48 protein-coding genes (1 of these 48 running past the window's edge) are annotated in these 57,083 nt (G+C 67.4%); 28 read left to right on the top strand and 20 right to left on the bottom strand.

What is annotated here, in order from left to right; genetic code table 11:
- From ACIPRI_RS21845 to ACIPRI_RS21835, 3 genes are all read left to right on the top strand, one after another.
- Nucleotides 1-898 carry the 3' portion of a LysR family transcriptional regulator gene (locus tag ACIPRI_RS21845; RefSeq protein ID WP_446623588.1) on the top strand. The gene continues 98 nt to the left of window position 1, outside the view, so the window shows 898 of its 996 coding nt (coding positions 99-996); its start codon lies off the left edge, out of view; the stop codon is at nucleotides 896-898.
- A gap of 222 nt (nucleotides 899-1,120) precedes the next feature.
- Complete coding sequence (locus ACIPRI_RS21840; protein ID WP_446623587.1) at nucleotides 1,121-1,777, top strand: hypothetical protein; 657 nt, start codon at nucleotides 1,121-1,123, stop codon at nucleotides 1,775-1,777.
- Between the two features lie 185 nt (nucleotides 1,778-1,962).
- Nucleotides 1,963-3,405, top strand: coding sequence for a serine hydrolase (locus ACIPRI_RS21835; protein WP_446623586.1), 1,443 nt, complete (start codon nucleotides 1,963-1,965; stop codon nucleotides 3,403-3,405).
- A gap of 96 nt (nucleotides 3,406-3,501) precedes the next feature.
- Here the strand turns inward: ACIPRI_RS21835 and ACIPRI_RS21830 are convergent, their stop codons facing one another.
- The 7 genes from ACIPRI_RS21830 to ACIPRI_RS21800 form a co-directional block, all read right to left on the bottom strand.
- A complete protein-coding gene (locus ACIPRI_RS21830; RefSeq protein WP_446623585.1) occupies nucleotides 3,502-4,716 on the bottom strand; it encodes a PP2C family protein-serine/threonine phosphatase in 1,215 nt (404 codons plus the stop codon).
- An 8-nt stretch (nucleotides 4,717-4,724) separates the two neighbouring features.
- Nucleotides 4,725-5,225, bottom strand: a complete 501-nt coding sequence (locus ACIPRI_RS21825) for a Rab family GTPase (protein WP_446623584.1) — start codon at nucleotides 5,223-5,225, stop codon at nucleotides 4,725-4,727.
- A 10-nt stretch (nucleotides 5,226-5,235) separates the two neighbouring features.
- Complete coding sequence (locus ACIPRI_RS21820) at nucleotides 5,236-7,113, bottom strand: OmpA family protein (RefSeq protein WP_446623583.1); 1,878 nt, start codon at nucleotides 7,111-7,113, stop codon at nucleotides 5,236-5,238.
- Between the two features lie 52 nt (nucleotides 7,114-7,165).
- Nucleotides 7,166-7,804, bottom strand: coding sequence for a hypothetical protein (locus ACIPRI_RS21815; protein ID WP_446623582.1), 639 nt, complete (start codon nucleotides 7,802-7,804; stop codon nucleotides 7,166-7,168).
- Between the two features lie 50 nt (nucleotides 7,805-7,854).
- A complete protein-coding gene (locus tag ACIPRI_RS21810; RefSeq protein ID WP_446623581.1) occupies nucleotides 7,855-8,289 on the bottom strand; it encodes an ATP-binding protein in 435 nt (144 codons plus the stop codon).
- Nucleotides 8,289-8,645, bottom strand: coding sequence for an STAS domain-containing protein (locus ACIPRI_RS21805; RefSeq protein WP_446623580.1), 357 nt, complete (start codon nucleotides 8,643-8,645; stop codon nucleotides 8,289-8,291). The genes ACIPRI_RS21810 and ACIPRI_RS21805 overlap by 1 nt, the downstream gene beginning before the upstream one ends.
- A gap of 190 nt (nucleotides 8,646-8,835) precedes the next feature.
- Nucleotides 8,836-11,520: a response regulator gene (locus tag ACIPRI_RS21800; RefSeq protein WP_446623579.1), complete on the bottom strand. Its 2,685-nt coding sequence runs from the start codon at nucleotides 11,518-11,520 to the stop codon at nucleotides 8,836-8,838.
- Nucleotides 11,521-11,748: 228 nt separating this feature from the next.
- Here ACIPRI_RS21800 and ACIPRI_RS21795 point away from each other — a divergent pair, with 228 nt between their 5' ends.
- Complete coding sequence (locus ACIPRI_RS21795) at nucleotides 11,749-12,696, top strand: aldo/keto reductase (protein ID WP_446623578.1); 948 nt, start codon at nucleotides 11,749-11,751, stop codon at nucleotides 12,694-12,696.
- Between the two features lie 14 nt (nucleotides 12,697-12,710).
- Nucleotides 12,711-13,340, top strand: coding sequence for a DUF6064 family protein (locus ACIPRI_RS21790; protein WP_446623577.1), 630 nt, complete (start codon nucleotides 12,711-12,713; stop codon nucleotides 13,338-13,340).
- 12 nt (nucleotides 13,341-13,352) lie between these two features.
- Here ACIPRI_RS21790 and ACIPRI_RS21785 read toward each other — a convergent pair whose 3' ends face one another.
- The 5 genes from ACIPRI_RS21785 to ACIPRI_RS21765 form a co-directional block, all read right to left on the bottom strand.
- On the bottom strand, nucleotides 13,353-13,766 hold the full coding sequence (locus ACIPRI_RS21785; protein WP_446623576.1) for a VOC family protein: 414 nt from the start codon (nucleotides 13,764-13,766) through the stop codon (nucleotides 13,353-13,355).
- Between the two features lie 103 nt (nucleotides 13,767-13,869).
- Entirely contained in the window at nucleotides 13,870-15,999 is a 2,130-nt protein-coding gene (locus ACIPRI_RS21780) for a TonB-dependent siderophore receptor (protein WP_446623575.1), read from the bottom strand.
- Between the two features lie 151 nt (nucleotides 16,000-16,150).
- On the bottom strand, nucleotides 16,151-16,606 hold the full coding sequence (locus ACIPRI_RS21775; protein WP_446623574.1) for a RidA family protein: 456 nt from the start codon (nucleotides 16,604-16,606) through the stop codon (nucleotides 16,151-16,153).
- Entirely contained in the window at nucleotides 16,603-17,559 is a 957-nt protein-coding gene (locus tag ACIPRI_RS21770; RefSeq protein WP_446623573.1) for a transglutaminase family protein, read from the bottom strand. The genes ACIPRI_RS21775 and ACIPRI_RS21770 overlap by 4 nt, the downstream gene beginning before the upstream one ends.
- A 1-nt stretch (nucleotide 17,560) precedes the next feature.
- Nucleotides 17,561-20,191, bottom strand: a complete 2,631-nt coding sequence (locus ACIPRI_RS21765; protein WP_446623572.1) for a circularly permuted type 2 ATP-grasp protein — start codon at nucleotides 20,189-20,191, stop codon at nucleotides 17,561-17,563.
- A 65-nt stretch (nucleotides 20,192-20,256) separates the two neighbouring features.
- On the opposite strand from ACIPRI_RS21765, the gene ACIPRI_RS21760 reads away from it, so the two are divergent.
- The 4 genes from ACIPRI_RS21760 to ACIPRI_RS21745 all read left to right on the top strand — a co-directional run bounded on the left by ACIPRI_RS21760 (nucleotide 20,257) and on the right by ACIPRI_RS21745 (nucleotide 25,093).
- Nucleotides 20,257-21,030, top strand: a complete 774-nt coding sequence (locus ACIPRI_RS21760; RefSeq protein ID WP_446623571.1) for a sterol desaturase family protein — start codon at nucleotides 20,257-20,259, stop codon at nucleotides 21,028-21,030.
- Nucleotides 21,011-21,952, top strand: a complete 942-nt coding sequence (locus tag ACIPRI_RS21755; protein WP_446623570.1) for a fatty acid desaturase — start codon at nucleotides 21,011-21,013, stop codon at nucleotides 21,950-21,952. Before ACIPRI_RS21760 ends, ACIPRI_RS21755 begins: the two co-directional genes overlap by 20 nt.
- 271 nt (nucleotides 21,953-22,223) lie before the next feature.
- Nucleotides 22,224-24,185: an iron-containing redox enzyme family protein gene (locus ACIPRI_RS21750; protein WP_446623569.1), complete on the top strand. Its 1,962-nt coding sequence runs from the start codon at nucleotides 22,224-22,226 to the stop codon at nucleotides 24,183-24,185.
- Nucleotides 24,182-25,093, top strand: coding sequence for a DUF6999 family protein (locus tag ACIPRI_RS21745; RefSeq protein WP_446623568.1), 912 nt, complete (start codon nucleotides 24,182-24,184; stop codon nucleotides 25,091-25,093). Before ACIPRI_RS21750 ends, ACIPRI_RS21745 begins: the two co-directional genes overlap by 4 nt.
- 15 nt (nucleotides 25,094-25,108) lie before the next feature.
- Here the strand turns inward: ACIPRI_RS21745 and ACIPRI_RS21740 are convergent, their stop codons facing one another.
- Nucleotides 25,109-28,594, bottom strand: a complete 3,486-nt coding sequence (locus tag ACIPRI_RS21740) for a transglutaminase family protein (protein ID WP_446623567.1) — start codon at nucleotides 28,592-28,594, stop codon at nucleotides 25,109-25,111.
- 120 nt (nucleotides 28,595-28,714) lie between these two features.
- Here ACIPRI_RS21740 and ACIPRI_RS21735 point away from each other — a divergent pair, with 120 nt between their 5' ends.
- The 5 genes from ACIPRI_RS21735 (at nucleotide 28,715) to ACIPRI_RS21715 (ending at nucleotide 35,012) form a co-directional block, all read left to right on the top strand.
- Nucleotides 28,715-31,099 (top strand): DNA internalization-related competence protein ComEC/Rec2, encoded by a 2,385-nt coding sequence (locus tag ACIPRI_RS21735; RefSeq protein WP_446623697.1) that lies wholly within the window; start codon nucleotides 28,715-28,717, stop codon nucleotides 31,097-31,099.
- A 71-nt stretch (nucleotides 31,100-31,170) separates the two neighbouring features.
- Nucleotides 31,171-32,706, top strand: coding sequence for a circularly permuted type 2 ATP-grasp protein (locus ACIPRI_RS21730; RefSeq protein WP_446623566.1), 1,536 nt, complete (start codon nucleotides 31,171-31,173; stop codon nucleotides 32,704-32,706).
- 21 nt (nucleotides 32,707-32,727) lie between these two features.
- Nucleotides 32,728-33,684: an alpha-E domain-containing protein gene (locus ACIPRI_RS21725; protein WP_446623565.1), complete on the top strand. Its 957-nt coding sequence runs from the start codon at nucleotides 32,728-32,730 to the stop codon at nucleotides 33,682-33,684.
- A gap of 14 nt (nucleotides 33,685-33,698) precedes the next feature.
- Nucleotides 33,699-34,430, top strand: a complete 732-nt coding sequence (locus ACIPRI_RS21720) for a zf-TFIIB domain-containing protein (RefSeq protein WP_446623564.1) — start codon at nucleotides 33,699-33,701, stop codon at nucleotides 34,428-34,430.
- A 114-nt stretch (nucleotides 34,431-34,544) separates the two neighbouring features.
- The gene (locus tag ACIPRI_RS21715; protein ID WP_446623563.1) at nucleotides 34,545-35,012 is read left to right on the top strand and encodes an SH3 domain-containing protein; all 468 of its coding nucleotides are present in this window, start codon (nucleotides 34,545-34,547) and stop codon (nucleotides 35,010-35,012) included.
- Nucleotides 35,013-35,021: 9 nt separating this feature from the next.
- Here the strand turns inward: ACIPRI_RS21715 and glpK are convergent, their stop codons facing one another.
- Nucleotides 35,022-36,515, bottom strand: a complete 1,494-nt coding sequence (gene glpK, locus ACIPRI_RS21710; protein ID WP_446623562.1) for a glycerol kinase GlpK — start codon at nucleotides 36,513-36,515, stop codon at nucleotides 35,022-35,024.
- Nucleotides 36,516-36,536: 21 nt separating this feature from the next.
- Nucleotides 36,537-37,313, bottom strand: a complete 777-nt coding sequence (locus ACIPRI_RS21705) for a DeoR/GlpR family DNA-binding transcription regulator (protein WP_446623561.1) — start codon at nucleotides 37,311-37,313, stop codon at nucleotides 36,537-36,539.
- 182 nt (nucleotides 37,314-37,495) lie between these two features.
- Between ACIPRI_RS21705 and glpD the strand changes: the two genes are divergently transcribed.
- From glpD to ACIPRI_RS21665, 8 genes are all read left to right on the top strand, one after another.
- Entirely contained in the window at nucleotides 37,496-39,130 is a 1,635-nt protein-coding gene (gene glpD, locus ACIPRI_RS21700) for a glycerol-3-phosphate dehydrogenase (protein ID WP_446623560.1), read from the top strand.
- Complete coding sequence (locus ACIPRI_RS21695) at nucleotides 39,114-40,187, top strand: ABC transporter ATP-binding protein (RefSeq protein WP_446623559.1); 1,074 nt, start codon at nucleotides 39,114-39,116, stop codon at nucleotides 40,185-40,187. The genes glpD and ACIPRI_RS21695 overlap by 17 nt, the downstream gene beginning before the upstream one ends.
- Nucleotides 40,188-40,197: 10 nt before the next feature.
- On the top strand, nucleotides 40,198-41,268 hold the full coding sequence (locus tag ACIPRI_RS21690; protein ID WP_446623558.1) for an ABC transporter ATP-binding protein: 1,071 nt from the start codon (nucleotides 40,198-40,200) through the stop codon (nucleotides 41,266-41,268).
- Nucleotides 41,265-42,152, top strand: coding sequence for a carbohydrate ABC transporter permease (locus tag ACIPRI_RS21685; protein ID WP_446623557.1), 888 nt, complete (start codon nucleotides 41,265-41,267; stop codon nucleotides 42,150-42,152). The genes ACIPRI_RS21690 and ACIPRI_RS21685 overlap by 4 nt, the downstream gene beginning before the upstream one ends.
- 309 nt (nucleotides 42,153-42,461) lie before the next feature.
- Complete coding sequence (locus tag ACIPRI_RS21680) at nucleotides 42,462-43,274, top strand: carbohydrate ABC transporter permease (RefSeq protein WP_446623556.1); 813 nt, start codon at nucleotides 42,462-42,464, stop codon at nucleotides 43,272-43,274.
- Nucleotides 43,275-43,296: 22 nt separating this feature from the next.
- A complete protein-coding gene (locus ACIPRI_RS21675) occupies nucleotides 43,297-43,605 on the top strand; it encodes a DUF2160 domain-containing protein (protein ID WP_446623555.1) in 309 nt (102 codons plus the stop codon).
- Between the two features lie 94 nt (nucleotides 43,606-43,699).
- On the top strand, nucleotides 43,700-45,442 hold the full coding sequence (locus ACIPRI_RS21670) for an ABC transporter substrate-binding protein (RefSeq protein WP_446623554.1): 1,743 nt from the start codon (nucleotides 43,700-43,702) through the stop codon (nucleotides 45,440-45,442).
- 135 nt (nucleotides 45,443-45,577) lie between these two features.
- A complete protein-coding gene (locus ACIPRI_RS21665; protein ID WP_446623553.1) occupies nucleotides 45,578-46,111 on the top strand; it encodes a histidine phosphatase family protein in 534 nt (177 codons plus the stop codon).
- Here ACIPRI_RS21665 and ACIPRI_RS21660 read toward each other — a convergent pair.
- Nucleotides 46,026-46,508, bottom strand: coding sequence for a YybH family protein (locus ACIPRI_RS21660; protein WP_446623552.1), 483 nt, complete (start codon nucleotides 46,506-46,508; stop codon nucleotides 46,026-46,028). The two genes, ACIPRI_RS21665 and ACIPRI_RS21660, sit on opposite strands and share 86 nt — an antisense overlap.
- 26 nt (nucleotides 46,509-46,534) lie before the next feature.
- Between ACIPRI_RS21660 and ACIPRI_RS21655 the strand changes: the two genes are divergently transcribed.
- Complete coding sequence (locus ACIPRI_RS21655; protein WP_446623551.1) at nucleotides 46,535-46,939, top strand: winged helix-turn-helix transcriptional regulator; 405 nt, start codon at nucleotides 46,535-46,537, stop codon at nucleotides 46,937-46,939.
- A gap of 132 nt (nucleotides 46,940-47,071) precedes the next feature.
- Here ACIPRI_RS21655 and mltB read toward each other — a convergent pair whose 3' ends face one another.
- From mltB to ACIPRI_RS21635, 4 genes are read right to left on the bottom strand one after another with little or no spacing between them, the layout of a single operon-like run.
- Nucleotides 47,072-48,214, bottom strand: coding sequence for a lytic murein transglycosylase B (mltB, locus tag ACIPRI_RS21650; RefSeq protein WP_446623550.1), 1,143 nt, complete (start codon nucleotides 48,212-48,214; stop codon nucleotides 47,072-47,074).
- A 53-nt stretch (nucleotides 48,215-48,267) separates the two neighbouring features.
- The gene (locus ACIPRI_RS21645) at nucleotides 48,268-50,277 is read right to left on the bottom strand and encodes a transglutaminase family protein (RefSeq protein ID WP_446623549.1); all 2,010 of its coding nucleotides are present in this window, start codon (nucleotides 50,275-50,277) and stop codon (nucleotides 48,268-48,270) included.
- Nucleotides 50,278-50,279: 2 nt separating this feature from the next.
- A complete protein-coding gene (locus ACIPRI_RS21640; protein WP_446623548.1) occupies nucleotides 50,280-51,248 on the bottom strand; it encodes a DUF58 domain-containing protein in 969 nt (322 codons plus the stop codon).
- 5 nt (nucleotides 51,249-51,253) lie between these two features.
- Nucleotides 51,254-52,174 carry an AAA family ATPase gene (locus ACIPRI_RS21635; protein WP_446623547.1) on the bottom strand — a complete coding sequence of 307 codons (921 nt, stop codon included), beginning with the start codon at nucleotides 52,172-52,174 and terminating at the stop codon, nucleotides 51,254-51,256.
- 75 nt (nucleotides 52,175-52,249) lie between these two features.
- Here ACIPRI_RS21635 and ACIPRI_RS21630 point away from each other — a divergent pair, with 75 nt between their 5' ends.
- The 5 genes from ACIPRI_RS21630 to ACIPRI_RS21610 form a co-directional block, all read left to right on the top strand.
- Nucleotides 52,250-53,203 (top strand): histone deacetylase family protein, encoded by a 954-nt coding sequence (locus tag ACIPRI_RS21630; RefSeq protein ID WP_446623546.1) that lies wholly within the window; start codon nucleotides 52,250-52,252, stop codon nucleotides 53,201-53,203.
- A complete protein-coding gene (locus ACIPRI_RS21625; protein ID WP_446623545.1) occupies nucleotides 53,203-54,486 on the top strand; it encodes a mechanosensitive ion channel family protein in 1,284 nt (427 codons plus the stop codon). Before ACIPRI_RS21630 ends, ACIPRI_RS21625 begins: the two co-directional genes overlap by 1 nt.
- A gap of 160 nt (nucleotides 54,487-54,646) precedes the next feature.
- Complete coding sequence (locus tag ACIPRI_RS21620) at nucleotides 54,647-55,396, top strand: electron transfer flavoprotein subunit beta/FixA family protein (protein ID WP_446623544.1); 750 nt, start codon at nucleotides 54,647-54,649, stop codon at nucleotides 55,394-55,396.
- Between the two features lie 21 nt (nucleotides 55,397-55,417).
- Nucleotides 55,418-56,353, top strand: coding sequence for an electron transfer flavoprotein subunit alpha/FixB family protein (locus ACIPRI_RS21615; RefSeq protein ID WP_446623543.1), 936 nt, complete (start codon nucleotides 55,418-55,420; stop codon nucleotides 56,351-56,353).
- Nucleotides 56,354-56,440: 87 nt separating this feature from the next.
- On the top strand, nucleotides 56,441-57,083 hold a 643-nt coding region (locus ACIPRI_RS21610; RefSeq protein WP_446623542.1), incomplete at its 3' end, for an acyl-CoA dehydrogenase family protein.

Raw genomic sequence — 57,083 nt, 5'->3', positions numbered from 1 at the left:
CATCACGCAGCCGGCAGCCACCAAGGTGTTGATGGACATCGAGGAAATGCTGGAAGCGCGCTTGTTCGATCGCCTGCCGCGCGGCATGCAACCGAATGAGCTGGGACTCTTCACCTTGCGTTATGCGCACTCGACACTGGACGGCCATCGCAAGTTCGTGGACGAGTTCAGCACCCTGAAACAGGGGGGGCACGGCCATTTGTCAATCGGCGCCATCTCGGGTGCGGCGGCGCATCTGCTGATTGCCGCGGTGGCCGAGCTGCAGCGCCTGCGGCCGCTGCTGGTGGTGAAGGTGCTGGAACAGAGCAGCGACCAGCTGATCGAGTGGCTGGCCGAGCGCAAGATCGACGTGATGATCGGCCGTTTCACCGACGAGTCTCAGCGCGACCAGTTCCATTACGAAAACCTGACCGGTGAAGGGTTGCAGATCGCCGCGGGCGTCCACCATCCGCTGCGCGGACCGAACGCCCCTGGGCTGAGGGAACTGTCGAATTGGCCGTGGATTCTGTATCCGACATCCACGGCGCTGCGCAAGGTGTCCGATGACATCTTCCGTAGCACAGGCCTGTCGCTCAGCTCGGGCATCGTCGAGACGCCGTCGTTTCTGTTCGCGCTGGAGCTGATGCAGAGCACGACCATGCTGTCGCTGCAGCCCGCCGCGCTGGTGGACAAGTATGTACGGCGCGGGCTGCTGACGCGCATCGCGGCCGAGCTCCCCAACCGCATACCCGACTTCGGCCTGATCACGCTGCAAGGCGAACCCCCCAGCACGGCCGTACTGGCGTTCATGGACGTGATCCGCAACATGGCTGACCCCAAGGCCGAAGCGGCACTGGCCGACAGAGCGACGCCCGGTGCCAGGCCTAAGCCACGGGGTCGCGCGTCTTCTCCCTGTTGACCAGACGGTCGAGGCCCAGCGGGTTGCTGTCTTCAGCGCATCCAACAGCGGCGCGTCCGGGGGGCTACTCATGGCGAGCGACCTTCTCAAAGAAACGCGTCGGCCACAGTCGGAGGAGCGGGAGAAGCGGCACATTCCGGCCAACAGCGGACTGTCGCGCTCGGTCTCCGCGCATGCGCATTGACAGCTGGCCAAGCAACAATCGCTACCGTCTTGATACCTGTGAAGAACATCTTGAGTGCAATCTGCGCGGTCGTGCTTGCCTGCGGCTGCGCAACCCAACCGTCGACCGTGCCTGGTCAAGGTTCAGGCGCGGCCTACGCTCCGATGGTCGATATGGAGGGTGTTCAGGCTGATGCCTTTGCGAGGGATGTTGAAACGTGCCGGACCGCAGCGTCGAATACGCGAGTGCAGAGCACCAAGAGGTACGGCAGCGACACCTCGGACGTCATCGTGATTGGCGTGGCCATGGTCTTTCCTGTGGCGGTGATGGGCGCGGCCCTGGTCGGGGGTATCGCAACTGCGGTGTACGACGAGGCATATCCGAGCGGCGGGCGCGCGGAGCCGAGGATGCAGCAATCGGCCTTGGTCGATTGCATGGCCCGCAAAGGCTATAAGAACATGGACCCGAACGTGACGGTCACGTATGTCGCCGCCACGCAAATTGGACCTCCATTGCCAACCCGCAAGACGGGCCTGGATACGTACGTCGCGGAGAAGTTTGCAAAGGCCACGAACTGCAGCGCCGTGCCGCGGGCCGTTCTTGAAGAGAAAGGGCCCGGCTTCGAGCGATACAGCGTTCAATGCTCCGCCGGCCAGACACTTGCCCTTCGTTGCGAGTTCGGCAACTGCTCGAAGGAAGCGGCCGGCGGGAATTGACTACGAAGGACGGAAGCATGACGACATGCAACATTGACCAACTGGAACGTTTCGGGCCGTCCGTGCCGGCGGGGGATGTGACAGGATGCGGCCATAAGCGGACATGAGCGACCGCGTCGCACTCGGGATAGATTGCCGGTAGTTCCGCCGAACTCACGCGGCGCCCACGGAAGGAGGAGAGCTGCATGCGCTTGAGATTCAGTGCCCTTGCTGTGTTCGTCGCTCTCTGTGGCCTATCTGCAGGGGCGGCTGCAACCGAGCCCTGCGGGGCACCCCTGCCGGACGGCGACGACTGGAGCATTGAGCGGGACCCGCGTCTCGCGGGATTCAGTCCCGATCTTCTTTGTGATGCGGTGCAGACTTTCCTTGAGAGCCCGCGCAACAGGCACGGTCTCGTGGTCGAGCGTCACGGCAAGCTGGTGGTCGATGCCTATCGAACTGGGGCGGACCGGTCCACATACTCTGTGTGGGCAAGCCAGACACATTTCAACAAGGACGTGCTGCATGACGTCCGTTCAGTAACCAAGTCAGTGGTGGCGGTGCTCTGGGGCATCGCTGATAGCGGCCGCGCAGTCCCTCCGCTCACCACGCCCGTTCTGGACCTGCTGCCTGCTTTGGCCGACCTGCGCAGCGGCGGCCGCGAACACATCACTGTGGCTGACATGCTCTGCATGCGCAGCGGTCTGGCCTGGGACGAGAGCGACGGCTATGGCCGCTGGATGAATGACGAGCGTGGCCTGCTCTGGCGCGGCGACCGCGCCCGCTATGTGTTTGAGAGGCAGCTCGCAGCGCCCCCGGGAACGCTGTTCAACTACAACGGCGGCCTCACCGCCGTGCTGGGATTGCTGCTGGAGGAGCAAACCGGCTCAAGCTTGCAGGAGTACGCCGGCCAGCGGCTGTTCGCGCCGCTCGGCATCCGGGACTGGGAGTGGGTAGCGGACCTGCGCGGCCGCACACGGGCATACACCGGGTTGCGGTTGCGTCCGCGTGATCTGGCGCGGCTGGGGCGGCTCATGGTGCAAGGGGGGCGCTGGCAAGGCCAGCAAGTTGTGCCGGAGGCTTGGGTGCGCACGCTGCTTGCCCGCTGCACGGCGGGCGAGGAATTCGGCTACCACTGGTGGTCCGGGAATGTGTTTGTCCGCGGCAAGGAGATCCTCTGGCATGGAGCGCTGGGCAACGGTGGCCAGCGCTTGTTCATCGTCCCATCCCTGGACCTGGTGGTCGTGATGACTGCCGGAGAGTACAACGACGGAAGCATCGGTCGTGCGCAACGGTACCTGCTGCAGCAGGTGGTGGCTGCGACCCGGGAGCACGCCGGTGAACCCGCAGAGGCATTCGCACCGCCCGTTGCAGCGACACAGGAAGTAGCTCCGGTCGAGACGCTCGCCACATTTCGCGCCGTGACTGAGGAAGATGGAGGCGCGCGCGTATACGTGCACTTGAAGGTCGTGCCGCGATTGAAGTTGCCCTTCACGACCTTGCGCTTCCGCGTTCGCGACAAAGCGATGCTGGCCGGGTTGAGCGAGGGTGCCAGCGTAAAGTTCCGAGCCGAGCGCATCGATGGGGAGAACACCCTAAGAACGATCCGCTCCGTTCCCCCGTGCGTACGCTTTCAGCCTTGCGATTGATTTCATGTCGGCGGTTCTTGCGACAGCTCTCACATGGGCGCGTATGACTGTTCGGGGCCCATACAGCAGCCCGCAGCAGCACCAGGCGCGCGCCGCTCAGACCTCCACCTTGATGATAGTGAAGTCATCCTCCAGCACCCCCGGCCCGTGCATTTCGCGCGCATGGTTCAGCAGGCAGTCGAGCTCGGACTGCCCGGCCCGAATCGGCTGCGTCAGGATCTCGGCGAGGTCGGAGACTTCGCGCATGGAGCCGTCCGGCCTGCCGATTTCGTAGGTGCCGTCGCTGAAGACATAGAGCCGCGCGGGGGATTGCAAGGTGCATTGCGCTTCCTGGTAGCGCGCCGCCGGTGACATGCCGATGCAGGGTCCGGACGCCTGCAGGAACTGGCCAGCGCCGGCCGCATCGCCCGGGCCGCTGACCAGCAGGGCCGGCGGATGGCCGGCAGAGGCATGGCGCAGGCGCCCCGTGGCGTGCTGAAAGACCCCGTACCAGACTGTGCTGAACAGCTCGCCGTGGCGCTCCATCTGGTAGGCCTTGTTGAGCGCCGTCAGCACCTCGCCAGGGCTGCGGAAGTCGATGCGCGGCAGGGCCTCCGAGCGCAGCGTGTCGGCAACCGCCACCGCCAGCAGGGCCGAGCCCACGCCGTGGCCGCAGACGTCGATCAGGTACAGCGCGAAGTGCTCGTCGTCGATCCAGTGGTAGCCGAAGGAATCGCCGCCCAGCTCGGTCGATGGAACAAAGCGCCAGTCCACCCGCAGCGGCTGCGACAGCGGTGCCGGCAGGATCGAGCGGATGTACGTTTCGGCGTCGCGCAGTTCCCGCTGCAGGCGGTCGTGCACCAGCAGCAGCGCTTCGCGCGACGCGGCCAGCTCGCTGTGGGCGCGCGTCAGTTCCTGGTTGGCCGACTCGAGCTGCTCGATGAGCCTGGCTTCGCGCTGGCTCAGCAAGGTCATGTCGTAGGCCTTCTGCTGCACGCGCCGCGTTTCCTCGTACTCCGCCGTCACGTCGATCAAGAGGATCCACACGGTGCCGTCGTCCGCAAAAAAATGGATGTCCGCCACGCGGCCGCTGGGCATCTCCATGGAGCGGATCAGGAAGGGCGTCTCCATCAGCGGCAGCAGGCCTTCCAGGAAGGGGAGCTGGTCGCTGGCGCAGCCGCCGGGCCGCAGGCCATCCAGCCCATAGTGCGCCAGGTGTCCGCCGGCCTGGCGCAGGTTCTGCGATTGGTCAACGACCAGGTGGGCCACGACACGCTGCGCATGCAGCAGCGTCAAAAGCGAATCGGAAATGCGCGCCGGGAGGTCGAGCATGGTGACCACTACTTGGAAAGGCGCCCCGCCAGGTCTTCGAAGCTTTCCTCGACGCCCATGCCCGTCTTGGCGCTGGTGCGCGCAAAGGTCCAGCCCGTGGCCTCCAGCGCCGAGATGCGCTCGGCGGGCAGCGCCCATTCTTCCTGCAGGTCCGACTTGTTGAGCAGGGCGATGAAGGGCGCGTTGCCGATCTCCGCACCGATGCGCGCCTGGATCGACTCGGCAGTGTCCAGGGTTTCGGGGCGTGTTCCATCCACCACCAGCAGATAGCCGGCGGCGCCGCGCAGGTAGCTCACGCGCACGGCCGCCACTTCGTCTTCGCCGGCGATGTCCCACAGGATCAGCGCCATCGGATCGCTGCGGCCGACCGTGCTCATCACCTTCTTGTCGATCTTGACGCCGACGGTGGTCAGGTAGGCATCCGAGAAGATGCTGTCGACGAAACGGCGCACCAGGCTGGTCTTTCCTACGCCGAAGGCGCCGAGCAGACAGATCTTCTTTTGCAGCATCGCTAGTCGATCATTCGCTGGTGCTCACGACGAAAGACACGCGCCGGTTCATCGACAGCTCGTCCTCGCTGGCGCCGGGGCGCAGTGGCTCCAGCGGGCCAGCGCCGCGCACGGCCAGCAAGGTCGGGTCCACGCCGCGCGCCCGCAGCATGGAGCGCACGACTTCCGCGCGGCCGACGCTGAGCGCCAGGTTGGTGGTGTCCCTGCCGGTGGCGTCGGCGTGCCCGACGATCGTCACCGTGACCGGGAAGCCCAGCTCGCGCGCCAGCTGCACCAGTTCGCGCATGTCCTTCGCCACGGCGTCGAGCTTGCCGTCCTGGCCGGCCGGCCGCGGCACGTTGTGCTCGAAGTGGATGAGCTGGGCCTGGATGCTGTCTCGCAAGCGAAGATAGTTCGGGTCTTGCACGTCCTTGAGCGCGCTGAGATCGACCGTCGGCGCGCCGGCGGGCAAGGTCAGCGTGAAGGCCCGTGCCTTGTCGATCCATTGCTGGGACGCGCTGCCGCTGACGCGGATGCTGCTCGCGTCCTGCGCCAGGCTCACGGTGGCGGGCGGATTCAGGCTTGCCACCAGGCGCCTTTGCACGATGACCGGGTGCAACGCCTGATAGGGCTCCCAGCGGCCGACGATGCGGGCCGGGTCCAGCTGCGTTTTTCCAAGCAGGGCTTCAGGCGGCATGGCCAGCGGATCGCGCAGCCCGGATACCAGCCATTTGCCGCCACGGCGCTCGGCGGCCATCACGACGATGCCGGGTTGCTCCTGCAGCGCCGCGACGTAGGCATCGACGCGCTGGCGCTCCATCACCCGCTGGCCGATCCACCAGCCCAGCGCCAGCAGCAATGCCAGCGGGATGGCCCACAGCAGCGGCGACATCTTCTTGTGCTGTTCGGCGGACTGCGACATGAGGCAGGGCGAAAGCCGCTGCCCCACCGCTTCGAAGGGCGCGGAGTCGCCTTCGAATTCGTCCAGCGCGCCGCGCCATTCATCATGGATTCCCGCCAGCGTCTCCACCAGCCGCGTGCGCAACACGGGAGGCGGGTCGCCGTGGATCACCGCGGCCAGGAAGGCCTGCGGGCCTTCTTCGCACCACAGCAGCAGGTCGCCCAGGCGCAGGCTGTCGATGCTGCGGGTGCCCGCGTCCTTGCTGGCCGATTCGTCGAAGGAATCGCGCACGAAATCCTGGATGGCCGAGAGCATGGCCGACACCAGCTGCGGGTCGCGCGCCGCCGCGTCCTCCCGCGCCACGTGCGCGATCAAGAGGCTGGTCTTGCGATGCACCAGGAACAGGTGGTCGACCTGGAACACCGCCGTGTGCCGCAGCACCACGTCGGCAAAAGAGCTGCCGCTGCGCCAGGCCTCGATGCGCCACTTGAGGCCGCGCCACGACAGGCTGTACTTGATGGCCTGGTTGAGCGACTGCAGCGTGCCTTCCAGCGTCTCGGCGATGGCCTTGCGGATGGCCGGCCCCATGACGGGGTACAGGATGTCGACCATGGTGCCCGGGTTCTTGCGGATCGAAGCCTGGGTCGCGCGCTCCACCGTGGGTGCAATCACCTGGGCGAGCCGCTCGTCCTGCTCGGCCGCCACCGTGAAGGCGGCTGGCAGCACGGCGCCCACCGCATCGGCGAACTCGCGCGGGTCGTCGATCTTTTTTTGCAGCCTGGTCAGGGCCTCCTTCTCGCGCTGCATCAGGACGTCGCGCATCGCCTCCATGCGCGGATCGACCTGCGGCGGCGGCGGCAGTGTCGCGGCCATCTCCGGATTGACGCAGCGCGCCAGCTCCAGCAGGAGGCCGGCGAGTCGTCGGTTCGGATCCTCGTCGGAGGAAGTCGCAGAAGCTGCCGCGCCGCCAGGCGCGTTCGTCGAGGCCAGCGACAGGCGTGCGTTCACCGCGCCACCGCCTCGGCGATCAGCGATGGCGAGCGCTGCCCCGCAGCGCGCGTCAACCGCGCTCTGCGTTGGCGCCCTTGGGCGTCGTGTCCTGGTTCAGGCATTTGGCGATCTCGACGAACAGCCCCGCGAGCAGGTTGCGATCGGTCTTGACGTTGCTCAGCTCGGAGAACATCCGCTCGATGGTGCCGCGGGTGTCTTCCTGGCGCCGCCGGATGTCGTCGCGCAGGGCCTGGACTTCGTGCCCCATGCGATCGGTGAACTCGCGCTCTTGCCGGGCCAGTTGCTCGGAGACCTGGCCCAGGCGCTTTTCCAGTGCCTGGTTGTGGTCGCGCAGGCTGCGCTCCAGCTCCTTGTCGGCATCGGCGCGCAGGTCCTTTTCCTCGCGGAACTGGCCGGCGACCGATTCGAGCTGCTTCTTGATCGTGGCTTCGAGGCTGGTCAGGCTGCGTGCCGACTCGGCCTCCAGGTCGCGCAGGCGCTGCTGGAAGCGGTCTTCCAGCACCGAAAAACGCTTGTCGTAGTCCTGCATCTGGTTGCCGAACAGCAACTCGCGCATCTTGTCGACGCCGGAAATTTCGCTCTGGCCATTGCCATTGGACTGGGGCTGGGCGGCGACGAGGGCGGCCTGGGCGGCCAGCGCGCTTTGGGTATCGATGCTGGTGGGAACGGGCTTTGCTGCAGTGGCCATCGAAATCTCCTCGGTTGGGTGAGTGAGTGGGTGGGTGGAGGTGGCGGTCATCAGGGTCCTTCCGTGGCCCGGAAAAAGAGCGTCAGGCAGTTGCGGCCGCCTTCATGGCGGTAGCGCAGGCCGTCGGAGAAGCGGCGCACGATGGGAATGCCCCAGCCGCCGATGTGCGCGTCGCGCAGGCAGGTGGCGGGCACCGGCTCGGGCATTTCGCGCGGATCGAATTCGCAGCCCTCGTCCTCGACGTCCAGGGCCACTTCCTCGCCTTGCCAGCCCAGGCGCAGGAAGATGCGCTGGGCGCTGTCGGTGGCCGCATGGGTCATCACGTTGGTGACCACCTCGGTGGAGCAAAGGTCGATGCGCTGTGCGACCCGGGCCGGCAGCTGTTCGAGCGCGGCCCAGTCCTGCACCCAGGCGCTGACGCGCGCGAGCTCGTGCAACTCGCTTTCGACGATCAGGGCTGCCTGACCTTCGTCGGCGGCAGACATCAGTGCCTCTTGGCTGCCGCCGCGAGCGCGCTGCGCGCGCTGTCGACGTCCGGAAAAACCGGAATGATCGAATCGATGCCCGCCATCTTGAGTACCTCCGCAACCAGGGGCTGGGGGTTTGCCAAGGCCAGGCCGCCGCCGTGCTGCGACTGGGCCCTGGCGTTGACGACGAGGGTGCGGATGCCGATGGACGCCAGGAAGGACACTTCAGACAGGTCCACGACGGCAAGCAGCTTTCGGGTGGCCACGAGCGCGGCGAAGCGCAGATCGATTTCGTGCCCGCCGAGGCTGTCCATCCGTCCGATCAGGCTGATCTTCTCGATGCCGTCGGCAAGCTGTTCGCTTCTCAAGTCCATACGGTCTCCGCAATCGATGTCGATGGGTACCGAGCCGGCCGTCCTCCTGGGCAAGATTCGTCGCGTCTTTTGGGTGACTGCGTTGCGTCTTGCTTCGGTCAGCGAAATCAGCCTACAAGCATACGCCCAAAAGTACTACTCAGGCTACATCTTGCGCCCCCCTTTTTGGGGAGACAAGCGTCGGCAGCGCTCAGTGCGCCTTGCGCGCCGGTATGTTGCCAAGGGCCTCGACCAGCCGCTCGACGCGGATGGGCTTGACCAGGTAGTCGTCCATGCCGGCCGCCAGGCACATCTCCTGGTCGCCCTGCATGGCGTGGGCCGTCATGGCCACGATGCGCGGCCGGTGCTCGTCACCCAGCAGCGAGCAGATCTGCCGGGTGGCATCCAGCCCGTCGAGCTCGGGCATCTGGACGTCCATCAGCACCACGTCATAGGTCTGGCGCTGCACCGCTTGCACCGCTTCGAGGCCGTTGGCGGCCAGGTCGGCCCGGTAGCCCATCTGCTGCAAGAGGCGCATCGCCAGCTTCTGGTTCACCGCGTTGTCCTCGGCGAGCAGGATGCGCAGGGGGTGGCGTTCCGCCATCGCCGGGTCCAGGCGCGGCTTGACGGCGGCGACGCCTGCCGCGGGCCTGGCGGCAGGCTCTTGCGCGAACAGGTTCATCAGCGTGTCGAACAGCAGCGAGGGGTGCAGGGGCTTGGACAGGAAGGCGTTGAACAGCAATTGCGCATCGCCCACTTCGCGGCGGCCGAGCGAGCTGAACAGCACCAGCGGCAGCGTGGGGTGGTTGGCGCGGATGCGCCGCGCCAGGTCGACGCCGTCCATCTCGGGCATGTGCATGTCCAGGATGGCCAGGTCGAAGCGTTCGCCTTGCGCCAGCCAGCGCAGCGCCTCCAGCGGCGATTCGGTGTCGCAGGGCACCATGCCCCACTTGTCGGTCTGCAGCACGAGGATGCGGCGATTGGTCGCGTTGTCGTCGACCATCAGCACGCGCTTGCCGCGCAGCACGTCATGCATCACGCCGGGGACGGCGTTGCGCTTGCTCGGCGGCGCCTGTGCCGCCGACACCTCGATCGTGCAGAAGAAGGTGGAGCCGGTGCCCGGGCCGGCGCTCTCGACCCACATGGTGCCGCCCATCATCTCGGCCAGCCGCTTGCTGATGGCCAGGCCCAGGCCGGTGCCGCCGTACTTGCGGGTGGTGCTCACGTCGGCCTGCGAGAAAGACTGGAACAGGCGGCTGATGGCCTGCGGCGAGAGGCCGATGCCGGTGTCGCGCACCGCAAACGTCAGGCCGACCTTGCCGTCGGCCAGGGCTTGGGCCCGCACGGTCAGCACCACCTCGCCCGCCTCGGTGAACTTCACCGCATTGCTCATGAGGTTCAACAGGATCTGCCGCAGGCGGGCCAGGTCGCCGCTCACGCCGGGCGGCACCTCGCCCTCGAACACGTAGGCGATGTCCAGGCGCTTCTCGGCCGCCCGCGTGGCGATCAGGTCGAGCGCCGATTCCACGCACTCGCGCAGGTCGAAGGGGTGCGACTCGATGTCCATGCGCCCGGCCTCGATCTTCGAGTAGTCGAGGATGTCGTTGATGATGGTCAGGAGCGCATCGCCGGAATCGCGAATGGTCGCCACGTAGTCCTGCTGCTCGGCGTCCAGCGGCGTGTCCAGCAACAGGCCGCTCATGCCGATCACTGCATTCATCGGCGTTCGGATCTCGTGGCTCATGGTGGCCAGGAAGGCGCTCTTGGCCTCGTTGGCCGATTCGGCCACGGCGCGCGCCTCCTGGGTTTCCTTGAGCAGGGCGGCGTTCTGGATCGCGATCACCGCCTGGTCGGCAAAGAGCCGCAGCAGATCGACCTGCCGGCGCGGCGTGCTGCCGGCTCGTGGCCAGGCGGTGACGATGGCGCCAAGCGCCACGCCGTCCTTGTTGAGCATGGGCGCGCAGATCATTCGGCGCCAGTTGCCGGCCTTGGCCACGGTGTCGTCGTAGTCCGGGTCCGACTGGGCGTTGTCGCTGCACAGGGCGCGCCGCTCCAGGACGGCCCGGCCGCTCAGCCGACGCGGGTCGGGCGCTGCCGGCCAAAGTGCGCGGGCTGCCTCCAGCGCCTGGGCGGGCCAGTTGCGGGTGGCGGCCAGGTGCATGCGCTGGCCGTCGAAGCGGAAGATGGCCGAAGCCGGGCCTTCGAACAGCCACAGGGTGCAGTCGAGGATGGCCTCGAACACCGGCGACGCATCGCTGGGCAAAGCGCTGATGGCGCGCAGCACGTCGCTGACGGCGGTCTGGGATTCGAGCGATTCGGTCAGCTCGGCGGTGCGCAGCTCGACCTCGCGCAGGGCGGCCTGCAACTGGCGCTGCTGGGCTTCGCGGATGCCGATGCCGGACAGGGCGCCGGCGGCCTGGCGTGCCAGCGCGGCCAGCAGGGCCAGGTGCTCGCGACCGAATCGATTCACCGCGCCTTCGACGTCGGCGTACAGGTAGCCGAACGAGGCCTCTTGGGCAACCAATGGCGCGATCAGGCACGAGCGCTGGTCGGCCGGCGCGGCGCCCTCGGGACCGTGCCGCAGGCTTGGCTTGCGGCTGCTGCGGGATTCGGTGAGCCAGGGCGTGATGGCGTCGAGCAGGGCAGGGGCGGATTCGCCCGGCGGCAGCATCGCGCCGGCGGCGTGCAGGCCTGCGTCATCGGTGGCGTCGTCGCGCAGCACCAGCAGTACGCGCTGCGCATCGATGAGCCGGGCAGCCTCTTCGATCAGCACGGTGCCCAGTTCCTGCGCGCTGTGCGCCGCGTTCAGCCGCAGGCCGCTGTCCACCAGTCGCTCGAATGACGGCTCGCGCCGGCTGCGGCCGGTCCGTACCGGCGCGCGCACGGACGACAACATCAGGGGACGAGACCGGGACTCAGCCATCTTGGGCATTGCCTTGCCTTGTGCGATCGACGGGCGAAATGGGGAAATGCGCGTACACGTGGGGCGGTGCGCGCGCACACACGGCGTGAAGTCTAGTGGCGAAGAGGGAACCCTGCACGGGCCGTGACGCGGCGGCGCCGGCGGGCTTGCGAGCGCGGCGCGATCTTGACAACATGGGGCGTCTGCTTTCGAGGAACGCGCATGGCAGCCGGGCACCGATACGCTCCGAATCGCCGCAGCTTCTGTTGGCAACTGCTTGCCGCGGCGGGCATCGCGCCACTGGCGCAGGCTTCCTTGGCCCAGGCGCGGGCCGGCGGCGCGGTGATCATGCGCGCCATCCCCGCCAGCGGCGAATCCGTGCCCGCGATCGGCCTGGGCAGCTGGATCACCTTCAACGTCGGCAACGACCGCGTCGCGCGCGAGCGCTGCTTCGACGTGATGCGCGCCTTCTTCGCAGCCGGCGGCCGCATGATCGATTCGTCGCCGATGTACGGCTCGTCGCAGTCGGTCATCGGCGAAGGGCTGGCGCGCATCGGCCGCGCCGCAGACGTGTTTGCCGCCGACAAGGTGTGGATCGGCTCGGGCAGCCGCGGGCCGGCGCAGATCGAGGAGTCGCGCCGCTTGTGGCGGGTGCCGCGCTTCGACCTGCTGCAGGTTCACAACCTGCTCGGCTGGGAGGCGCACCTGCCGCAGCTGCTGGCGATGAAGTCGGCCGGACAACTGCGCTACGTGGGCATCACCACCTCGGAGGGACGCCGGCACCGCGAGATCGAATCGATCATGGCCAGCCAGCCGATCGACTTCGTCCAGGTCAGCTACAACCCGCTCGACCGCGAGGTCGAGTCGCGCATCCTGCCGCTGGCGTTGGAGCGGCGCATTGCAGTCATTGCCAACCGGCCCTTTCGCCAGGGCGAGCTGCTGCGCGACCTGGAACGGCATCCCCTGCCGCCCTGGGCTGTCGAGGAGGTCGGTTGCGACGGCTGGGCACAGTTCGCGCTCAAGTTCATCATTTCGCATCCGGCCGTCACCTGCGCCATCCCGGCGACCGGCAACGTGGCACACGTGCGGCAGAACATGGGCGCCGCGCTCGGGCGCCTGCCCGATGCGGCCATGCGCAGGCGCATGGCCGAGCATGTGCAAGCGCTGTGAGCGGGTGAAGCGACATGATGGCCGAGTGGTGGAGCTATCAGCCCTCGGATTTCCTGCTGTTTTCCGCGCGTACCTATCAGCGGCTCTTCGAGCTCTACAACGCGCAAATCTGGCCAGCGCAGCTGCTGGCGGCGGCGCTCGGGCTGGCACTTGCCGCCGCGCTCGCGATGCGTGCGGGCGCCACGGTTGCGGTGGCGCGTGCGGCCTGCGCCTTGCTGGCTGCAAGCTGGCTCTGGGTGGGCTGGGCCTTCCACCTGCAGCGCTATGCGGCGATCAATTGGGCGGCGATCTGGTTCGGCGCCGCCTTCGCGATCGAGGGCGTTCTGCTGTTGCTGCTGGGCGCCGGCTTGCGATGGCAGCGGCAGCACGACTGGCGCGAAAAGTTGGGGCTGGCGCTGCTGTTCTTTGCGCTCGTCATCCAGCCTTGGGCCGTGCTTGTGCTCACGGGCCGGCCGTGGCGCGAAGTGGAAGTCTTCGGTCTGGCGCCCGACCCCACGGCTTTCGGAACGCTGGGTCTGCTGCTGGTGTTACGACCTCCGCGCGCAGCGCGTGCACTTGCGCTCCTGCTGTGGCCGATACCGCTGTTGTGGTGCCTGGTGGGTGCCTTGACGCGGTGGACGTTGGTCGCTGCGCCAGGCGGGTGAACTGGCACGAGGCTATTGCGCCTCAGGCTCGAACAGCTCGATCGGATTGCCGTCAGGGTCTTCGATCTGAATCTGCTTGCCGCCCGGGCCACTCTCCATCTCGTTGCGAATCGGGACTTTCCGCTCCTTGAGTTCACTGATGCAGGCGGGCAGGTCCTCAACCTGGAGAATCACCCGATTCCACCCGCCGGGCGCTTGCTGCCGGCCATCGGGCATCGGCCGAGAGCCGGACGCCCCGGGGCCACTCAGGACGAGCTTCAGATCGCCGATTGAAACCTGCCCGAAGGCAAGCAGGTGTTGCCGGTCGAGATCGAAGCCAAGTGATTGCGTGTAGAAGTCAGTCGAGCGCTGGACATCCTTGACCTGGTACCTGACACCCCACAGCCCGATCACCAGGGGCTGCTTTTGCTTCCTTGTCGAATTCATCGTGTGGTCTCCTTGCTCTGAATGGAACCGGCAACCGTCTTGCATCTCCCCATTGATGTTGATCCGAATGCGAAACCATGCCGCCATTCGGGTTGCGCCGCGCTCACAGGTCGAACTTGGCCGCGACACGCAGCGTGCGCGGCGCGCCCACGCCGAGCAGGCCATTGCCGGCAGTGCTCCAGTAATCCTTGTCGGCGACGTTGTCGAGGTTGGCCTGGATCGTGGCCGTGGTGCCGAACATGCGGGTGCGGTAGCGCGTGCCGAGCGAGAACAGCCCGACGCCGGGAATCCAGGCCTGGTTGGCGTTGTTCACCGCGCGCTTGCCGATGTAGTAGTAGCCGGCGTTCAGCGCCAGCCCCGGCACCGACGCCAGGCGATATTCGGCGAACACGCTCGCCGTGAACTTCGCAGCGTTCTCCGGCACCTTGTCCAGCTCAGCGGCCACCGTGGTGCTGGTGATGCGCGGGTCCATCACCAGCATCGAGCCGACCACCGACCACTGCTTGTTGATTTCGCCGCTGCCTGCGAACTCGAAGCCTTTGTAGCGCGACTCGCCGGCCAGCACGAAACGGTTCTGCGAATCCACGGTGGTGGATGGGCGCTTCACGTCGAAGTAGGCCGCCTGCAGGAGCAGGCCCTGCGCCACCTCCGCTTTCACACCCAGTTCGATCTGCTTGTTGACCGACGGCGGAAGAATTTCGCCGGCATTGGCCCGGTTGGCCGGCGCCTGGCCGGTTTCCTCGACGCCCTCGATGTAGCTGGTGTACACGGAGGTGTTGGGCGTGGGCTTGAAGAGCAGCGACACGCTGGGGCTGGTCTCGTCGGCCGTGTAGTTGGTCGCGGCCGACGTGCTCTGGTAGTCGCTGCGGCGAACGCCGCCCATCAGCTGCCATTGCTCGGACAGCAGCACGCGATCGAAGGCGTAGAGGCCCTTGTCGACGATCTGCGAGCGGTTGTCGACGGTGGCCCCGGTGTTCGGCGTGAAGGGAATCTGTACCGGGTTGTAGAGGTTCTGCGCGAAGAGAAGGGCGGTGCCGTTGCGTGCGTTCTGCTCGCGTTCGTTGCGCGTGTAGCCGAAGGTCAGTTCGTGCGCGACGGATCCGGTCATGGCGCGCCCGCTCAGTTCGGTGCGCACGTTGGTGTTCTCGAAGGCCTGCCCGTCCTGCTGGCTGATGCGCAGCCGGCCCGCGCCGGTCGCCAGGTTGTAGTTTTCAAACTGCGAGAAGCGGCGGTCACGGTCGTTGCTAGCCTTGCCGACCTCGAACAGGGCCAGCCAGTTGTCGCTGATGGCGACGTCTGCGCGGGCCAGCAGGTTGGTGGCGTCCGCGTCGTAGCGCTGCCACTCGCCGGCCAGGTTTTGCTTGTTGTCGGGGACCCCGGGGAGCGTGATGACGCCTCTCACTGCCGCGGGCACGGCGATGGCCGCCTGCTCCGACACATTCTTCTTGTAGTACTCCGCGTCCAGCCGCAGATTGACGCGCGGTGAGACCTTGTAGTCCAGCGCCGCCGAAAGCAGTTGGCGGTTGCCGGCATAGTTGTCGATGCCGATGTCCTCCTTGCCGGCCACGGCATTGATGCGGATGCCGCCCGCGTCGTCCGGCCCGAAGCGTCGCGCGATGTCGGCGCCGACGTCCACCGCCCCATGCTGGTTGGCCGAGGTGGCGACGCTGGTCACCGGCTGCGCGCCGGCCCGCTTGGTGACCAGGTTGACGATGCCCGAGGGCGGCACGAAGCCGTAGTAGAGCGAGGAGGCGCCCTTGAGCACTTCGACCCGCTCCTTGTTTTCCAGCGGGATGTCCACCAGGTTGATGATCGGCAGCGAACCGTTGAGCCGGTAGTTGCCGCGGTTCTCCACCAGGATGCCGCGGATCGCGATGTTGTCGTAGGTCGAGCCGCTGAGCTGCGAGCGGGTCACGCCGGCGGTGTTGCGAAGCGCGCCGTAGATGCTGCGCTGGCCTTGCGCATCGAGCACTTCGCGGGTGATCACGTTGTTGGTCAGGGGCACGTCCAGCGGATTCTGGTCCCTGAAGGTGCCGACCTGGACCGTGCTGGCGCCGAAGCTGCCCAGGCGCTCGGCGCTGACTTCGATGGTGCCCAGCGAGCCGCTGGAGGTTTCCTGGGCCCGTGCGTCAGGCGCAAGCGCCAGCGACAGGGCAACGGAAAGCGGGGCCAGCGCGAAGCCGGCGGTTCGGAAAGGGGAGGACGGAAACGTAAGGGCAAAAGACGAGCGCACAGCCAACCTTGATCGTGAACGAAAGGAGTTGGCTGATGCTGCGAGCGCTCGGCTGCAGCAGTGGCTGGCCGGGATTCTAGTGTGCTGCTGTCTCAGAAATGGGCAACGCAGCGGTCGCCCCGTTTCGGGCCCCCGCGGCCGGACGCACGGCTCAGGCGACTTCGGCGATCAGCTCGATTTCAACCACCGCGCCGAAGGGCAGCTGGGCCACGCCGAAGGCGCTGCGCGCATGGGCGCCCTTGTCGCCGAACACCTCGGCCATCAGGTTGCTGGCGCCGTTGGTCACCAGGTGCTGCTCGGTGTAGCTGGTGGTGGAATTGACCAGGCTCATCAGCTTGACGATGCGCGTGACCTTGTTCAGGTCGCCCACCGCCGCGTGCAAGGTGCCCAGCAGATCGATGGCGACTGCGCGCGCGGCCTGCTGGCCCTCTTCGGTGGCGATGCCGGCACCCAGCTGGCCGACCCAGGGCTTGCCGTCCTTCTTGGCGATGTGGCCAGACAAGAAGACCAGGTTGCCGGTGCGCATGAAAGGCACGTAGGCGGCGGCCGGAACGGCCACCGGGGGCAGGGTGATGCCGAGTTGGGAAAGCTTGTCGTAAACGCTCATGGTGTCGGGTGCTCCAGGTTCTGCGGGAAGGGAAGAGCGGCATTTTCGCCCAGGGCATCTTTTTCTTCGACGGGCTCCACCGTCACCCCCACCTTCAGCGTGTGCCGCGCGCCGCCGTGCAGCACGCCCCGCATCGGCGAGACGTCGGCGAAGTCGCGGCCCACGGCCAGCGCCACATAGTCCTCGCCGGGCTGCCGTCCGTTGGTGGGGTCGAAGTCGGCCCAGCCACCCGGGCCCTCGGCGCCCGGCAGGTAGACCGAGACCCAGGCGTGCGAGGCGTCGGCGCCCACCAGCCGCGTCTCGCCCGGCGCCGGCTGCGTCAGCAGGTAGCCGCTGACGTAGCGCGCCGGCAGGCCCAGGGTGCGCAGGCAGCCGATCATGATGTGGGCGAAGTCCTGGCAGACGCCGCGCCGGTGCGCCAGCGCCTGCACGGCCGGCGTGCTGATCTCGGTGCTGTCGCCGTCGTAGATGAAGTCGCGGAACATGCGCTGGTTAAGGTCTTGCGCCGCCTCGATCAGCGGGCGGCCGGGCGTGAAGCTGCCCTGCGCATAGGCGGCAAAGTCCTCGTGGCGCGGCACATAGCGCGAGGGAAAGACGAACTCCACCGCCGGGTCGTAGGCCGCGCCCTTGCGGTAGCAAAGGCGCTCGCGCACCTGCTCCCAGGGCAGCTCGCGCGCGGCGGCCGGCGCAAGCACCGGCGCCGAGGTACGCACCAGGCTGCGGGCCACCACGCTGAGTTCTTCGTGCGTGGACTCGAGCGCGAAGAAGGCGCGGGCGTTGCCGTAAACGTCGACCGATTCGCTGCGCTGCACCGGCTCGGGCGCGATCTCCAGGCGATGCTCCAGCAGCTCCTGCGAGGCCGTCTGCAAGGGCTTCAGGTGCGCCAGGTGCTGCGCCGTCTCGACGGCCGGCGCGTAGGCGTAGTGGGTTTCATGCGTGATCTGCAGCAGCATCTCAAGCCCCGACCGAGCGCAGCGACTCGGACGTCAAGGTGAAGTAGCGTGTGCCGATCGCGTCCGACACATGGTAGGCCGCGGTCTCGCATTGATCGAACAGCGCCACCAGCGCCGGGTACAGCGTGCCTTCGCCCGGCGCACACAGATGCTCCAGCGTCCAGCTGGCCGGGTCGGGCAGCTCGTGCGACAGAGCCGTGAGCTTGCCCGGTGCGCTGCCGGCCAGGCGGGCGATGCGCCCGCGCAGGGTCTGCGTGACCCAGGCCAGCGAGCGCGGGTTGTCGCCATCGAGCACCAGCAGGTCGACCAGGGTGCCGATGTCGCGCCGCTGCTGGTAGCGCGCATGAAAGGTGATGGTGCTGTCGAACAGCGCCACCATCGCCTCGAAGCCCGGCAGCTCGTGCACCGCGCCGTTGTTGTCGAAGCCGGCGCCCAGCGCATGCGACAGGAAGGCCAGGCGCTCGATGTGGCGGCCGATCGACAGAAGGCGCCAGGCGTCGTCGCGCGTCATGCGGTCGGTTTGTGCGCCGGTCAGTGCCGCCAGGCCCTGGCTGGCCGCCTCCAGGATGCGCAGCACCGCGCTGGTGGCATGGCTGCCCTCGGCCAGTTCGCCGGCCTGCTCGGCCGCCTGGCGTGCGAACTCGGCTTCGCCGCGCACGATCTGGTTCCACACGTCCTGCGACAGGCGCTCGCGCACCGCGCTCGCCGCATTGCGGATGCAGCGCAGCGAAAAGCCCACGCTGCCGCCGTCGGCGTTGCCCAGCTCGGCGATCAGCGAGCGTTCGAACACGCGGCGCGAACGTGGCGCGCTGGGCACGTCGCGCGACACCAGCGCGTTGTGCTGCGCCAGCGTGTGCAGCCACGCCAGCAGGGCCAGGGAAGACTGGTCTTCGCTGGCCAGCAGGCTCAATGTCAGGCGCGCCAGGCGCACCGCGTTCTCGGCGCGTTCGGTGTAGCGGCCCAGCCAGAACATGTTCTCGGCCGCGCGGCTGGTGACCGGTGCGCGGTGCCGCGCCAGCGAGGCCGGCGTGCTGTGGGTGGGCAGGAGGCTGGTGCGATCGATGGCGGCGCGCGTCTGCACCCAGGTGTCGGCGCTGCTGCCGCCGCGCTGCATCGAGGCGATCTGCGCGTCGTTGCCCGCTACGCGCGCCAGGCCGCCCGGCAGCAGGCGCCAGCTTTGCGCGCCGTCGCTCACCGCGAACACGCGCAGCATCACGGCGCGCGGCGCGATCTGGCCTTCGCGCGACCAGGTCGGCATCTGCGACAGCGGCATGTAGCTTTGCACCGTGTGCGCCTCGCCCTGCAGCGCGATGCGGCCGGCCCATTCGTCCAGCGCGCGCCGGCCCAGCTGGCTGCCCAGCACCGCGTTGAAATTGCGCTCGGCGTCCGGATAGGTGGCCTTGATCGCGCAGCCGGCCAGCTGCGGCAAGGCCGTATACATGGCCGCGCGCTCGCCGCACCACCAGGTGGGCAGCGATGGCAACTGCAGCGGCTCGCCGATCAGCCGGCGCGCCAGCGCGGGCAGGAAGCCCAGCAGTGCGGGCGATTCCAGGAAGGCCGAGCCCGGCGCATTGGCCACCAGCACGTTGCCGGCGCGGATCGCCTGCAGCAGGCCAGGCACGCCCAGGGTGGAGTCGGGACGCAGCTCCAGCGGATCGAGAAACTGGTCGTCCAGCCGCTTGATGAGGCCGTGCACCGGGCGCAGGCCCTGCAGGGTCTTCAGGTACAGGCGCTGGTCGCGCACCGTGAGGTCGCTGCCTTCGACCAAAGTGATGCCCAGGTAGCGCGCCAGGTAGGCATGCTCGAAGTAGGTCTCGTTGTAGGGGCCGGGCGTGAGCAGCGCGATGTGCGGCGGCGCGCCGGCCGGGCACATCTTCTGCAGCGCGTCCATGAGGGCGCTGTAGGTGGCGGCCAGGCGCTGCACGCGCAGCGCCTCGAAGGCCTGCGGAAACTGCCGTGAGATCGCGATGCGATTTTCCAGCAGGTAGCCCAGGCCCGAGGGCGCCTGCGTGCGCTGCGACAGCACCCACCAGTTGCCGTCGGGGCCGCGCACCAGGTCGAAGGCGGCGATGTGCAGCCAGGTGTCGCCCGGCGGCGTGACGCCGTGCATGGCGCGCAGGTAGCCCGGGTGGCCCTGCACCAGGGCCGGCGGCAGCAGGCCTTCGGCCAGCAGCTGCTGATCGCCGTAGACGTCGGCCAGCACGCGATCGAGCACGCGCACGCGCTGCAACACGCCAGTCTCGATGCGGGCCCAGCTTTCGGGCGAGACGATCAGCGGAAAGAGGTCGAGCGACCAAGGGCGCTGCGGCCCGTCGCGGTCGGCATAGACGTTGTAGGTGACGCCGTTGTCGCGGATCTGGCGCGCCAGGCTGACGGCGCGCCGCGGCAGGTCGGCGAAGCCGCCGGGGCCCAGTTCCTCGAAGAAGTGGGACCAGGCGGGGGTGATGGTGGTGGAGGCTTCGTCGTTGCTGGCGCTCGGCACGGCGCTGCGTGCTGCGGCCGGCAGGGGCGTGGCCTGGCCGCGCAGTTCGTCGAAATGGCCCGGAGCCGCCGGTGGCGCCAGGCTGGCCGCAAGGGCGGCCAGGCCCTGGGGCGAAGCGGTGTCGAAAAGGGAGGGGTTGAGAGGGTCCACAGCGGGTCGATTGTCACATTGACGCCATTGCACCCGTTCCAGGGATGCTGCTGTAGCCTCGGGGGATGGCGCAGACCTTCATCTCGTTGTCCGCCCCGCAGGCCATGCTGTGGGGCGTGCTTTTTTTCGGTGGCATCTACCTCGGCTTCGGCGGCCTGACGTGGCTGGTGACGAAGCGCTTGCTGCCGGCGCTGGGCGTCGGGCGCGAACTCGATCCGCGGCCGCTGCAGCCGGGGCAGCTGCAGCGCGAGCTGGGGCAGTCGGGGGTGTCGGTGCTGATCTTCGGGCTGGGCATGGTGTTTCCGTGGGGGCTGCTGCAACTGGGCTGGGCGCGACTCGACGGCGATGCGGGGTGGCTGCAGATCGTCGTCGAGATCCTCGCGCTCGCGCTCTGGAACGACGTGCATTTCTGGATCAACCATCGGCTCCTGCACACGCGCTGGCTGCGGCGCTTTCACGGGCCGCACCACCGCTCGTTCGTGACCACGCCATGGGCGACCTACAGCTTCCATCCGGTCGAGGCGCTGATGCTCGGCAACGTGATCCTGCTGCCGATGGTGGTGCACGACTTCAGCTTCTGGTCGCTGGCGGCGGTGCCGGTGTTCAGCCTGTTCTTCAACTGCATCGGGCATTCGAACTACGACTTCTTCACGGGCGTGTCGTACAGCCACTGGTTCGCGGCGAGCCGCCGGCACCATCTGCACCATGCCGTGCACAACGGCAACTACGGCTTCCAGTTCACGTTCATGGACCGGCTCTTCAGGACGCGCATCGCGGCCGACGCGGCCGAGCCGGTGCTTCAGGCTTTCCGAAACAAGCATGGCGCAGCGACGGCCTGACGACCCAAGCCGTCGCCTGCCGGGGTTGCGCCACTGGCGCGACTGGCAGAGCCTGGCCTACCTCGCGGCCTTGCCCGCACTGGCGGCCTGGCAATGGCGCCACGGTTTCAACGCGCTGCTGTACGGGCCGATGCTGTTCCTGACGCTCGGCGTTGGCGTGATCCATCACAACCACGTGCACCTGCGCATGTGGCGCAGTCGGCGCTTGAATCGGGTGACGGACTTCTGGATCACGCTGCTGCAGGGCCATCCGACCTTCGTGTTCTGGCCCGCGCACGTGGCCAACCACCATCGCCACCGGCACGGGCCGAAGGATGTGGCGCGCACCTATCGCTTCGGCGGCGACAGCAACCACCTGTGGGGCTATCTGCTGCATCCGTTCCAGGCCGTATGGGTGCTGATGCCGGTGTTCTTCGCATGGCTCGCGCGGCTGCGGCAGCACCGGCGCGGCGCATGGCGCTATTGCATGGCGCAGTACGCGCTGTGGCTGGGCAGCTGGGCGGCACTGCTGGCACTCGACTGGCGCAAGGCCCTGGTCTTGGTGATCGTGCCGCAGTTGCACGGCCTGCACTGGCTGCTGGCAACCAACTACCTGCAGCATGCGCATGCCGACGGCCGGAAGCTCGCGCGGAAGGAGGCGCCGGGCGATGCCGACGGTAGCCGGCTGAACTACGCCCGCAATTTCGAGGGGCTGGTGAACCCCGTGCTGTTCAACATTGGCCTGCATACTGCACACCACGAGAACCCGCATGCCCATTGGTCCGAGCTCACCCACCTGCATCGCACACGCTACCGCGCGCAGGTGGACCCCGTGCTCAACGAGGGTGGGCTGGTGCCGTACATGGTGCGCGTGTTCGTGCTGGGGACCGTGTGGCCGCGCTTTCGCAGCCGCTCGCTGATGCCTCCCGATTCACCTATCTAGGGCCTATTCACACTACATACGGAGTCGCGAAGGCATGCCAAAGCGGACAAATCAAGGCGCACGACGCAGTGTGTGCGTCGGCACACACAAGGAGTGCAACGCGGAGTTGGCCGCTTTGGCACGCCTTCCCTCCGGGTTGGCCCGCATTGGGGCCGTCTGCGGCGTTGCCCGCGCTTGCAATGCTTCAGCATTGCTGCGCACGGGCGCCTTGCATCCAGCCCCAATGCGGGCCAACGCGATCTCCGTATGTAGTGTGAATAGGCCCTAACCCATGCCCGTTTCATTCCAACGCGTGTACCTCGAAAGCGCTGGCTATTTCATGCCGGGCGAGCCCATTCCCAACGACCGCATGGACGCGTACATCGCGCCGCTCAATCGCATGTCGGAGCGCATCAAGCGGCGCATCCTGACGGAGAACGGGATCCTCACGCGGCACTACGCCATCGACGCGGATGGCGTAACGCAACACACCAACGCGCAGCTGGCTGCCGGCGCGATCCGCGACTGCCTGCGGCGGGGCGGGGCGCAGCTGTCGCGCGTGTCGCTGCTGGCGAGCGGCTCCTCGGGCGGCGACACGCTGATGCCGGGTTTCGCCAACATGATCCAGGGTGAACTGGCGGCGCAGCCGATGGAAACGCATTCGGTGCACGGCATCTGCGCGGCGGGCGTTTCGGCGATACAGGCCGCCGCGCAAGGCATCGAGCTGGGCGCGCACCGCTGCGCGATCGCGGTGGCGAGCGAGATGCCGTCGCGCCTCTTCAAGCGCTCGCGCTTTGCGGCGCGCGGCTATGAAACCGACTTCGACTCCCATTTCCTGCGCTGGATGCTGTCGGATGGCGCGGGCGCCTTGCTGCTGTCCGACGGCATGCCCACGCTGGCCGGCGCGCCGGGGCTGCGCCTGAAGCTGAAGTGGGTGCACCAGCGTGCCTTTTCGGGTGACTACCCGGTCTGCATGCAGCTGGGCCTGACCGAAGACCGCGCGCGCGGTCATCTCGATTTCGGCTCCTGGGCCGAGGCCGAGGCGGCGGGCGCCTTGTCGCTGCGGCAGGACATCCGCCTGCTGCCGCACCTGTTCGACATCGGCATCCACGAGTACGCGGGGCTGGTGCAGGGCGGCTGGGTCGATCCGAAGCGGGTCGATCACTTCCTGTGCCACTACTCGTCGGAGAAGTTCATCCCGGTGGTCGAGGACCTGATGGCCAAGGCGGATCTGTCGATACCGCGCGAGCGCTGGTGGAGCAACCTCGCATGGCGCGGCAATACGGGGGCGGCGTCGATCCTCGTGATGCTGGCCGAGTTTCTGCATACCAAGGCGCTGAAGCCCGGCGAGCAGATCTTCTGCTATGTGCCCGAGTCGGGGCGCTTCATGGCGGCGTACATGCTGCTCGAAGTCGAGGCGGCCGATGCGGCTCCCGTGGCGGTGATGGCGCCCCGCACGGCGGCGGCGCCCGACGACGACCTGGCGATCGCCCCGCCGCACGACCCGGGCGCAGCGCCCGAAGGCCTCGGCGCCTTGCTGACGGAGCTGGCCGCCATCTGGCACGACTACCGCTCCCGCGTCTGGCGCACGCCGCTCATCCGCCAGATCCGCGAGCGCCGCTTCGCCGTGCCCGACTACCTGAACTGGATGGAGCAGTGGGTGCCGCAGGTGCGTGAAGGCAGCCTGTGGATGCGCGAAGGCGCTGCCTCGCTGAGCGGGCCCTACCAGATGCTGGCCTCGCTGATCGGCTTGCACGCAGGCGAGGAGCAGAATGACTTCAACATTCTCTTTTCCGACTACCGCAAGGCCGGCGGTGCGGTCGAAAAGATCGAAGACCTGCGCCGCAACCCCGGCGGCGAAGCGCTCAATGCCTATCTGCACGGCCTGGCCGCGACGCGGGACCCGATCGGCCTGCTGGGGGCGATCTACATCATCGAGGGCACGGGCCAGCGCATCGTGCCGGCGCTGTTGCCGCTGCTGAAGGCCAGCCTGACGCTGCCGCCCGATGCCTTCCGCTTTCTCGAATACCACGGCCACAACGACGAGCACCACCTGAGCCGCTGGCTCGCGGCGGTCGAGATGGTGATGGCCGTGGAAGGGCAGGCGCGCGCCGCCCGCCAGATCATCGACACCGCGCGCCACACGGCTGCCCTGTACCTGATGCAGTTCCAGCACATCACGGAGCGAATGCCCCATGAGCCGCCGGGCCGCCCCAAGGCGAATACCGCAGCCGAAGGCGGAGGTTTCCAATGAGTCGAACCCCTGATTTCCTGACGCAGGCGCACGACGAGCGCGACCCCAGTCCCTGGCTGGCGCTCTACCTCGACCAGAGCACGCCGCTGCCCGACAACGTCAAGGCCGCGTGGCTGGCCGATTCGAGCTCGGGCTCGCGGCAGTACCTGCTGCCGTTCCTGCGGCCGATGGCGCGGCTGGCGATCATCCTGATCCAGGTCGTGAAATTGTTCGTGCCGCGCAATTGGTCCCATTCGATGCTGCTGCACCGCCTGCTGGCCTGGGGGCTGAAGCGCTTCGTCTCGCCCGAGGCCAACTGGCTGATCCTGCGGCACTTTCACCTGGGCTCGCAGGTGCTGGCCTTCATCGGGCGGAATTCGCCGGTTCCGGTGTCCACCCTCCCGCTGGCGCCGGCCGACATCGACGCGCTGAAGGAAGAGATGTTCCTGAAGCACGATCTGAACCTCTTCAACTTCGTGATCCGGCTGAACAAGGCGCTGCGCGACAGGGGCGTGGCCCTGTGCAAGGCGGAGAAGGTCGATTTTTCGATGATCAGGGAGCCGGGGCTGCGCCTGGAAGACATGCCACGGAGCCGGTTGAATTTTCTCGATCTGCAAAGCGCCATCGAGCTGTTCACGCCGCTCTACCAGCTGATGCTCACCGACAACGATTTCTGGCGCGCGGCCAATTCGCTGCAGCTGGACGAAACCATCGGCATCTATACGGCGACGATCCTGGCGGCGCCCGAACATCTGATCCTGGTCAACAACAAGCACCCGCTTGTGCCCTTGTCGACCCTGCGGGCAGGGCACCGGCTGGTGATCCACGGGCTGTCCACCGAGATGCTGCACAGCCTGCTCCGGCGGATGCAGGCGGCGCAGAACGCCGGGGAGCCGGAGACATCCCTGTACGAGCAGCCGCTTGCATAGCTGGCTGCTGCTGCCTCAGCGCCGCAGGTCCAGCGTGAACGGAAATTCCCGGCTTCCCGCGATCTCGATGGTCGCCGGCGGCGTGCTCACCGGCCCCGGCGTATGGCCCATGCGCGAGAAGCGCGCGTGGCGCCGGCTCTCGGCCTCGTAGGCGTTGACCGGGAAGGTGTCGTAGTTGCGCCCGCCCGGATGCGCCACGAAATACTGGCAACCGCCCAGCGAGCGCTTCATCCAGGTGTCGATCAGGTCGAAGGTGAGCGGTGCGTGGGCGTCGATGGCCGGGTGCAGCGACGAGGGCGGGTTCCAGGCCTTGTAGCGCACCCCGGCCACGAACTCGCCCGCGATGCCGGTGGGCTGCAGCGGCAGCACGCGGCCGTTGACGGTGATCACGTGCCGGCTTTCGTTGAGGCCGGTGACGCGCACCTCGATGCGCTCCAGCGACGAATCCACATAGCGCACGGTGCCGCCGGGTGCGCCTTCCTCGCCCATCACGTGCCAGGGCTCCAGCGCGTTGCGCAGGGTGAGCTCCACGCCCATGGCCTGGATCTGCCCCACCAGCGGAAAGCGGAACTCCAGGTGCGGCGCGAACCAGTTGGCGTCGAAGGCGAAGCCGGCGGCGTTCATCTCGGCGATGACGTCGTCGAAGTCCATCTTCACGAAGCTGGGCAGGAGGAAGCGGTCGTGCAGCTCGGTCCCCCAGCGGGTGGCAGGCGCGGAGTAGGGCGCGTCCCAGAAGCGGGCGATCAGGGCGCGCAGCAGCAACTGCTGCACGATGCTCATGCGCGCATGCGGCGGCATCTCGAAGGCGCGCAACTCCAACAGGCCCAGCCTGCCGGTGCTGGCGTCGGGCGAATACAGCTTGTCGATGCAGAACTCGCTGCGGTGCGTGTTGCCGGTGACGTCGACCAGGATGTTGCGCAAGGTGCGGTCTACCAGCCAGGGCGGCATGTCCTGGCCGTGGATCTCGCGGTTCCTCTGGATCTGCTTGAGTGCGATTTCCAACTCGTACAACTGGTCGTTGCGCGCCTCGTCCACCCGCGGCGCCTGGCTGGTCGGGCCGATGAACATGCCCGAGAACAGGTAGCTCAGCGACGGGTGGTTGTGCCAGTACAGAAGCAGGCTGGCCAAGAGCTCGGGCCGGCGCAGGAAGGGGCTGTCGGCCGGCGTGGCGCCGCCCAGCACGAAGTGGTTGCCGCCGCCGGTACCGGTGTGGCGGCCGTCGGTCATGAATTTCTCGGCCGACAGGCGCGTCTCGAAAGCGGCGTTGTAGAGAAACTCGGTGTGCTCGACCAGCTCGCGCCAGTTGTGGGCCGGATGGATGTTGACCTCGATCACGCCAGGGTCGGGCGTGACCTGCAGCATCTTCAGGCGCACGTCGCGCGGCGGCGGGTAGCCCTCCATCACGATCTGCAGGTCAAGCTCGCGTGCCGTCGCTTCCACCGCGCTCACCAGGTCGAGGTAGTCCTCCAGCCGCTGCAGCGGCGGCATGAAGACGTAAAGCACGCCCGAGGCGCTGCCCAGCTTTTCCGCGGCGGGTCCGTTGGCGCGGCGCGGGTCGCGCACTTCCACGCACAGGGCGGTGCGGGTGATCCAGTGGGCCGATTCGCCGCGGCCCGGGGCGCGCTGCGCGAAGGGGGCGTTGTCGTTGGCGGCGGCGACGGGGCTTTTTTGCAGCTTCAGTGCGGCGGGGCTGCTGGCCGGCGTGCCGAAGGCATAGGGCACGGCGCCCAGGTCGCGCGCGCCGTCGGCCGTGACCGGCGACGCATAGCGCGCGCGCAGGTCGGTGGCCGCGGGCAGGGTGCCCAATGGCGCGGCGGGATCGCGCTCGACCAGGTAGGGGTAGTCGGCCTTGCGCGCCCAGGGCTGCGAATCGAGCGGCAGGCGGTAGCCCATGGGCGAGTCGCCGGGGATCAGGAACATCCGGTCGTCGCGCAGGAACCAGGGGCCGGTCTTCCAGCCCGGCCCGGCCAGGGCGGGCGCGTCCTTGTCGGCATTGGCCGGCTCGATGGGCAGCATGTAGCCCACCACCGAATCGAGCTTCTGCGTGAAGACGCGGGCCAGGCGCATGCGCTCCAACTCGTCGTCCAGCTTGGAATCGAAGGGGTCCACGTTCACCGGCAGGCGCCGTTCGCGCCAGAGGTAGTAGTACACGTCCTCGTAGGCGGGCTGGATGAAGTCGGTGGCCAGGCCCAGCTTGCGGGTGAGCAGCTCGGTGAAGCGCCGTGCGTCTTCGCTGGTGTAGTGGGTCGGATGGCGCTCGTCGGCGAAGCGCTTCGGGTCATGCCACAGCGTCTGGCCATCGGCGCGCCAGAAGATCGACAGCGCCCAGCGCGGCAGCTGCTCGCCCGGGTACCACTTGCCCTGGCCGAAGTGAAGGAAACCGCCTTCGCCGTATTCGGCGCGCAGGCGCTGCACCAGCTCGGTGGCGTAGCCGCGCTTCGTCGGGCCGAGCGCGTCGGTGTTCCATTCGGCCGCGTCGCGGTCGGCGGTGGCCACGTAGGTGGGCTCGCCGCCCATGGTCAGGCGCACGTCATTGGCCTGCAATTTCGCATCGACCGCGTCGCCCAGCGCCAGCACCTGCGCCCATTGCTCCTCGGTGTAGGGCTTGGTGACGCGCGGCGCCTCGTAGATGCGCGAGATCGTCATCTCGTGGCCGAACTCGACCTCGGCCTGGTCCACCGCGCCTTCGATCGGTGCCGCGCTGGAAGGCGTGGGCGTGCAGGCCAGCGGGATGTGGCCTTCACCGGCCAGCAGGCCCGAGGTGGCGTCCAGCCCGATCCAGCCGGCGCCCGGGAGGTAGACCTCGCACCAGGCGTGCAGGTCGGTGAAGTCGCGCTCGGTGCCGCTCGGCCCGTCGAGCGACTTCACGTCCGGCGTGAGCTGGATCAAGTAGCCCGAGACGAAGCGCGCCGCCAGACCCATGTGCCGTAGCAGCTGCACCAGCAGCCAGCCCGAATCGCGGCAGGAGCCGCTGCCGGATTCCAGCGTGTGCTCGGGCGTCTGCACGCCGGGCTCCATGCGGATCAGGTAGCGCACGTCCTCCTGCACCTGCTGGTTCAGCTGGACCAGGAAGTCGATGGTGCGCTGCTCGGTGCGGTCGATCTTTTCCAGGTAGGCCGCCACTAGCGGCGTGGCGGGCTCCACCGCCAGGTAAGGGGCAAGTTCCTGCGCTTGCGCGGCGGTGTAGTCGAAGGGGAAGTTCTCCGCCTGCGGCTCCAGGAAGAAGTCGAAGGGGTTGTAGACCGCCATCTCGACCACCAGGTCGACCGTGACCTTGAACCCGCGCGTCTTTTCCGGAAAGACCAGCCGGGCCTGGTAGTTGGCAAAGGGGTCCTGCTGCCAGTTGATGAAGTGCTCGGCCGGCTCGATGCGCAGCGAATAGGAGATCACGTTGCTGCGGCAATGCGGCGCCGGGCGCAGGCGCACGACCTGCGGACCCAGCTGCACCGGCCGGTCGTATTGGTAGTGCGTCACGTGATGGAGCGCGGCGTGGATGGACATGTTTCTCCTGACTGGACGGGGAGCGTGCGCCGGCAGCGGCATTGCCAATGGGTCCGACGCATACTAGCGGACAAAGAATGCAAGTAATGCGCCAATCAGGCGCTGGCAGGGAGCGAAGTGATCGAGCACAGGGAGGCCGCGCGTGCCGCCTGGCCCTTTGCGGCGCTGGGTGGTGTCGTGCTGGGCAGCGCGCTGCAACTGCAGCAGGCGCAGCTGTGGCCCTGGCCTGCGTATGCGTTGCTGCTTGCCCTGGGGCTGGCAGGCACGGCCGCCATCGTGCGCCTGCGCACCCGCTGGACGGGCGGGGTGCTGGCGGCTGCGCTGCTCGCAGGTGCCTGCGGCGGCGGCGCACTGGTGGGCATTCGTGCCTGTGTCTTTGTGGCCGATGCCCTCGATCCGGCGCTCGAAGGGCGCGACCTGCAACTGGTCGGCATGGTGGCGCAGATGCCGCAGCGCTTCGAAGGCGGGATGCGCTTTCGCTTCGACATCGAGCAGGTTCCTGCCGGCGTGCGTCTGCCGCCGCGCATCGCGCTGGGCTGGTACGCCGACAGCAGCGCCGCCGATGACGGCGGGCGCCCGCGTGCCGGCGAGCGCTGGCGGCTCACGGTGCGTCTGAAGGCGCCGCATGGCGGGCGCAATCCGCATGGCTTCGACTACGAGCTGTGGGCCTGGGAGCAGGGCGTGCAGGCCACCGGCTACGTGCGCGCCGGCCAGGGCGAAGCGGCGCCGCGCCTTCTTGTGCGCGGCTGGGCGCATCCGGTGGAGCGGGCGCGCGAGGCCACACGGGACGCCATCTACGCGCGCGTCGCCGACGCGCGTGCCGCCGGCGTCATCGCCGCGCTGGTCACCGGCGACCAGGCGGCCATCGAGCGTGCCGACTGGGATGTGTTTCGTGCCACCGGCGTGGCGCACCTGATGAGCATCTCGGGCCTGCATGTGACGCTCTTCGCCTGGCTGGCGGCCTGGGTGGTCGGCGCGCTGTGGCGACGCAGCGGGCGCCTGATGCTCCGCTGGCCGGCACCGCACGCGGCGCTGGCTGGCGGCGTGCTGCTGGCCAGCGCCTATGCCCTCTTCAGCGGCTGGGGCGTGCCCTCGCAGCGCACCGTTTGCATGCTGGCCACGGTGGCGCTGCTGCGCATCGGCGGCCTGCGCTGGCCCTGGCCCATGGTGTGGCTCGGCGCCTGCGCGGCGGTGGTGGCGCTCGATCCCTGGGCGCTGACGCAGGCCGGCTTCTGGCTCAGCTTCGTCGCCGTCGGGGTGCTCTTTGCCGCCGACGCGGGGACTTCGGCGCGCCCGGGCGGCTGGCGCGCGGCCGGGGTGCGCATGCTGCGCGAGCAGGCGGTGGTGACCCTGGCCCTGACGCCGCTCACCCTGCTCTTGTTCCAGCAGGTGTCGCTGGTGGGCCTCTTGGCCAATCTGCTTGCCATTCCCTGGGTGACCTTGCTGCTGACGCCGCTGGCCTTGCTGGGCACGCTCCTGCCGCCTCTTTGGGATGTGGCGGCCTGGGCGGTGCAGGCCCTGATGGCCTTGCTGCGGCTGCTCGCGAGTTGGCCCTGGGCCACCCTGAGCTGGCCGGCGCCGCCGCTGTGGGCCGGCATGGCCGGCGTGCTGGGCGGCTTGCTGCTGGCCATGCGCCTGCCCTGGGACCTGCGCCTGCTGGGCCTGCCGTTGTTGCTGCCGGCCCTCCTGTGGCAGCCGCCGCGCCCGGCCCCGGGTGAGTTCGAACTGCTGGCCGCCGACGTCGGCCAGGGCAGTGCGGTGCTGCTGCGCACCGCGCGCCACAGCCTGCTGTACGACACCGGCCCACGCTACGGCATCGACAGCGATGCCGGCCAGCGCGTGCTGGTGCCGCTCTTGCGCGCGCTGGACGAGCGGCTGGACACCGTGGTGCTGAGCCACCGGGACAGCGATCACACCGGCGGCGCGGCCGCGGTGCTGGCCATGCAGCCGGCGGCGCAGCTGCTCAGCTCCATCGAGGCCGGCCATCCACTGCAGCGGTTGCGGCCGTCGCGGCGCTGCCAGGCCGGCCAGCGGTGGTCGTGGGATGGCGTGCACTTCGAGATCCTGCATCCGCGCGCCGGCGACGAGGACCGGCCGGGCGTCAAGAGCAATGCCCTGTCGTGCGTGCTGCGCGTGAGCGGCGGCCACGGCCGGGCGCTGCTGGCCGGCGATGTCGAGCGCGATCAGGAAAGCGCCCTGCTGGCGGCGCCAGGTGCCGCGGCACTGCAGGCTGACGTGCTGCTGGTTCCCCACCACGGCAGCAAGACGTCGTCGAGTGCGGCCTTCGTGCAGGCGGTGGCGCCGCGGCTGGCCATCGTGCAGGCCGGTTATCGCAATCGATTCGGGCATCCGGCCCCCGAGGTACTGGCGCGCTATGGGGCGCTTGGGGTTCCGGTGGCAGACACGGCCCATTGCGGTGCCTTACGATGGCATAGCGGGGACCCGGTGCATTGGCATTGCGAACGCGACCTGTCGCAGCGCTACTGGCAGCACCGGCTCCCCTGACTCAGGGAGAGGAAGCGCGCGAAGCGCTGGCCTCGAAATTGCTAAGTCATTCGTAGAGATGGGTCGTATCTATGCACAAATTTGACGAGATGTACGAGCAGCTGCCCTACGCAGGCGCGGCAGTTCGCAAGCACTACCAACGCTACGACCAATGGCTGGCCAGGCAGCCGGGCGAACTGATGCGCCGCCGGCGCGAAGAGGCGGAGCTGATCTTCCGGCGCGTCGGCATCACCTTTGCGGTGTACGGCGCCAAGGACGAGGACGGCTCGGGCACCGAGCGGCTGATCCCCTTCGACCTCTTGCCGCGCATCATCCCGGCGCACGAGTGGTCCAGTATGGAAAAGGGGCTGGTGCAGCGCGTGAATGCGCTCAACCGCTTCATCCACGACGTCTACCACGACCAGGAAATCATCAAGGCCGGCATCATCCCGGCCGAGCAAATCAAGAACAACGCACAGTTCCGGCCCGAGATGATGGGCGTGAACGTGCCGAACGACGTGTACTCCAACATCTCGGGCATCGACATCGTGCGCGCGCCCGACGCGCAGGGCAACGGCGAGTACTACGTGCTGGAAGACAACCTGCGCGTGCCCAGCGGCGTGAGCTACATGCTGGAAAACCGCAAGATGATGATGCGGCTCTTTCCCGAGCTGTTCAGCCAGAACCGGGTGGCGCCGGTGGCCCACTACCCCGATCTGCTGCTCGAGACCCTGCGCGCCAGCGCGCCGCCGGCCACCGCCGAGCCCACGGTGGTGGTGCTTACCCCCGGCATGTACAACAGCGCCTACTTCGAGCACGCCTTCCTGGCGCAGCAGATGGGCGTGGAGCTGGTCGAGGGCCAGGACCTGTTCGTCAAGGACGACTTCGTCTACATGCGCACCACCCAGGGGCCGATGCGCATCGACGTGATCTACCGCCGGGTGGATGACGACTTCCTCGACCCCGAGGTGTTCCGCCCCGACTCCACCCTGGGCTGCGCCGGCCTGATGCGCGCCTACCGGGCCGGCAACGTGGTGATCTGCAATGCGGTGGGCACCGGGGTGGCGGACGACAAGTCGATCTACCCCTACGTGCCCAAGATGATCGAGTTCTACCTGGGCGAGAAGCCGATCCTGAAGAACGTGCCCACCTACATGTGCCGCAACAAGCAGGACCTGGACTACACCCTGGCCCACCTGAAGGACCTGGTGGTCAAGGAAGTGCACGGCGCCGGCGGCTACGGCATGCTGATCGGCCCGGCCGCCACGCATGCCGAGATCGAGGAGTTCCGCGCCGCCCTCCTGGCCAAGCCGGATGGCTACATCGCCCAGCCCACCCTGAGCCTGTCGAGCTCGCCCACCTTCGTCGACGCCGGCATCGCGCCGCGCCACATCGACCTGCGGCCCTTCGTGCTCTCAGGCAAGGAAGTGCAGATGGTGCCCGGCGGCCTGACACGGGTGGCGCTGAAGGAGGGCTCGCTGGTGGTCAACTCATCCCAGGGCGGCGGCACCAAGGACACCTGGATCCTGGAGGGCGAGCGCAATGGCGGCGCCAGGTCGCAGTCGCAAAGCCAGTTGCAGCAAGGTGCGGGCTCGCAGAGCCAGAGCCAGACGCCGTCCGGCCACTGAAGAACAAGGGGGACAATCAACATGCTGTCGCGTACCGCCGATCACCTGTACTGGATGTCGCGTTACACCGAGCGCGCCGAGAACACCGCGCGCCTCCTGGACGTGAACTACCAGACCTCGCTCTTGCCGCAGTCGGCCGAAGTGGCCACCTACGGCTGGCAGGGCCTCTTGTCCATCAGCGAGCTGCTGCCGGCCTTCAAGGAGAAGCACGGCCAGATCACGCCCGAGGCGACCATGGAATTCATGGTCAAGGACGAGAGCAACCCTTCATCCATCGTCTCGTGCCTGCGCGCGGCCCGCGAGAACGCCCGCGCGGTGCGCGGCGCCTTGACCACCGAGGCCTGGGAAACGCAGAACACCACCTGGCTGGAAGTCAACCGCATGCTGCGCAACGGTGAGTTCGAGCGCGATCCGGGGGCTTTCTTCGAGTGGGTCAAGTTCCGCTCGCACCTGTCGCGCGGCGTCACCCTGGGCACCATGCTGCAGGACGACGCCTTCTACTTCTCGCGTTTGGGCACCTTCCTGGAGCGCGCCGACAACACGGCGCGGCTGGTGGACGTGAAGTTCCACGCCTTGAACAGCGAGTTCTTCGGCGCCGCCACCGAGGAAGACCAGGAGTACGACTTCTATCACTGGAGCGCCATTCTTCGCAGCGTCTCGGCCTTCGAGGTCTACCGCAAGGTGTACCGCGACGTGATCCGGCCCGAGCGCGTGGCCGAGCTTCTGATCCTGCGCGCCGACATGCCGCGCTCATTGCATGCCTGCCTGAACGAGGTGGTGCAAAACCTCGAGAAGGTGCGCAACCAGCAAAGTGCCGAGACGCAGCGCCGCGCCGGCAAGCTCTTGGCCGATCTGCAATACGGCCGCGTCGAAGAGATCCTGGCCACCGGCCTGCATGCCTACCTCACGCAGTTTCTCGACCGGGTGAATGATCTCGGCTGGCGCATCAGCCAGGACTTTCTGGTGCCGGCGCACTGAGAAGCTGTGGAGGAATGGCCCGGTGCGATACTCGCGCCGTGCCATCGAATTGCCCTTCCTGCCTCCAGGCGATGGAGGCCCACCGATTCGCCACGCGCGACGGTGCCGCCATCGAACTCGACATCTGCTTTGCCTGCCAGGGCCTCTGGTTCGACCCACGCGAGAACCTGCAGCTGGCGCCGGCCTCGGTGCTGGAACTGTTCGAGCTGCTGCACCGCCACCGCGATGACGCCCACCAGCCCCTGTGCGATCCGCTGCGCTGCCCGCGCTGCCGGCATTCACTGGCGCATGGCTTCGACGTGGTGCGCAGCGGCCGCTATGTCACCTACCGCTGCCCGCAGCAGCACGGCCGCTTCGCCACCTTCTCCTCCTTCATGGTCGAGAAGGGCTTCGTGCGCCAGATGACCCAACCCGAGATCGAAGACCTGGCGCGGCGCGTCGACGCCATCTTCTGCACCGGCTGCGGTGCGCCGGTGGACATCCGCCGCGACCATGCCTGCCCGCATTGCCGCGCCGCTTTCTCCTTGCTGGACCCGGCGGCGGTGGAGAAGGCCTTGCAGCGTCATGCCGGCGCAGCAGCGCCGCAGACGCCGGCCGGCCGCGCCAATGCGCTGGCCGATGCGCTGGTGGTGATCGAGCGCGACCGGCTGCGCACGCAGCGCGAAGAAAAGAAGGGCGATACCACGTCGACGGTCGACCTGTGGGCGGCCGGGGTCGAGCTGGTCTGGCGTGCGCTGACGCCCTGACGCCCTGACTTTCACGCGCAGCGCGCGGAACTAATTTCTTTCACAAGGCCCAGAGGGGGGCCGGCATTTGCCGGGCAATCCCTCCGTCAACCTTTTGAAAGAATTTTTTCCGACATGTTTATCAGAATCGACCGATGGCCAGCGTTGCTGCTGGGCTTCCTGATCTTGTGGTGCGCGGCCGTCCCGCCTGCGCTGGCGGCAACGCCGCGAATGGTCAGCGCTGCGGTCGATGCGTTGAATCTGCGCAGTGGCCCAGGCTCGCGCCACGAAGCGCGCTGGACGGTGAGCAAGGGCTTTCCTCTCAAGGTCTTGTCCAAGCGCGGCAACTGGCTGCAGGTCAGCGATTTCGAGAACGACAAGGCTTGGGTCTACGCCCCCATGACCAGCAAGACGCCGTACCACGTGGTGAAGGCCCAACGCGCCAACCTGCGCCGCTCGCCCACGACGGGCAGCGCCATCGTCGCCAAGCTGCAGTACGGCGAAGTGCTGCGCACGCTCGAGCGGCGCGGCAGCTGGCTCAAGGTGAAGCTGAGCGGCGGCACCACCGGCTGGATCGCCAAGCGCCTGGCCTGGGGCTGGTGACACGTCTCATCAGGCCGCCGTCGCCTGCCGCACCGCGCGTTCCCAGCGTGCCATGGCTTCTTCCGATTGCGCCTTGCTCCACGTCGGCAGGAAGCGGCGTTCCACTTTCCACTGCTTCGACAACTGCGAGACATCGCTGTACACGCCGCAGGACAGCCCCGCCAGGTAGGCAGCGCCCAGCGCGGTGGTCTCGGTGACTTGCGGCCGCACCACCGGAATGCCCAGAAGGTCGGCCTGGAACTGCATCAGCAAGTCGTTGACGCTGGCACCACCGTCCACTCGCAACTCGGCCACCGGCGTGCCGCCGGCCGCGACCGCGTCGCGGCTCATGGCCTGCAGCAGGGCGGCGCTCTGGTAGGCGATGCTTTCGAGGGCGGCACGCGCGATGTGGGCCAGCGTGGTGCCGCGCGTCAGGCCGGTGATGGTGCCGCGCGCATCGGCGTTCCAGTAGGGCGCGCCCAGGCCGGTGAAGGCCGGCACCATCATCACGCCGCCGGCGTCGGGCACGCTCTCGGCCAGTGACTGCACCTGTGCGCTGCCCTGGATGGCCTTGAGTCCGTCGCGCAGCCACTGCACGACGGCGCCGCCGACAAACACGCTACCTTCCATGGCGTATCGCGGCGTGCTGTTGATCTGCGCCGCGCTGGTGACCAAAAGGCCGTTGTGCGAAGGCTGGAACTTCTCGCCCGTGTGCATCAGCAAGAAGCAGCCGGTGCCGTAGGTATTCTTGGCCATGCCGGCCTCGAAACAGGCCTGGCCGAACAGGGCGCTCTGCTGGTCGCCGGCCACGCCGCCCACGGGCAAGGCAACGCCGAGCAGCGCGGCGTCGGTGTCGGCGAAGTGCGCACTCGATGGCTTCACTGCCGGCATCAGCGAAGCCGGAATGTCGAGCGCGCGCAGCAGCTCCGCATCCCAGGTATTGCTGTGCACGTTGAAGAGCATGGTGCGCGAGGCGTTGCTCACATCCGTCACATGCACCTTGCCGCCGGTGAGCTGCCAGATCAGCCAGCTGTCCACCGTGCCGAAGGCCAGCTCGCCGGCCGCGGCCTGCGCCCGTGCGCCCGGCACGTTGTCAAGCAGCCAGCGCAGCTTGGTGCCGGAGAAATAGGCGTCGATCACCAGGCCGGTCTTTTCCTGGATGGTGTCGGCCAGCCCCTGCTGGCGCAGCTGCGCGCACATGGGTTCGGCGCGCCGGTCTTGCCAGACGATCGCGTGGTGCACCGGCCGGCCGGTCTTGCGGTTCCACAGCACGGTGGTCTCGCGCTGATTGGTGATGCCGATGGCGCGCATGTCCTTGGCCTGGAGCTTGGCCTTGGCCAGCGCCTCGCGCGCCGTTTCGAGCTGGCTGGCCCAGATCTCCATGGGATCGTGTTCGACCCAGCCGGGCTGCGGATAGATCTGCGTCAGCTCGCGCTGCGCAAGCGCGACGATGCGGCCTTCGCCATCGAACACGATGCTGCGCGAACTGGAGGTGCCTTGGTCGAGGGCGAGCAGGTAGGTCATGCGAATGAAAACGAAAAAACGTCAGGCCCGCGCGATCTCGCAGCGCACCTGCGCGCGTTCCAGCAATTCGGGGAAGGGCGGCGGCGGCTCCGCGTCGGTAAACAGGCAATCGATCTGCGACAGCTCGGCCAGCTGCACCATGGCCGGGCGGTTGAACTTGCTGGCGTCGGCCGCCAGCCAGACCTCGCGCGCCTGGGCAATGATGGTCTGGGCCACCTTCACCTCGCGCAGGTCGAAGTCGCGCAGGGACCCGTCCGACTCGATGCTGGAAATGCCGATCAGCGCGATGTCCACCTTGAACTGCCGGATGAAGTCCACCGTCGCCTCGCCCACGATGGCGCGGTCGCGCGCGCGCACCGAGCCGCCCGCCACGATCACCTCGCACTCCGGGTTGTCCGACAGGATGTTGGCCACGTTCAGGTTGTTGGTGATCACGCGCAAGCCCCGGTGCCGCATCAGCGCCTTGGCCACCGCCTCGGTGGTGGTGCCGATGTTGAGGATCAGCGAGCAGCCGTTGGGCACCTTGGCCGCCACCGCCTGCGCAATGCGCGCCTTGCCTTCGGCGTTGAGGGTTTCGCGCTGCTGGTAGCCGATGTTCTCGGTGGTCGAACTGGGCACCCGCACGCCGCCATGAAAGCGCGTCAGCAGGCCGGCGTCGGCCAGGCGCTGCACGTCGCGCCGCACGGTCTGCAATGTCACGCCCAGCATGTCGGCCAGTTGCTCCACTGTCACGGAACCGCGCGAACGTACGGTGTCGAGCAGGTTGATCTGGCGGGGGTTGGAGTTCTGGATGGCCATGCGGCGCGGGTGTGGTTCAGCTGCCGGAATACCGACGCGCTGACTGTAGAACGAAAAGAAACGAATCAAACGTCGGGAAAACGCGGAGGAAAATCGCGCCAAAAGGAATCAAACTGAAAAAAGACGAACGACAAACCCATGCAAATTCGTGAGAAATTCCACACCACAAGGATGACGCCCCAGTGAGCGCCGTTCCTTCTTCTTCGCAAGCGAACTCGCCAACCGCCTCGCCAGCCGGCGCGGATTGCGACGTGCTGATCGTCGGTGGCGGCATCAACGGCTGCGGCATTGCGCGCGACCTGGCCGGTCGCGGTTGGTCCGTGGTGCTGTGCGAACAGGACGACCTGGCCTCGCACACCTCGTCTTCGTCGACCAAGCTGATTCACGGCGGCCTGCGCTACCTGGAGTACTACGAGTTCGGTCTGGTGCGCAAGGCCTTGCAGGAGCGAGAGGTGCTGCTCAAGAGCGCGCCGCACATCATGTGGCCGCTGCGCTTCGTGATGCCACACGACCCGGCGATGCGGCCGGCCTGGATGATCCGCATCGGCCTGTTCATGTATGACCACCTGGCGCACCGCGAGGTGCTGCCGCCCTCGCGCGGCATCGACCTGCGCGAGCATGTGGCCGGCGCGCCATTGAAGAAGGACTTTCGCCGCGGCTTCGTCTATTCGGACGGCTGGGTGGACGACGCGCGCCTGGTGGTGCTCAACGCCATCGACGCGCGCGAGCGCGGCGCCCGGGTGCTGACCCGCACCCGCTGCGTCGCTGCCCTGCGCGACGCCCAGGGCTGGGACATCACGCTCGAGGGGCCGCAAGGCCGGCACAAGCTGCGCGCACGCGCGGTGGTCAACGCCGCCGGGCCGTGGGCCGAATCCTTCCTGCGCGGGGTGGCGCGGCCGGCGGCCGGCGAGGCGCTGGCCACCAAGAGCCTGCGCCTGGTGAAGGGCAGCCACATTGTGGTGCCGCGCATCTTCACGCACGACCACGCCTACATCTTCCAGAACCCCGACAAGCGGATCATCTTCGCCATTCCCTACCAGGACAGCTTCACGCTGATCGGCACCACCGACATCGAGATCGAGGGCGACGACCCGGGCGCCTCGCGCATCGGCCAGGACGAGATCGACTACCTGTGCACCCAGGCCAGCCGCTACTTCGCCAAGCCGGTGACGCGCGCCGACGTGGTCTGGACCTACTCGGGCGTGCGCCCGCTGCTGGACGATGCCTCGGGCGATCCTTCGGCCGTGACGCGCGACTACCTGCTCGAAAGCAACACCAGCGCCGCGCCGCTGCTGTCGGTGTGGGGCGGCAAGATCACCACCTTCCGCAAGCTCGCGGAAGACGCGGCCGACGAAGTGGGGCGCATGCTGGGCGAAGCCCGGCCGGCCTGGACCGACGGCGCATTCCTGGCGGGCGGCGACTTGTCGCCCTGGATCGGCGCAGCCAGCAGGCCCGACGCGGATTTCGAACGCTTTGTCGATGCGCTGCACGCGCGCTACCCCTGGCTGGGCGGCATGCTGGGGCGGCGCCTGGCGCGGGCCTACGGCGCGCGGGTCGATCGCGTCATTGGCGACGCCAAGTCGATGTCGGACCTGGGCGCGCAGGTGGCGCCGGGCCTGTACGAGCGCGAGCTGCGCTACCTGCAAAACGAAGAGTGGGCCATGAGCGGCGACGACGTCCTGTGGCGCCGCTCCAAGCTGGGCCTGCACCTGGCGCGCGAAGCGCGGGCGCAGGTGGACCAATGGATGACGGCGCATGCCGCACCCCCGATGAACGAATCGCAAATGAAGGAGGTCCGCTTTGCAGCTCAGCCTTGAGCGCGTCACCAAGAAGGTGGGCGCCCAGACGTGGTTGTATGAACAGAGCATCACGCCGGAAAGCGGCGCGGTCACCGTGCTGCTGGGCGCGACCCAGGCCGGCAAGACCAGCCTCATGCGCCTGATGGCGGGGCTGGACACGCCCACCACCGGCAAGGTGAGGGTCAACGGCGAAGACGTGACCGGCGTGCCGGTGCGCGAGCGCAACGTGGCCATGGTCTACCAGCAGTTCATCAACTACCCCTCGCTCACCGTGGCCGAGAACATCGCCTCGCCCCTCAAGCTGCGCGGCGAGGCCCGCGTCAACGAGCGGGTGGCCGAGCTGGCCGAGAAGCTGCACATCGGCATGTTCCTGAACCGCTTGCCGGCGGAGCTGTCGGGCGGGCAGCAGCAGCGGGTGGCGCTGGCGCGCGCGCTGGCCAAGAACGCGCCCCTGATGCTTTTGGACGAGCCCTTGGTGAACCTCGACTACAAGCTGCGCGAAGAGTTGCGCGAAGAGCTCAGCCTGCTTTTTGCCAGCGGCGATTCCACCGTGATCTACGCCACCACCGAGCCGGGCGAGGCACTGCTGCTGGGTGGCTACACCGCCGTGCTGGATGCCGGCGAGCTGCTGCAGTACGGCCCTACGGCCGAGGTCTTTCATGCGCCGCAATCGCTGCGCGTGGCGCGTGCCTTCAACGATCCGCCGATGAACCTGCTGCGCGGGCAGGCCAGCTCCGCCGGCGTTCAGCTGGCCGGCGGCCTGGCGCTGCCGCTGGACATGCCGCCGGGCCTGCTGGGCGAGGTGACCGTGGGCCTGCGTGCCGGTGCGCTGAAACTGGGCCGCGCCGACGATTCCGGCGTGGAAGTGCCCAGCCGGGTCGTGCTGGCGGAGATCGCCGGCTCCGACACCTTCGTGCACCTGCACAGCCCGGCCGGCGAACTGGTGGCGCAGCTGACCGGCGTGCACCGCTTCGAGCTGGGCGCGTCCGTCACGCTGCGCTTCGACACCGCCAGCGCCTACGTGTTCGACGCCGATGGAAAGCTGGCGCTGGCGCCGCGAAGCCGCAAGGGCTGAAGGAACAGGTATGGCACGCATTGACCTCGACCTGGCGCATGCCTACGGCGCCAACCCGCAGCAGGATGGCGACTACGCCCTGCTGCCGCTGAAGATGAGCTTTGCCGACGGCGGCGCCTACGCGCTACTGGGGCCTTCGGGCTGCGGCAAGACCACCATGCTCAACATCATCTCGGGCCTGCTCACGCCCTCTCACGGCAGCGTGAAGTTCGACGACAAGGACGTCACCCGCACCACGCCACAAGAGCGCAACATCGCCCAGGTGTTTCAGTTCCCGGTGATCTACGACACCATGACGGTGGCGCAGAACCTGGCTTTCCCCTTGCGCAACCGCGGCGTGCCGGAAGACCGCATCAAGCAGCGCGTGGGCCGCATCGCCGAGATGCTGGAGCTGTCGGGCCAGCTGAACCAGCGCGCTGCCGGCCTGGCGGCCGACGCCAAGCAGAAGATCTCGCTGGGCCGCGGCCTGGTGCGCGAGGACGTGTCGGCGGTGCTGTTCGACGAGCCGCTTACAGTGATCGACCCGCACCTCAAGTGGCAGCTGCGGCGCAAGCTCAAGCAGATCCATCACGACCTCAAGCTGACCTTGATCTACGTCACGCACGATCAGGTGGAGGCGCTCACCTTCGCCGACGAGGTGGTGGTGATGACGCGCGGCAAGGCGGTGCAGGTGGGCAGCGCCGAGGCGCTGTTCGAGCGGCCGGCCCACACCTTCGTCGGCCACTTCATCGGCTCGCCCGGCATGAACTTCCTGGACTGCGAAAGCAGTGGAGGCCAGCTGCAAATGGCGGGCACCCGGATCGACGCGCCGCGCCCGCTGCCCGAAGGCGCGCTCAAGGTCGGCATCCGTCCGGAATACCTGCAACTGGCGCCGATCTACGCCAAAGGCGCCATCCCTGCCAAGGTGACGAAGCTACAGGACATCGGCACCTACGCCTTGCTCACGGCCGCGGCCAACGGCGTCACCCTGAAGGCGCGCCTTGGCAATGGAAGCGAAATGCCAGCCGTGGGTGACGACATCTGGCTGCGGGTGCTGGACGCGCACACCTGCTACTACCGCAACGAGGAGCTGGTTGCATGAACACGACCAAACCCATCAACCAGAAGGCCTGGCTGCTGGTGCTGCCGGTGCTGATCTGCGTGGCCTTCTCGGCCATCGTGCCGCTGATGACGGTGGTCAACTATTCGGTGCAGGACATCATCTCGCCCGAGCGCCGCGTGTTCGTGGGCACCGAATGGTTCACCTCGGTGATGCGCGACGACGAGCTGCATTCGGCGCTCGTGCGCCAGCTGGGCTTCTCGCTGGCGGTGCTGCTGGTGGAGATTCCGCTGGGCATCATGCTGGCCCTGTCCATGCCCGCCACCGGCTGGAAGGCCTCGGCGGTGCTGGTGGTGGTGGCGCTGTCGCTGCTCATTCCATGGAACGTGGTGGGCACCATCTGGCAGATCTATGGCCGCGCCGACATCGGCCTGCTGGGCTACGCACTGCAGAAGCTGGGCGTCGACTACAACTACACCGGCAGCGCGACCGACGCCTGGATCACCGTGCTGGTGATGGACGTGTGGCACTGGACGCCGCTGGTGGCCTTGCTCTGCTATGCCGGCCTGCGCTCCATTCCAGATGCCTACTACCAGGCGGCGCGCATCGACGGCGCCAGCAAGTTCGCCGTATTCCGCTTCATCCAGCTGCCCAAGATGCGCGGCGTGCTGATGATCGCGGTGCTGCTGCGCTTCATGGACAGCTTCATGATCTACACCGAGCCCTTCGTGCTCACCGGCGGCGGCCCCGGCAACGCCACCACCTTCCTCAGCCAGTACCTGACGCAAAAGGCGGTGGGGCAGTTCGACCTGGGGCCGGCCGCGGCCTTCTCGCTGATCTACTTCCTCATCATCTTGTTGCTGTGCTTCATGCTCTACAACTGGATGCAGCGGGTGGGGACGCAGGATACGGAGGCCAAGGAATGACGCGGCTCTTTTCGTGTCCGGGGCTGGCTCACGCCGATGGCGTACTTTCCTCCGCGAATGTCCCCCGGCCTTCGGCCTCCTCCTTTATTTCGCTGCGGGAAGCACGCCATCGACGTGAGCCGTCACGGCGGTTGTTGATCTCGCGAGCACCAGCGGCGTCAACTGTGCGCAGGGCATCGGGTGGCCCCCGCAGCGAAATAAAGGAGGAGCCGAAGGCGGGGGACATTCGCGGAGGGGGCCACCCGGTGTCCTGTGCACGCGCCCCGAACAAGTGCGCCCCGAACAAGCGTACCCCGTGGAGCATCTGAAATGAACGAAAAGCGATTCCACAAGCGCAGCATCTTCCTGGTGCTGTACATCGCGTTCGCCCTGTTGCCCATCTACTGGATGGTCAACATGAGCTTCAAGACGAACGAGGAGATTCTTTCGAGCTTTTCCTTCTTTCCCCACGAGTTCACCTGGGCCAACTACAAGCGCATCTTCACCGACGAGTCGTGGTACTCGGGCTACATCAACAGCCTGATCTACGTGGGCATCAACACGGTGATCTCGCTCACGGTGGCGCTGCCGGCGGCCTATGCCTTCTCGCGCTATTCCTTCCTGGGCGACAAGCATGTGTTCTTCTGGCTGCTGACCAACCGGATGACGCCGCCGGCGGTGTTCCTGCTGCCCTTCTTCCAGCTCTACACCACGGTGGGGCTGATGGATACGCACCTGGGCGTGGCGCTCGCGCACCTCTTGTTCAACGTGCCGCTGGCGGTGTGGATCCTGGAAGGCTTCATGAGCGGCATCCCGCGCGAGATCGACGAGACGGCCTACATCGACGGCTATTCCTTCCCGCGCTTCTTCATCACCATCTTCCTGCCGCTGATCAAGGCCGGCGTGGGCGTGGCGGCCTTCTTCTGCTTCATGTTCAGCTGGGTCGAACTCCTGCTGGCGCGGACCCTCACCAGCGTGAACGCCAAGCCCATCGTCGCCACCATGACGCGCACCGTGAGCGCCTCGGGCATGGACTGGGCCACCCTTGCCGCGGCCGGCGTGCTGACCATCGTGCCGGGCGCCATCGTGATCTGGTTCGTTCGCCACTACATCGCCAAGGGCTTCGCCATGGGGCGGGTCTGACCGGCACAACGAGGAAAAAGACATGCTCGATTGGATGGTTTGGACCCTGCCTGTGGCCGTGTTCTTCAGCTGCATCGCGGTGATGCTGGTGGGCATGACCGTGTGGGAGATCAAGTCGCCCACCACCATGCGCCGCGGCTGGCTGCCGATCGAAACCACGCGCGGCGACCGGCTCTTCATCGGCCTCTTGACGGCCGCCTACATCAACCTGGCCTTCGTCGGCCTGGCTGGCAAGTTGGCCGAATGGCTCGGTCTGAGTGCCGAGCCCACGATCTGGTGGGGCTTTGCCATCTCGATGGCGGCGCTGCTGCTGGTCATGCGCAAGGGCTAGATTCTTTTCAGATCATTCGGATCCGGCTCGCTGCTGCCCCGGGGCCGATTTGAATATCAACGCAAGGGGCAGCACCCAACGAGGAGACATTGCTATGAAGATGCGCTGCACCGCACTGGCCCCAGTGGCATTGGCCACCGCAGCCCTGTGCGCCGGACAGGCGGCCTGGGCCGGCGAGGCTGAGGCCAAGAAATGGATCGACAGCGAGTTCCAGCCGTCGACCTTGTCGAAGGCCCAGCAGGAGGCCGAGATGAAGTGGTTCATCGAGGCGGCCAAGAAGCTGCAGGCCAAGGGAGTGAAGGAGGTTTCGGTGGTGTCCGAAACCATCACCACGCACGAGTACGAATCGAAGACGCTGGCCAAGGCCTTCGAGGAAATCACCGGCATCAAGGTCAAGCATGACCTGATCCAGGAAGGTGACGTGGTCGAGAAGCTGCAGACCTCGATGCAATCGGGCAAGTCGATCTACGACGGCTGGATCTCCGATTCCGACCTGATCGGCACGCACTACCGCTACGGCAAGATCATGAACCTGACCGACTACATGGCCGGCAAGGGAAAGGACTACACCAACCCGGGCCTGGACCTGAAGGACTTCATCGGCACCAAGTTCACCACCGCGCCCGATGGCAAGCTCTACCAGCTGCCCGACCAGCAGTTCGCCAACCTGTACTGGTTCCGCGCCGACCTGTTCGCGCGCCCCGAGATCAAGGACAAGTTCAAGGCCAAGTACGGCTACGACCTGGGCGTTCCGCTGAACTGGAGCGCCTACGAAGACATCGCCGAGTTCTTCACCAACGACGTGAAGAACATCGACGGCAAGCCGATCTACGGCCACATGGATTACGGCAAGAAGGATCCGTCGCTGGGCTGGCGCTTCACCGACGCCTGGCTGTCGATGGCCGGCACCGCCGATATCGGCGCCCCCAACGGCGTGCCGATCGACGAGTGGGGCATCCGCGTGGCCGACGACAAGTGCACGCCGGTGGGCGCTTCGGTCTCGCGCGGCGGCGCCACCAATTCGCCGGCAGCCGTCTACGCGCTCACCAAGTACGTCGACTGGATGAAGAAGTACTCGCCCAAGGAAGCCACCGGCATGACCTTCGGCGAAGCCGGGCCGGTGCCCGCGCAGGGCCAGATCGCGCAGCAGATCTTCTGGTACACGGCTTTCACCGCCGACATGACCAAAGCCGGCCTCCCGGTGGTGAATGCCGACGGCACGCCCAAGTGGCGCATGGCGCCCGGCCCGAACGGTCCGTATTGGAAGCAGGGCATGCAGAACGGCTACCAGGACGTGGGCTCCTGGACCTTCTTCGCCAACCACGACGAGAACCGCACCGCGGCCGCCTGGCTCTACGCGCAGTTCATCACCGCCAAGACCACCTCGCTGAAGAAGACCATCGTCGGCCTGACGCCGATCCGCGAGTCCGACATCCAGAGCAAGGCCATGACCGACATGGCGCCCAAGCTGGGCGGCCTGGTCGAGTTCTACCGCAGCCCGGCGCGCGTGGCCTGGTCGCCCACCGGCACCAACGTGCCCGATTACCCCAAGCTGGCACAGCTGTGGTGGAAGAACGTGGCCGAGGCGGTGACGGGCGAGAAGACGCCGCAGAAGGCCATGGACAACCTGGCCGAAGAGATGGACCAGGTGATGGCGCGCCTGGAGCGCGCCGGCATGGCCAAGTGCGCGCCCAAGCTCAACGCCAAGGGTGACCCGAGCAAGTGGCTGAGTGACCAGCACGCCCCCTGGAAGAAGCTGGCCAACGAAAAGCCCAAGGGCGAGACCATCGACTACAACAAGCTGCTGACGGCCTGGAAGGAAGGCAAGGCGCGCTAAGCGCAAGCGCTTCGCAATCAGCGCACCTGTGAAGGGGCTGCCGCTCGTTGGATCGGGCGGCAGCCCTTTTTTGCATCAGGGTTGGCGACGCTTTGCTACGGTGCGCGGATGCCGCTGGATCGACGTCACTTCGGGTTGTTCACGCTGCTTCTGGCGGCGGATCCCTTGCGCGCCCAGGGCGTCGACCCCCTGGTCGAACGCTTGCGCGCCGGCCGCTGCGCCGTGCTGATGCGGCACGCGCAAACCGACCCGGGCGTGGGCGATCCGCCGGGATTTCGTCTCGATCAATGCGCGACCCAGCGCAACCTGAGCGAAGGCGGCCGCGCCCAGGCGCGCGCTGCCGGCGAGTGGTTCCGCCAGCGCAAGCTGGCGCCGTCGGCGGTGCTTTGCAGCGCCTGGTGCCGCTGCATTGACACGGCCACGCTGGCTTTCGGCCGGCACGACCTGTGGCCGGCACTCAACTCCAGCTTTGGCCGCGGCGATGAACGGGACAAGGCGCGGCCCATGCTGCAAGAGCGCCTGGCCCGCATTGGCCCGGGTCGCTTCGAGGTGTGGGTGACTCACCAGGTGAACGTCAGCGCCTTCACCGGCGAGCCGACGTCGATGGGAGAGGGGCTGGTGGTGGATTCGGCGGGGAAGGTCGTGGGGCGCAGCGGCTTTGCTGCATGAACCCCTCATATCCTTCAACACGCGGCAAGCTCGCGCCTGCCGCATGGTCAATGACGTAGAGCCACGAGCCATTCGCCTGCCGGCGCACGACCTCGGCCGAACTGCCGGCGAGGATGGTCCTTCCCTCCGGCGAGGTCAGGCTGTAGTCGGCCCGCAGCAGCGCAAGGCCATCCACTTCCACGCAGAAGTTGTTGCGGGAAACCATGACGCCCGGAACCTCCAGCAGCTTGCCGAGCTCGGCGGCAATGGCGGGCTTTCCCCTGCAGGTCTGGTTCGAGGGATCGGTGCGCAGCGCTGCTTCCGGTTCGTACAGCGACAGCAAGTTGTCGATATGGCGGCTGTTGAACGCGCGAGCAAAAGCTTCGTTCATTGCGGCGGGGGTCGTGACCTTGAACATGACGGATGAACTCTCTCTGAACTACGATGGAGCTCATCACAGCATGCGGATTCAGCTCTCACCAAATGGATAGGACTGCAGAGAACCCGGCGGCTCCGGCCGGCATCGACACGCCTGCGCCCAAGCACGCCAGCGAGTGCCCCGTCGAAGAATGGCTGGCCTTCCTGGGACACCGCTGGAATGCGCTGATCCTTTGGCATCTGCAAACCGGTCCCAAGCGCCATGGCGAACTGGTCGGGTGCCTGGCTGGAATCACGCCCAAGGTGTTGACCGAACGCCTGGATGGCCTGGAGCAGCGAGGCCTGGTTTCCCGGGAACTCCTGGCGAGTTTCCCCCGAGGGGTTCTCTACACGCTGTCGGCGCGTGGGCGGTCGCTGGTCTTGGTGCTAGATCGGTTGGAAGCTTGGTCGAAGGCTGTTCACTGGCCATGAGGCGCCCGGCCAAATAGAGGGCGTAGATGAACCGCCGCTGCCGAACAGCGCGGAGAACACGCCACCCACCAATCCGAATGGCAATGCTGCGCGCGATGTGTGAGCTTTGCGCCTGATTTGAAGCCGCTGATATCAGTCGCCCTGCATCGCCGCCTTCACTTCCTCGCCCAGCTCCAGCACCGACATCGCGTAGTAGGCGCTCCAGTTGTAGCGCGTGATGACGTAGAAGTTCTTGGTGCCGGCCACGTAGGTCGGTGCGTCGTAGCCGTTCTGCAGCTCGATCAGGGCCAGCAGGCCTTCGTAGCGCTGGGCGTCGGCGGGCAGCACGGCGCCGGCGGCGCTGAAGCTGTCGGCGCTGAAGGTGGGGAGGATGTCGGGCGCCATCAGCACAGCCTTCTTCAGCCGGCTTTCGTCGAAGCTCACCGGAAAGGTGGGCGGCCGGCCGGGCTGCCAGCCGAAAGCCTTGAAGTAGTTGGCCACCGAGCCGATCACGTCGCTGTTGCTGCGCACCAGGTCGATGCGGCCGTCGCCGTCGAAGTCGATGGCGTACTTGGCGATGCTGCTGGGCATGAACTGTGGCATGCCCATGGCGCCGGCGTAGCTGCCCAGCGGTACCAGCGGGTCTTCGGCGGTGCGGCTTTCGTTGGACAGGAAGCTGTCCAGTTCGCCGCGGAAGAAGGCCACCCGCTCGGCGGCGCGCGGGTGCGCATCCGGGAAGTCAAAGGACAGGGTGGCCAGCGCGTCGATCACGCGAAAGCTCCCCATGTTGCGGCCATAGATGGTTTCCACGCCGATGATGCCGACGATGATTTCGGCCGGCACACCGAACTGCTGCTGCGCGCGCGCCAGCGTGTCGGCATTGGCGCGCCAGAAGCGCACGCCGGCGGCAATGCGCACCGGATCGATGAAGCGGCCGCGATAGGCGCGCCAGTTCTTCGGCGCGCCGCCCTGGGCCGGCAGCATCAGGCGCGGCACGTTGGGCAGGAAGCGGGCGGCGCCGATGGTGGCGCGCACCCATTCGCGGTCCAGGCCGCGGCGCTGCGCGATCTCGTCGGCAAACTGCATGGCGTCGTCGCGCGAGGCATACCAGACGCTGCTGTTGGTGTTGCTGTTACCGACCTTGCTGGTCTTCTTGGCAGCCGGGGCCTTGCCGGTTGATGCCTTGCGCGCGCCGGCGGCCAGTGCGCTGCCCGCGCCGGCTGCCAGCAGCAGGGCCAGGGTGATCGAAAGAAAGGGGAGGGGCTTCGAGAAGGAGGAGAAGACGGGGCGGCGCATCGCCGCATTGTGCCGCCCGCTGTGCGCGCGCCTGCCCGGCGTCACACCCGGTTTCAACGGGGCCAATGCAGGCGCGCGAATTCGGTGCGCAGTTGCGACAGGCCTTGCGCCGGCTGTGCGCTGTAGCGCTGGTGCTCCAGCCGCAGCAGCCAGTCGTCGATGGCCTGCGCCGCCTCGTCTTCTGCGCCAAAGCGCTCGCGCACGCGGCGCGCGATTTCGCGCGGCGGCGTGGATTCGGGAAGCTGAAGGCCGGCGCGCTGCAGCCTGGCGCGGGCACGGGCCAGCAGGCGCAGCCAGGGGTCGTGCTGGCTGCGCTCCCACAGCGTCCACAGGGCACCCGCCAGGCTGGCGCCGACCAGCAGGGCGAGCAGCAGCATGATGAGGTCCTGCAGGCTGGGCGCCTCGAAGCCGATGTTCTTCAACAGGTCGAGCTGGCGCCCCTGCGTGTAGTTGAGCACCCACTGGTTCCAGCCGTTGTTGATGGCCTCCCAGGCCGCGCGCAGGTGCTGGGCCAGGGTCGGGTTGACGGCATTGAAGGCGCCCGCCAGCACGCCTTGCGGCGCGGCCAGGCGCTGGAAGGCGCCGATGCGGTCGGGCGAGATGGCGCCGGTCGGGTCGACGCGTACCCAGCCACTACCGGTCTGCCACACCTCGGCCCAGGCATGGGCATCGCTGTTGCGCAAGGTCCAGAAGCCGTCGACCCCGTTGAGCTCGCCGCCCTGGAAGCCGGTGACTATGCGCGCCGGCACCCCGGCAGCCCGCATCAGCACCACGAAGGCCGAGGCGATGTGCTCGCAAAAGCCTGCCTTGCGGTCGAACCAGAATTCGTCGGCCGTGTGTTCGCCGTAGACGCCGGGCTCCAGGGTGTAGCTGTAGCCGCCGGTGCGCAGCCGCTCCAGCGCCAGGCGCACCAGCTCGACGTTGCCGCCCTGGACGACGCGCGGGTCTTCGCGCAGCTGCGTGGCCATCTCCAGCGTGCGCGGATTGAAGCCGGAGGGCAGCCGCATGTAGGCGGCCAGGCCGGGCGCCCAGGCCTGCGGGCCGCTGCGAAAGCGCGGATAGCTTTCTGCGTGGTAGCGCAGCAGGTCGCGCGCCGGCTGTTGCAGCATCCATTGCAGTTCGGCCGTCCGGCGCGGCGGATCCATGCCGGGGACGAGCGGCGCGTCGATGGCCGCGTCCAGGGTGAGCAGCCAGGGACGCTGGTTGGGCTCCAGCGTGACCTCGTAGCGCACCGGCTCGCCTTGCACCTGCAGGTTGGCCGGCACCTGCGAGGGCGCGAAGGTCCATTCGCGGCCGTCGAAGCGCGACAGCACCGGTCCACGGAAATACAGCTCGCGCTGCGGCGGCGCCTTGCCGCCATCGAACTTCACGCGGGCCGCGATGCCGTCGTCCAGTGCCAGTTCGGTGACCGAGCCCACCCGCATGCTGTTCGACAGGCCGCTGCGCCCGGTCATCGCATCGCTGGGCGTGCCCCACAACGGCGCCATGCGCGGGAAGAGAACGAACAGCGCCAGCATGATCGGTGCGCCCAGCAGCGCCATGCGTCCCGCCATGCGGGCCGACTGCAGGAGCGGCGGCCGTCCCACCGGCAGATGCGCATTGACCAGCGCGGTGAGCAGGCCCAGCAGCGCCACCAGCATCGCCAGCGCCGTCGGCAGCGACTGCGAATAAAAGAAGTTGGTGAGCATCGCGAAGAAGCCCAGAAAGAAGACCACGAAGGCATCGCGGCGCGCGCGCAGTTCCAGGGTCTTGAGCGCCAGCAGCAGCACCACCAGCGTGACGCCGGCATCGCGGCCTAGCAGGGTGCGGTGCGTCAGCGCGGTGGCGCCCAGGGTCAGGGCCAGCAGCGTGATGCGCCACCACTTGCCCGGCAACGGCAGCGAGCGCACCGCCAGCGTGCCGCGCCAGACCAGGATGACGGCGGTGAGCGCGCTGCACCACCACGGCAGGTTGCCCACCTGCGGCAGCACGATGATGGCGATCACGCACAAAAGGAACAGCGTGTCGCGCGCGTCGCGCGGCAGGGCAGCCAGGCGCCGTGGCGCCTTCAGGGGCGTCGTCATCGTCAACATGTGGCCAGCAGCTCCAGGCATTGGCGCTTGTGGGCTTCGCCCTGCGCGGGTGCGACGCTGCGGCCGGCAATGCGCAGCCCGTAGTCGAGCCCGAGCTTGTCGGCCATCAGCACCCAGGCGCACAGGCGCGACAGGCGGGCCTCCTGCTCGGGCAGGCCGGCGTGCTGGGCGTCCAGCCAGAGCTCCTGGCGCTGCGACTGCTGGGTGTCGCGGCTGAACAATTCATCGGAACCCGCGGCCTGGGAGCGGGCGGCCTTCTTCCAGACCACCATCTTCAAGGGGTCGCCTGGGCGGTAGGCACGGATGCCGTCGTACTCGCCGGCCTGTTGTGCACGCGCGCCGGCCGCCTGCGGCGCGTCGGCGCGCGGCTCGCCCGGCGGCAGCGCGGGCGGGTGCAGTTCGGGCGCCGGGTAGACCAGCACCCGTGCTGCGGGGCGCCAGACCGTCCAGACGCGGAAGGTGCCGAGCGGAAAGCGCGTCTCGGCCGTCAGCGGGGGCACCGGATGCAGGCCGCGCTGCTGCGGCTGGAAGGCGATGTCCAGGGTGGCGCTGCCCTGCGCGGGCACGTCGCACCAGGCCCACTGGCCGCTGCCGCGCACTGCCATGCCGATGCCGTAGCGCCAGCTCCGCCGCGGGTTGGTCAGCACCACGCGAAACACGGCCGCGGCGCCGGCGAACTGCGCCTCGGGTTGCAGCAGGTGCATGGCGAGGCCGCGCAAGGTCGCATGGCAGACATACATGCCGACCGTCACGCTGCCGGCCAGCAGGAAGGTGAGCAGGTAGCCCAGGTTGAGCTGGTAGTTGATCGAGGCGATCAGCAGCACCAGCACGGTGGCGCCCAGCATCCAACCGGCACGCGTCGGCACGATGTAGACGTTGCGCTGCGTGAGCTCGATGCGGTCCGCGGGCGGCCGGCGTGTGAAGAACCAGCCGTCGATGCGCCGGCGCAGGGCAGCGATCATGATGGTCAGGGCAAGGGGACAGCGGCCATCATGGCGCGCACCTGCTCCACCGCGCCGCGTCCCGCGTCGCCCACCGGCGTGAGGCGGTGCGCGATGGTCTGCGGCAGCACGGCCTGCACATCGTCCGGCGCCACGTAGTCGCGGTTGGCCAGCAGGGCCTGCGCCTTGGCGGCGCGCAACAGGGCGATGCCGGCGCGCGGCGACAGCCCCTGCAGGAACCAGCGCCCCGAGCGGGTGGCGGCGATCAGGTCCTGCACGTAGTTGAGCAGCGGTTCGGCCGCATGCACCTGCTGCACGCGCTGCTGCAGGGCCTGCAGCTCGCCCGGGGTGAGCAGGGCCGGCAGCTGCGACAAGAGCTCGCGCCGGTCGGCGCCGGCCAGCAGGGCGCGCTCGGCCGCGCGATCCGGGTAGCCCAGCGAGATGCGCATCAGAAAGCGATCCAGCTGCGACTCGGGCAAGGCAAAGGTGCCCAGCTGGTCGTGCGGGTTCTGGGTGGCGATCACGAAGAAGGGCGAGGGCAGGGCGCGCGTCTCGCCTTCGATGCTGACCTGCTTTTCTTCCATCGCTTCCAAGAGGGCGCTCTGGGTCTTGGGGCTGGCGCGGTTGATCTCGTCGGCCAGCAGCACCTGCGCAAAGATCGGGCCGGGATGGAACACGAAAGTCTGTTGGCCGCGGTCGTAGATGGCCACGCCCGACAGGTCGCCCGGCATCAGGTCGGCGGTGAACTGGACGCGCGAAAACTGCAGGCCGAAGGTGTGCGACAGGGCATGTGCCAGGGTGGTCTTGCCCACCCCCGGCACGTCTTCGATCAAGAGGTGGCCACCGGCCAGCAGGCAGGCCACGCAGTCGCGCACTTGCGCCTCTTTGCCAACGATCACCGTGTTAAGCTGGCCGAGCAAACTGGCGAGCTTTGCTGCGACGTCCATTTTTGTATCCATATGCAAACAATACAGTAGGTCGGCACCTCCTGCCTCTCGACTACCGACCTGCGCCATCGAGACATGGGCAAGACCGGCTACTTCACTCATCGCGATTTCTGGAAGCATGAAATGGGCAGGGGGCATCCGGAATGCCCGCAGCGCCTGGACGCCATCGAAGACAGGCTTCTATCCAGCGGTGTCGGTGATGCTCTCGAGCGCGGCGATGTCCCGCTGGCCACGATGGAGCAATTGTTGCTCGCCCACACGCCCGAACATGTGGAGCATCTGCAGCAACTGGCGCAGCGCCTGGTGGCGGATGCGCCGGCCGGCGGCCCGGCCTATGCGCAGATCGATCCCGACACGTGCATGAACGGCTTTACCATGCTGGCGGCACGACGCGCCGCCGGTGCCGCCATCGCGGCCACCGACGCGGTGATGGCGGGCGAGCTGGAGAACGCCTTCTGCGCCGTGCGCCCGCCCGGCCACCATGCCTGCCGCGACAAGGCGATGGGCTTCTGCTTCTTCAACAACGTCGCCATCGCCGCGCGCCATGCCATCGAAAAGCACGGCCTCGACCGCGTGGCCATCGTCGACTTCGACGTGCACCACGGCAACGGCACCGAAGACATCCTGGCCAACGATCCGCGCGTGCTGATGGTGGGCATCTTTCAGCATCCCTTCTATCCGTACAGCGGAACCGAGCATCCCGCGCCCAACATGCACAACGTACCGGTGCCGGCCTACACCCGCGGCATGGACGTGCGCGAATTGATCGAGGCCATGTGGATGCCGCGGCTGGAAGAGTTCAAGCCGCAGATGATCTTCGTCAGCGCCGGCTTCGACGCGCACCGCGATGACGATCTCGGCCAGTTGGGCCTGAACGAGAACGACTACTACTGGATCACCAGCCGCGTGCGCGACGTGGCGCGGCGCTTCTCGCAGGGCCGCATCGTCTCCTTCCTGGAGGGCGGCTACAACCTGGATGCGCTGGCCGCCAGCGTGGAGGCGCACCTGCGCGTGCTGGCGGAGCTTTGATGCCGCGCATGGACGAGTTCCTCGCGCGACTCGGCCAGGTTCAGGTCCGCACGCTGTCGATCGAACTGGCGGTGCTGGCCGCTTGCGTGCTGCTGGCCTGGGGCGTGTGCCGCTGGTTCGGCCGCGACCAGCCCAAGGATTCGATCTGGTTCGGCCGCAAGGTCTTCGACGGCCTGCTGTTTCCGCTGCTGGCGCTCGTGTTCACCGATCTGGCGCGCCGCGCGCTGCTCGAGATGCAGGCGGTGCTGGTGCTGCGCGTCGCGGTGTCGGTGTTCCTGGCACTGCTGGCGATCCGTTTCGTCGCCCGGGTGCTGGCGGCGGTGTTTCCGGCCTCCGCGGTGGTGCGGCTGATCGAACGCACGGTGTCTTGGATCGCCTGGATCGCCGCCATCCTCTGGATCGTGGGCCTGCTGCCACCGGTGCTGCAGGAGCTCGATTCGATCCATCTGGCCTTCGGCAAGACGCAGGTGAGCTTGCGCACCATCCTCGAAGGCATGGCCTCGGCAGGCCTCGTGCTGATGATCGCGCTGTGGATCTCGGCCACCATCGAAAAGCGCGTGCTGGCCGAGGCGGTGCAAGACCTGTCGATGCGCAAGGTGGCGTCCAATGCGATGCGCGCCGTGCTGCTCTTGATCGGCCTCCTGTTCGCGCTGTCGGCGGTGGGGGTGGACCTGACCGCGCTGTCGGTGCTGGGCGGCGCGCTCGGCGTGGGCCTGGGCTTCGGCCTGCAGAAATTGGCGGCCAACTACGTGAGCGGCTTCGTCATCCTGCTGGAGCGCTCGATGCGCATCGGGGACAACGTCAAGGTCGACAACTTCGAAGGCCGCATCACCGACATCAAGACGCGCTACACGCTGATCCGCGCGGGCAACGGGCGCGAGGCGATCGTGCCGAACGAATCGCTCATCACCAACCGGGTCGAGAACCTGACGCAGGCCGATCTCAAGTTCAACATCACGACCAACATCGTGGTGGGCCACGGCAGCGAGGTGGCGCAGGTGCAGGCCGTCTTGTGCGACGCGGCCCGCAGTCATGCGCGCGTGATGAGCGAGCCGGCGCCGGTGGCCTACCTCGTCAACTTCACGCCCGATGGCCTGGAGTTCAGCCTCAACTTCTGGGTGACCGACCCGGACAAGGGGCAGGTCAATGTGCGCTCGGACATCAACATCGCAATCCTCGATGGGCTGCGCGCCGCGGGCGTCGAACTGGCGGGGCCTCGGCGCACGCTTCGTATCGAATCCTTACCTTCGCCTGGCGCCTCGGGAAGCTTGCCAAGCGCCTAGGCTCGCCTATAATCTCGGCAAAAAAGCACGACCGTTCGTTTTCAGGCTGACGGCCCCGAGCAGATGATTGAAATGAACAGGTGCACAGGGAGTGCCGCCCTAAAATGGCCGGCTGCCCTGCGCCCATCTCCCCGGTTTTGCAATTCAATGGAGTCAACCCATGAAGGTATTGGTCCCCGTCAAGCGGGTCGTCGATTTCAACGTCAAGGTCCGCGTCAAGTCTGACGGCACGGGCGTCGACATTGCCAACGTCAAGATGAGCATGAACCCCTTCGACGAGATCGCCGTCGAAGAGGCCGTCCGCTTGAAGGAAAAGGGCGTGGTCACCGAAATCATCGCCGTGTCCTGCGGCGAGGCGAAGTGCCAGGAAACGCTGCGCACCGCCATGGCCATCGGTGCCGACCGCGGCATCCTGGTGGAGACCGACGTCGAGCTGCAGCCCCTGGCCGTGGCCAAGCTTCTGAAGGCCCTGATTGACAAGGAACAGCCGCACTTGGTGATCCTTGGCAAGCAAGCCATCGACGACGACAACAACCAGACCGGCCAGATGCTGGCCGCGCTGGCCGACCTGCCGCAAGCCACCTTCGCCTCCAAGGTCGAAGTGGCCGGTGACAAGGCCACCGTCACGCGCGAAGTCGATGGCGGCCTGGAGACCATCGCCCTCACGCTGCCCGCAGTGATCACCACCGACCTGCGCCTCAATGAGCCGCGCTACGTCACCTTGCCCAACATCATGAAGGCCAAGAAGAAGCAGCTCGATACCTTCAAGCCTGAGGACCTCGGCGTCGATGTCGCGCCGCGCCTGAAGACCTTGAAGGTGGCCGAGCCCGCCAAGCGCGGCGCCGGCATCAAGGTGCCCGACGTGGCCACCCTGGTGGACAAGCTCAAGAATGAAGCCAAAGTGATCTAAGTCAGGGAAGGAAGAATAGAAATGACCGTCCTCGTTATTGCTGAACACGACCACGCCACCGTCAAGCCGGCGACCCTGAACACCGTGACCGCTGCCATCGCTTGTCAAAGCGGCGATGTGCACGTGCTGGTGGCCGGCGCCAATGCCGCCGAAGCCGCTGCCGCCGCCGCCAAGATCGCCGGCGTGGCCAAGGTGATCGCCGCCGACAGCCCCAGCCTGGCCGAGAACCTGGCCGAGAACGTCGCGGCTCAAGTGCTGGCGATCGCTTCCAACTACAGCCACATCCTGTTCCCCGCCACCGCCAACGGCAAGAACGTCGCCCCGCGCGTGGCGGCCAAGCTGGATGTCGCGCAGATCAGCGACATCACCAAGGTGGTCGCCGCCGATACCTTCGAGCGTCCGATCTATGCGGGCAACGCCATTGCCACGGTGCAAAGCGCCGATGCCACCAAGGTCATCACCGTGCGCACCACGGGCTTCGACGCTGCGGCCAAGGAAGGCGGCAGCGCCTCGGTCGAGAACGCCGCTGGCGTGGCCGACTCGGGCAAGTCCTCCTTCGTCGGCCGTGAAGTCACGAAGAGCGAGCGTCCCGAGCTCACCGCCGCCAAGATCATCGTCTCGGGTGGCCGGGCGCTGGGCAGCGCCGAGAAGTTCCAGGAAGTGATGGCGCCCCTGGCCGACAAGCTCAATGCGGGCCTGGGCGCCAGCCGCGCCGCCGTCGATGCGGGCTATGCCCCCAACGACTGGCAGGTGGGCCAGACCGGCAAGATCGTCGCGCCGCAGCTGTACATCGCCGCGGGCATCTCGGGCGCCATCCAGCACCTGGCAGGCATGAAGGATTCCAAGGTGATCGTGGCGATCAACAAGGACCCGGAAGCGCCGATCTTCTCGGTGGCCGACTACGGCCTGGAAGCCGACCTGTTCACGGCCGTGCCGGAACTGGTCAAGGCTCTGTAAGAGAAGCAAGGATTCCCCCCGCTGGAATCTTCAAGGGCATCGTTCGCGATGCCCTTTTCGTATCCGCCCTCTGGAGACACACACATCATGAGTTACACCGCCCCCCTGAAGGACATGCTGTTCGACATCGAGCACCTGGCCCGCATCGATGAAGTCGCCAAGCTGCCGCCCTTCGAAGACGCCGGCCTCGAGACCGCGCAAGCCGTGCTGGAAGAGTGCGCCAGATTCAACCAGGACGTGGTGGCGCCGCTGAATGTCGAAGGCGACCGCAATCCGTCTTCGCTGAAGGACGGCGTGGTCACCACCACCCCCGGCTTCAAGGAAGCCTATGCCCAGTACGCCAGCGGCGGCTGGCAGGGCTTACAGCAGCCCACCGAGTTCGGCGGCCAGGGCCTGCCCAAGACCATCGGTGCGGCCTGCACCGAGATGCTGAACTCGGCCAACATGAGCTTCGCGCTGTGCCCACTGCTGTCCGACGGCGCCACCGAGGCGCTGCTGATGGCCGGCTCCGACGCGCTCAAGGCCACCTACCTGGAGAAGCTGGTCACGGGCCAATGGACCGGCACCATGAACCTGACCGAGCCGCAGGCCGGCAGTGACCTCGCCCTGGTGCGCAGCCGCGCCGAGCCGCAGGCCGACGGCAGCTACAAGGTCTTCGGCACCAAGATCTTCATCACCTACGGCGAGCACGACATGGCGCAGAACATCGTGCACCTGGTGCTGGCCCGCG

It is taken from the genome of Variovorax sp. LARHSF232, assembly GCF_052871435.1.
The sequence above is the reverse complement of the archived record's forward strand: the minus strand, read 5'-3'. Positions and strand labels throughout refer to the sequence as shown.

Excerpts from the sequence above, each read along its gene's own strand:
- ACIPRI_RS21690 (WP_446623558.1), top strand. The coding sequence starts at position 40,198 with ATGGCACGCATTGACCTCGACCTGGCGCATGCCTACGGCGCCAACCCG.
- ACIPRI_RS21620 (WP_446623544.1), top strand. The coding sequence starts at position 54,647 with ATGAAGGTATTGGTCCCCGTCAAGCGGGTCGTCGATTTCAACGTCAAG.
- ACIPRI_RS21640 (WP_446623548.1), bottom strand. The coding sequence starts at position 51,248 with ATGATCGCTGCCCTGCGCCGGCGCATCGACGGCTGGTTCTTCACACGC.
- ACIPRI_RS21800 (WP_446623579.1), bottom strand. The coding sequence starts at position 11,520 with ATGTTGTCGTCCGTGCGCGCGCCGGTACGGACCGGCCGCAGCCGGCGC.
- ACIPRI_RS21790 (WP_446623577.1), top strand. The coding sequence starts at position 12,711 with ATGATGGCCGAGTGGTGGAGCTATCAGCCCTCGGATTTCCTGCTGTTT.
- ACIPRI_RS21730 (WP_446623566.1), top strand. The coding sequence starts at position 31,171 with ATGCACAAATTTGACGAGATGTACGAGCAGCTGCCCTACGCAGGCGCG.
- ACIPRI_RS21815 (WP_446623582.1), bottom strand. The coding sequence starts at position 7,804 with ATGGCCACTGCAGCAAAGCCCGTTCCCACCAGCATCGATACCCAAAGC.
- ACIPRI_RS21685 (WP_446623557.1), top strand. The coding sequence starts at position 41,265 with ATGAACACGACCAAACCCATCAACCAGAAGGCCTGGCTGCTGGTGCTG.
- ACIPRI_RS21770 (WP_446623573.1), bottom strand. The coding sequence starts at position 17,559 with ATGCTGCTGCAGATCACGCATGAAACCCACTACGCCTACGCGCCGGCC.
- ACIPRI_RS21675 (WP_446623555.1), top strand. The coding sequence starts at position 43,297 with ATGCTCGATTGGATGGTTTGGACCCTGCCTGTGGCCGTGTTCTTCAGC.
- glpK (WP_446623562.1), bottom strand. The coding sequence starts at position 36,515 with ATGACCTACCTGCTCGCCCTCGACCAAGGCACCTCCAGTTCGCGCAGC.
- ACIPRI_RS21720 (WP_446623564.1), top strand. The coding sequence starts at position 33,699 with ATGGCCCGGTGCGATACTCGCGCCGTGCCATCGAATTGCCCTTCCTGC.
- ACIPRI_RS21630 (WP_446623546.1), top strand. The coding sequence starts at position 52,250 with ATGGGCAAGACCGGCTACTTCACTCATCGCGATTTCTGGAAGCATGAA.
- ACIPRI_RS21795 (WP_446623578.1), top strand. The coding sequence starts at position 11,749 with ATGGCAGCCGGGCACCGATACGCTCCGAATCGCCGCAGCTTCTGTTGG.
- ACIPRI_RS21835 (WP_446623586.1), top strand. The coding sequence starts at position 1,963 with ATGCGCTTGAGATTCAGTGCCCTTGCTGTGTTCGTCGCTCTCTGTGGC.
- ACIPRI_RS21775 (WP_446623574.1), bottom strand. The coding sequence starts at position 16,606 with ATGAGCGTTTACGACAAGCTTTCCCAACTCGGCATCACCCTGCCCCCG.
- ACIPRI_RS21715 (WP_446623563.1), top strand. The coding sequence starts at position 34,545 with ATGTTTATCAGAATCGACCGATGGCCAGCGTTGCTGCTGGGCTTCCTG.
- ACIPRI_RS21785 (WP_446623576.1), bottom strand. The coding sequence starts at position 13,766 with ATGAATTCGACAAGGAAGCAAAAGCAGCCCCTGGTGATCGGGCTGTGG.
- ACIPRI_RS21625 (WP_446623545.1), top strand. The coding sequence starts at position 53,203 with ATGCCGCGCATGGACGAGTTCCTCGCGCGACTCGGCCAGGTTCAGGTC.
- ACIPRI_RS21680 (WP_446623556.1), top strand. The coding sequence starts at position 42,462 with ATGAACGAAAAGCGATTCCACAAGCGCAGCATCTTCCTGGTGCTGTAC.
- ACIPRI_RS21830 (WP_446623585.1), bottom strand. The coding sequence starts at position 4,716 with ATGCTCGACCTCCCGGCGCGCATTTCCGATTCGCTTTTGACGCTGCTG.
- ACIPRI_RS21745 (WP_446623568.1), top strand. The coding sequence starts at position 24,182 with ATGAGTCGAACCCCTGATTTCCTGACGCAGGCGCACGACGAGCGCGAC.
- ACIPRI_RS21740 (WP_446623567.1), bottom strand. The coding sequence starts at position 28,594 with ATGTCCATCCACGCCGCGCTCCATCACGTGACGCACTACCAATACGAC.
- ACIPRI_RS21805 (WP_446623580.1), bottom strand. The coding sequence starts at position 8,645 with ATGGACTTGAGAAGCGAACAGCTTGCCGACGGCATCGAGAAGATCAGC.
- ACIPRI_RS21660 (WP_446623552.1), bottom strand. The coding sequence starts at position 46,508 with ATGTTCAAGGTCACGACCCCCGCCGCAATGAACGAAGCTTTTGCTCGC.
- mltB (WP_446623550.1), bottom strand. The coding sequence starts at position 48,214 with ATGCGCCGCCCCGTCTTCTCCTCCTTCTCGAAGCCCCTCCCCTTTCTT.
- ACIPRI_RS21810 (WP_446623581.1), bottom strand. The coding sequence starts at position 8,289 with ATGTCTGCCGCCGACGAAGGTCAGGCAGCCCTGATCGTCGAAAGCGAG.
- ACIPRI_RS21750 (WP_446623569.1), top strand. The coding sequence starts at position 22,224 with ATGCCCGTTTCATTCCAACGCGTGTACCTCGAAAGCGCTGGCTATTTC.
- ACIPRI_RS21645 (WP_446623549.1), bottom strand. The coding sequence starts at position 50,277 with ATGACGACGCCCCTGAAGGCGCCACGGCGCCTGGCTGCCCTGCCGCGC.
- ACIPRI_RS21635 (WP_446623547.1), bottom strand. The coding sequence starts at position 52,174 with ATGGACGTCGCAGCAAAGCTCGCCAGTTTGCTCGGCCAGCTTAACACG.
- ACIPRI_RS21705 (WP_446623561.1), bottom strand. The coding sequence starts at position 37,313 with ATGGCCATCCAGAACTCCAACCCCCGCCAGATCAACCTGCTCGACACC.
- ACIPRI_RS21615 (WP_446623543.1), top strand. The coding sequence starts at position 55,418 with ATGACCGTCCTCGTTATTGCTGAACACGACCACGCCACCGTCAAGCCG.
- ACIPRI_RS21825 (WP_446623584.1), bottom strand. The coding sequence starts at position 5,225 with ATGCTGCAAAAGAAGATCTGTCTGCTCGGCGCCTTCGGCGTAGGAAAG.
- ACIPRI_RS21755 (WP_446623570.1), top strand. The coding sequence starts at position 21,011 with ATGGCGCAGCGACGGCCTGACGACCCAAGCCGTCGCCTGCCGGGGTTG.
- ACIPRI_RS21670 (WP_446623554.1), top strand. The coding sequence starts at position 43,700 with ATGAAGATGCGCTGCACCGCACTGGCCCCAGTGGCATTGGCCACCGCA.
- ACIPRI_RS21760 (WP_446623571.1), top strand. The coding sequence starts at position 20,257 with ATGGCGCAGACCTTCATCTCGTTGTCCGCCCCGCAGGCCATGCTGTGG.
- ACIPRI_RS21655 (WP_446623551.1), top strand. The coding sequence starts at position 46,535 with ATGGAGCTCATCACAGCATGCGGATTCAGCTCTCACCAAATGGATAGG.
- ACIPRI_RS21725 (WP_446623565.1), top strand. The coding sequence starts at position 32,728 with ATGCTGTCGCGTACCGCCGATCACCTGTACTGGATGTCGCGTTACACC.